Origin of the sequence: Candidatus Merdisoma sp. JLR.KK006 (assembly GCF_036941035.1) — a bacterium.
Taxonomy (GTDB): Bacteria; Bacillota; Clostridia; order Lachnospirales; family Lachnospiraceae; genus Laedolimicola.
In genome coordinates, this window is record NZ_JAYMNS010000004.1 from 173,015 (window position 1) to 223,820 (window position 50,806).

Sequence of the window (50,806 nt, forward strand, 5' to 3'; positions counted from 1 at the left end):
GCATTTTAAATCTGGCCCCATAACTGTGCTGGCTCCCAGCCAATCAGCGGAGTGATTGGCTGGGTCTGAAAAGTAACAATTTGGAACCATAAAAAAATCACTTTTCTTGGAAAGGAGCGTTTAAAATTGAAGAAGTTTTGTTTTTTTACAGGAGGCTATACGGAGCCGACAAAAATGGGATCCGGTGAGATTGTACCGGGCAGATGCAAAGGGATTACCTGCTACGGCTTTGATGAGGAGACAGGGGAGCTTGTGCGCATGGCGGAGACTTTATCGGTGCCGAATCCATCCTATATACTGGTGGATCCGAAGGCTCCTTATCTGTACTGCGTGAATGAGCTGAAGGAATATGAGGGAATTGACGGTTCGACCGTTTCGGCCTATGAGATTGGGACAAAGACAGGAGAATTGCGGCTGCTGAACAGACAGTTTACCTGTGGGGCGGATGCCTGCTATCTGGCTTTCTCTCCGGACGGAAAGTATCTGATGGCGGCCAATTATTCGGGCGGAAGCTTCTGTCTGCTTCCCATTCTTCCGGATCACAGCCTGGGACATGCCAGCTGTGTTCTGCGCCATCAGGGAAAGGGAGTCAATGCAGAGCGCCAGGAGGGTCCCCATCCCCATCAGATGCTTCTTTCTCCGGACGGGCAATCTGTTTATGTGGCGGATCTGGGTCTGGACCGTCTTGCGGGATATCAGGGAGATTGGAACAGGGGATGGCTGCTTCCGAAAGAAGAGTTGGATATACAGGGAATTCCGGGACAGGGAATTCGCCACGGAGTTTTTGATAAAGACGGAAATTATCTCTATGTAATGACGGAGATTGCTTGTCAGGTCAATACTTACAGATACGAGAAGGAGACGGGTAAGGCGGAGCTGATACAGACCATATCTGCCATGCCGGAGGATTATGATATTCCAAGTCTGGGAGCCGCCATCCGCCTGCATCCAAATGGAAAATGGCTTTATGTGTCCGTGCGGGGAAGCAACCATCTGGCGGTATTTCACATAGACAAAGACGGAAAGCTGACACTGATTCAGCGAAAGGACAGCGGAGGAGAAATACCCAGAGACTTTATTCTTTCGCCCGGCGGAAGATATCTTTTGGCAGGCCACCAGGACACGGATACTATCTGCGTTTTTGAAATTGATCAGGATACCGGAGAACTGACTCTGGTTCATACCGAAAAGGAGGTTAACTGCGTTACGGTTCTGGCACCCTGGAAGAATTAAAAAATATAAATAAAGAATGCACTCAGAAGGTTTTTGCAACACATTTGTATAAAAATGTTAACAAAAAAACTGCTGAGTGTATTTTTTTTAACCTTTTTGTTCAGAATCGTGTACCTTTTGTACAACATTATGGGTTATTGTTGGAAAAAATATTATTTATAATAAATAAAAAAGAAGAAACATAAGACTACAGTTTATGCAATATCACAATAGTGATTAGCAGGGAACCCCTGTTGATTAATAAAAACGGAAAAAGAAGGAGGACAAAAAATGAAGAAGGGAATTGCATTGCTGCTGACAATCGCCATGGTATTCGGCATGACGGCATGCGGCGGCAAAACACAGGAGCCAGCAACAAGTGAGCCGGCACAGACAGAGGGAGAGGCAGAGCCTGCAGGCGATGACGCAGGAACGGATGCTCCGGCATCATCCGAGGGCAAGGCAAAGGTTGCGTTTATTACACAGTCCTTATCCAATGCGTCTCAGGCATATGCATGGAGCCAGTTCCAGAAGTTTGCTGATGAGTATGGATTTGAGGTAACACTGTTTGATGAGGATTATGATGCACAGAATGGTGTGTCCGCTATCGGAACCTGTATCGCTCAGGGCTATACGGCCATCTGTATGAATCCTACTGACCCAAGCGCTCTGATTCCTGCTATTCAGGAAGCGAAAGAGGCCGGAATTATCATTGGCCTGTATTCTTCTGAGTTGCCGGAAGGATATGCTACCACAGAGTATCGTGATTTCATGTGCGGTACCAACGATGTTTTGTTCGGAGAGATTGCTGCTCAGACATTGATGGAAGCTTTCCCGGATGGATGTAATGTTGTAGAGGTTGGCGGACAGTCAGGCCATGCCGCACAGATTAACCGTCATGACGGATTCTTCAATACCATTGATGATTCCGTTAAGGTATTGGATGCTCAGGACTGCCAGGAGTGGGCAAGTGAAGACGCCATGGCAATCATGGAGGACTTTATCACCAAATATGGTTCGGATATTCAGGCCGTATACTGCCATTGGGATGTAGGTTTGACCGGATGTATCGAGGCTATGAAGGCTTCCAGCGATCTTGATATCGCAAATGTTTATACCATCGGCGTGGATGGATGTGCTATCGGTTTTGATCAGGTAAAAGAGGGAACACAGTCTCTGTGTATCGGACAGAGCTTCACTCAGATGACCATCGATGCATTTGACTGCATTACCAAGATTATGAATGGTGAGACACTGGAAAATGATGTTGTTTGGACTGAACCGCAGATCATCACAGCAGATACCATTGATGATTATCCGTATCCGGAGTGGTAAGATACAAGCTTTGTAAAAAAAGAGCTGACTATGTAGATAGCTGGTTCCGGTACAAGACCGGAACCAGCTACTTTCAAAATAAGGCAAGGGAGGCAGTGAAGTTGGAGAAGACAACCGATTATATTCTTGAAGTAAAAGATATCTGTAAATACTTCCCTGGAGTAAAAGCCCTGGATCATGTATCTGTTTCCATTCCCCGCGGCGTTGTGTATGGTATTGTGGGGGAGAATGGAGCAGGTAAGTCTACACTCATGAAGATTTTATCCGGTGTTTATGAAAAGGATGAAGGAACAGTTGTATTTAATGGGGAAACCATTGAACATACAACGCCCATACAGGCTCTGCGCAGGGGCTTAAGTATTATTTATCAGGAATTTAACCTGGTAAATACTATGACCGTAGGAGAAAATATTTTCCTTGGACGTTTTTCCGAGACAAAAGGCATGAAGGGTACCCATAAAAAGGCCCGTGAGCTGCTGGACAGCATTGGAAGCAGCATCAGCACCACCACGCTGGTGGGAGATTTGAGCGCATCTGAGATGCAGATGGTGGAGATTGCAAAAGCATTGTCTTTTGATTCCAAATTAATAATCATGGATGAACCCAGCAGCTCCCTCACATCGGAGGAATTGAAAAAGCTGGGAATTATTATCAATCAGCTGAGAGATAAGGGCGTATCTGTTATCTATATCAGCCATAAGCTGGATGAGATTTTTGAGTATTGCAATATTGTCACAATCATGCGTGATGGCTGCGTCATTGATACCAAACCAGTGGAAGAGCTGACCAGAAGCGATATGATTGCCAAGATGGTAGGACGGACCATTGAGAACGAGTATCCGCCCCGTGCCCACTGTGTGGGAGAGCCGCTTCTGGAGGTGCGGAATCTGAATACCCGTAAGCTGCATAATATTAACTTTACTTTACATAAAGGTGAGATCCTGGGCCTGGTTGGTCTGGTAGGCGCCGGTCGTACAGAGATTATTCGTGCGCTGTACGGTGCGGATAAGGTAAAGGGTCATCAGGTTTTCTTAGAGGGAAAAGAAATAAAGATTCCTACGCCCAAGCAGGCGAAGCAGGCAGGCATGGCCCTCGTTCCGGAGGACCGGAAGCGTGAGGGACTGATTCTTCCTTTCTCCGTGGAGAGCAATATTACGATTGCCTCCTTAGAGGATCTGACCCATATGGGTATTGTGGATTCCTCAAAGGAAGCGGACATTGGAAAGCGTCAGATTGAAGCACTGGCCATCAAGACTCCTACCCCAGAGACGAAGGTAGTGACATTGTCCGGCGGTAATCAGCAGAAATGTATTGTGGGACGGTGGATGGAACGCAATCCAAAGATCCTGATTCTGGATGAGCCTACAAGAGGTATTGACGTAGGCGCAAAGTTTGAGATCTATCTGTTAATGAATAAGATTGTTGAGGAAGGCGGAGCCATTATCATGATTTCCTCTGAGCTTCCTGAGGTTTTGAATATGAGTAACCGTGTTCTGGCTATCTGTGACGGACGCATCACCGGAGAATTTAATCCGGAGGAAGCGACGGCAGAAGAGATTATGGACAAAGCCATCGGGTGAGAACGGAGGTAAGAAAATGACAAAGACAAAAACAAATTCTTTTTTGGAGTTTTTAAAACAGAATCTGGTTCTCTGCGGCATTGTGGTTTTGATTATTGTCACGGCTATTGCAGAGCCGAAGTTCCTTGGGGCATCAAACTTAAATAACGTATTGAGACAGCTTGGCCCTCTGCCTTTTGCGGCGCTCGGTATGACATTTGTTATTATCGGAGGATTTATTGACCTGTCTATTGTGGGCATTATCAGCCTGGTGGGTGTAATTACTATTGGCCTGGTGGATCCCCTTGGACAGGCAGGAGCTTTGCTTGCGGGGATTCTGCTGGGAGCTTTCCTGGGATGGCTTAACGGTCTGGTGTTAACGACCTGCGGCGCCATGACTCAGGCCGAGGTGCTGTTTATTACATATGGTATGAGCTCCATTTATACGGCTCTTGCTCTTATTTATACAGGCTCTGAGACCTTGCGTATTTCCAGAAGCAGCCGATCGATTTCTCTTTTTACGACTCTGGGCTCTTCTAATATTGGAATTATTCCTGTTATATTGATTGTGTTTGTTATTGTGCTGATTTTGATGCATTTCTTCCACAGGAAGACCATCTGGGGGCGGGCGATTGCCCTGATGGGAGGCAATAAGGATGCGGCATATCTGTCCGGTTTCAACATGAAGAGTACCATGCGCCTGGCATACGCTATCAATGGTATGATGTCGGCAATGGCTTCTATTGCCCTGCTGTCACGTGTCACTACGGCAACGGCTACCAGCGGGACCGGTTATGAGACAAATGCTATCCTGTGTGTAGTTGTAGGCGGAACCACTCTGAAAGGCGGCAAAGGAAGTGTGCTCCGTACCATGCTCGGCGTTGTACTGATTACCCTCCTTGGAAACTGTATGAATATGCTGAACCTGTCCACTTATATGCAGACGGTAATGCGCGGCGCTGTGCTTGTAGTTGCTATCTGGCTGGACAACCGCAAAGAATTGTAAGGAGGGCTGAAAAATGAATGCAAAAGCAAATGTAAATAAAGTATGGAAAGTCATTTCGAAGCAAAAAGCAGTCATTGCAATTCTGGCTTTGATGGTGATGATGCTCTTCTTCAACACAACATTTTATACGGCATACAACTGGCTGGATATGCTTCGTTCCACGGCGATTCTTGAGATTGTAGCCTTTGGCGTCACGGTGGCGGTTATCTGCGGCGGCTGTGACTTGTCCTGCGGCGGAACCCTGTGCCTGGGCGGGATCATTGCCGTTATGATGGTAAATAACGGAACTTCTATCCCCGTTGCGGTCATTACGGCCCTGTTAAGCGGTGCGGTAGTTGGTTTTATCAATGGCTTCCTTGTTGTACACCAGAAGACGGAGCCTTTCATCATTACCCTGGGTATGGGAATGCTGTTAAAAGGGATCTGCCAGCAGCTGACAGACGCACACCCCTTGACTTGTAAGAGTAAGGAGTTTATGCAGATCTCCAATATGAAGTTTTTTGGGTCTGTGCCGTCTCTGGTTGTATATATGCTGATCCTGTTTATCATTTTTTACTGCGTGATGCGCTTTACCAGTTTTGGACGAAACTGTTATGCTATCGGCGGAAACTATGAAGTGGCAAAATACTCCGGTATCAAGGTTGTGCCAATCAAATGGGCAGCATTTGTTATCAGTGGTGTTGTATCTACTCTGGCCGGCGTGCTGTTGTCTTCCCGTATGAATACCGGTTCCTCCGTATATGGTGATACCACTGGTATGTTGGTAAACTGCGGAGTTGTTATCGGCGGTACCTCTTTCGCAGGCGGCGTTGGCGGTATGGTAGAGAGCTTTATCGGTCTGTTCGTTATTCAGCTTCTTACCAACTGTATGAACCAGCTTGGAGTGGACAGCTACTATCAGAGACTGTGTGAAGGCATCTTGATTGTAATTATTATCGGAAGCGACTGTTTCGGCCGGAAGCTGAAACGGGAACGCGTATAAGAAAACAGAATCATCTCTATATAGAAGGTGATGTTAGAGATGATGCGGAACTTATAAAAGAAAGGGATATGTCTTATGAAAGAGCAGAATTATTTGGATCACCTGGTAGGTGTATTTGGACAGCCGGTAGCGGAAAATCCGGGCGTAGTGATTCAGGACGCCGCATTTGAGGCTATGGGACTGGAGCGTTGGCATTTCCTGACGCTGGATGTTGATAAGGATAAGCTGGAGGATGCCATCAAGGGATTGAAGGCGTTTAAGATGCGTGGAATCAACTGTACGATTCCCCACAAGATTGCCGTAATGGATTATCTGGATGAAATCTCCGAGAGCGCAAAGCTGATCGGCGCCGTGAATATGATTGTCAACAATGACGGACATTTGTTTGGGGAGAATACGGACGGAAAAGGTTTTATGATGTCTCTGGAATCCAATGGTGTGGACGTAAAGGGGAAAAAGGCGGTTGTGTTCGGCGCAGGCGGTGCGGCACGTGCAATCTGCGTGGAGATGGGCCTGGCTGGTGCGGCGGATATTACAATTGTAAACCGTGCACAGGATCGGCCGCTGGGAGATGCTCTCATGGCGATTTTACAGGAAAATACAAAGACGGAGTGCCGTTATATTGACTGGGACGGACCTTTTTCCATTCCGGAAGGAACGGATATTGTGGTAAATGCTACGTCAGTTGGGCTGTACCCCGATGTGGAGGTTATGCCGAACATCAATCTGGATTCTATCACTTCCGATATGTTCGTGCAGGATGTGATTCCGAATCCTACGGAGACCGCACTGATCAAAGAGCTGCGCTGCAGAGGAATTCCCTGTGCTACGGGCGCTGGCATGCTAATCAATCAGGCAGCTTTGAACATTGAGATGTGGACAGGCAAAAAACCGGATAAGGATGTTATGTACAAGGCCTTGGAAGAGGCTCTGGCATAAGAGAAAGGATTTGGGGCTGCCGCTTAAGCAGAAACCGCACCGTATAGGATGTTAATGCGGCGAGTTTTCTTAAATGCGGCAGCCTTATGTTATACGCAAAAAAGGTTCATAATTGTACACTTATTGGATGTTTATGTGAGTGTGACAGAGAGTGCATTTATGCTACATTATATACATAGAAAACAGCATCATCTTGTACAGTGCCAGAAGGATTTACGGACACATGCATCTGTGGCTGGAAATACTTCTATATAGAGGGTACTGTACAAGAGGATGCGGAACTTATAAAACAAACAGCATCATCTTGTACGGTGCCAGAAGGATTTACGGACACATGCATCTGTGGCTGGAAATCCTTCTGTATAGAGGGTACTGTACAAGAGGATGCGGAACTTAAAATGGAGGGGATACAATGCAGATAGAACAGATTTCTAAATTGACCTGCTCGGAGCGCATTGCCAGATTGAAGGAAGAGATGCTGGAGGAACCCAGATTTGCCAGCATTGAGCAGGCACGTATTGTTACGGAAAGCTATCAGGAGACAGAAGGGGAACCTCGCTGTATTCAAAGGGCAAAGGCTTTGAAAGCAGCCCTTTTGAGAATCGAGATTCGGATTGAGCCGGAAGAGAGGATTGTAGGAAACCGCACATCAGGTGTCCGGGGAGGCGTCGTATTTCCGGAGACAGGGGCGTCCTGGGTGGATCGGGAGTTCGAGACTCTGCCTACCAGATCCCAAGATAAGTTCCAGGTGCGCAAGGAGGACATTGAAGCCTTTCGAAGAGATATTATGCCCTACTGGAAAGGGCGCTCTCTGGAGGACCAGGTCAGAGCGGCAGTGGGCCCCCAGGTAGATGCCATTGCAAAGGTAGTCAAGGTCAACCAGAAGGATCACTCTCAGGGACATATCTGTCCCAATACAAAGAAATGGCTGAAGCTTGGTCCTGCCGGTATCCGAGAGGAAGCAAAAGAACATCTTAATCAGGCAGCAGATGAAAAGCAGAGGGACTTTTACCGAAGCGTAATTATAAGCATGGAAGGCGCCAGCGCCTTTATGGAGCGGTACGCAGCTCTGGCGGAGAAAAAATATCAGGAAACGAAAAAAGAAAATCTCTTGGAGGTAGCAGCAGTTTGCCGCAAGCTGGCCGCAGCTCCGGCAGAGACCTATCAGGAGGCGGTTCAGGCCACCTGGTTCCTGTATGTGATTTTACAGATGGAGGGAAATGCTTCTTCTTTCTCGCCGGGACGTATGGACCAATACCTGTATCCTTATTATGAGAATAGCCGGAGACAGGGCATGACATTGGAAGATGCGCTGGAGCTGACAGAATGTCTGTGGCTAAAGTTTAATCAACTGGTGTATCTTCGCAATTCCAACAGCGCAAAGTATTTTGCCGGATTCCCCATTGGCTTTAATGTAGCCATTGGAGGGCAGAATGAGGATGGCAGTGATGCGTCCAATGAATTGAGCTATCTCTTTTTGCAGGCGCAGTCTCATCTTTTACTGCCTCAGCCCAATTTATCTCTGCGGATTTATAAGGATTCACCCCAGGAGCTTCTGGAAGCGGCCAGCCGTGTGATTGGCCTTGGAAGCGGCATGCCTCAGGTGTTTAATGATGAAGCCGTTGTTCCGGCCCTTGAATCCCATGGAGTGAGTCATGAGGATGCCATGAATTATGCCATTGTAGGCTGTGTGGAGCTGACAACTCACGGCAACGCCCTGGCATGGAGCGATGCGGCAATGTTTAATCTGCTGAAAGCTCTGGAACTGACCCTGAACCATGGCGTTGATATGCTCACAGGAGAAAAGACAGGGCTTGATCTGGGAGATTTAACCACTTATGAGACATTCGAGGAGCTGGAGACAGCCTTTGCAAAGCAGATAGATTATTTTTCGGACAGAATGGTGGAATGTGTCAGTGAGGTAGAGAAGATGCATGAGAAGCTTCTCCCCACGCCTTTCCTTTCCTCTGTGATTGATGACTGCCTGGCCAAAGGGCAGGACGTGACACAGGGAGGTGCTCACTATAACTTTGCAGGAGTTCAGGCAATTCAGGTAGCAAACGTGGCCGATTCTCTGGCAGCAATTAAGAGCCTGGTATATGAAAAGAAGAAGCTGAAACGTGAAGAATTGCTCCATGCTCTAAAGACCAATTATGAGGATGCGCCCCTGATTCGGGCTATGCTTCTTAATAAGGCGCCCAAGTATGGAAATGATGTGGACTGGGTAGATCAGCTCGGTGTTAAATGGGTGAATTATTTTGCGGATGGATTGAAGAAATACCGCAATGGCCGTGGCGGCATCTACCAGATGGGTTTGTATACGGTGTCGGCTCATGTACCCATGGGACAGAATGTGGGCGCATCTGCGGACGGACGTTATGCAAAGGATCCGCTGGCGGACGGAGGGGTATCGGCTATGTATGGCCGGGACAGCCAGGGGCCTACGGCGCTCCTTCAGTCCGTAGCGAAGCTTCCGTTTAGCAAGGCAAGCAATGGAACGCTGCTGAACATGAAGTTTCTTCCTCAGTTCTTTAAAACAGATACGGGAATCTATAAATTTACGGAATTGCTTCGGGCAGTCTGCCGCTTGGGAATCAGCCATATTCAGTTTAATGTACTGAACGAGAAGGATCTTCGGGCAGCGCAGAAAAAGCCGGAGGAATACCGCAGCCTTACGGTGCGCGTGGCCGGCTACACTGCGTATTTCACGGAGCTTGCTCCGGATCTGCAGGAAGAGATCATTGCACGCACGACCTATGAAGCCGTATGAAAGGGATAATATTTGATTTAAAGCGGTTCGCCGTCCACGACGGCGGCGGGCTGCGCAGTACTTTGTTTTTGAAAGGCTGTCCTCTGCACTGTCCCTGGTGCCAGAATCCGGAGGGAATGGATTCTCATCCGGCCCTCTGGTACAGCCCTAATGACTGCTTAAGCTGCGGAACCTGTGTGGCGGCATGTCCCGGTCAGGCATTGACCCTTAAGGAACGTATTCATGTAGAACATGGCAAATGCACCCTTTGCGGAACCTGTGAGGATGTCTGTCCCGGTTCGGCACTGCAGCGAATGGGCGCTGAGGTTACTGCCAGGGAAGCGGCGGAAATGCTGCTTCGTGATTCCGTCTTTTTTGGGGAGGACGGCGGCGTCACTCTTTCGGGCGGCGAGGTGCTGATGCAATGGGAGTTTGCTGCCGAGATTTTAAGACTGTGCAGGGAGCAGGGAGCGGATACGGCCATTGAAACCTGTCTGCTTGCGCCCAAAGCGGCAATCCAGGCCATGCTGCCGGTGACAAATCAATTTCTTATAGATATTAAGTACCTGGACCCGGCTTTGCACAGAGAGATTTTGGGGGCGGATAACAGGAGAATCCTGGAAAATTATGAGTTTCTGGTGGATCAGGGAGCAAAGGTGCTTGTCCGGACGCCGCTGATTCCGGGCTATACTGCTACGGAAGAAAATATCCGCAGCATTGCTCGCTATATAAAGAGTATTGACGAGAAGGGAAAATATGAACTGTTGAACTTTAATCCTCTTTGCCGCAGCAAATATGCGGCCATGGAAAAGAAGTATCCGGTGGAAGGAAAGGCATTTTCTGAGGAAGAAATGGAACGCTTCTATGGGATACTTAAGGAAGAGGGTATCTTGTACATTATAAAGGAGTAACAAATGCTGGAGAATTTTTTGAAACAGGCAAAGGAGGATCGCCCTGTTTACATAACAGATGTACGAAATGCGTTTCAGAAGAGTGGGACACGGCCTTTTCATTTACATGTGGCTCTCTATGACGGAAGTGTACGGAGCTTTCCTCTTCAGCTTCCAACAACAACATCTTTAGAGGAAGAAGCATTTATAGCTTCCTATGTCCATGCTATGATCTATAATATTCTTTCCTCTCTGGGAGCGGTAAAGATTGAGATTTATTTGGAATTGAAAGATGAGAAGACGAAGAAGCTGGCAGATGGGCTGGATGAGGTATTTCAGACAGGTCTTGGGAAAGCTGAGCGTTCCGGCTATGGGAAGAGTCTGAACGTGAATGAGAGAGTGCTTGCCGTTCTTTTAAAGGGCAAATACCGATTTGGATTTGAGCAAAAGGATATATCAGAAGAAAGAGCTGTTCAGGAAAAGACGAAGAGTGAAAAAGGCGAACCGATCTTTGCGGCTCTGCCAAAGGCTGCAGAGGATAAAATGATTCTGGGAATCGACATAGGGGGAACGGACATTAAGCTGGCGGCCGGTGTCAACGGTAATTTGGCTGTTTATAAGGAATTTGACTGGTTCCCGGCGGCTTTTGAGAGAGCGGAGCAGCTTCTTGATCCGGTAATGATGATCACACGTCTGATGCGTGGAGCCGCAAGCCTGTATGGGGAGGGAAAAGAAGCCGGGATTGACATGGCAGCTCTTGATAAAGACGCATCCTTTGAAGCAATGGAGCAGGGAATTGAAGCAATGGAGCGGGAAGCCGGAGAAGCGCTTCGGAATTTTGACGCCATTGGTCTGAGCTTTCCCGATGTGGTGATTCAAAATCTGATCGTAGGCGGAGAGACATTTAAGACTCGTGGAATGAGAGAGAACAAGAGCCTGGATTATGAAGAGCAGTTTGCCAAAATTTCCGTACTGTGTGATGAGTTGAAAAAATATGTAACCGAGGACGGAGCGGTTATGAACACCAATGACGGACCCATGGCAGCGTTTACGGCGGCTGTGGAGCAGGCTGTGGCAGGAGAGGATGTCTCCAACGGATTTTTCGCCCATACCCTGGGTACGGAGCTGGGGACCGGATGGGTGCTTCCCGATGGTTCGATTCCGGAGATTCCTTTAGAGGTTTATAACTTTATCATTGATTTGGGCAGCTTTGAACAAAAAAAGTATGATGCCAATGATGTGAGAAGCATCAATAACTTTAATACAGGTCTGGCCGGTACACTGCAAAAGTATACCTGTCAGTCGGGAGTGTTCCGTCTGGCTGCAAAATATCTGCCCGAACAGGAACCGGCAGTTTATCAGGAGGCTTTGGATCTGGGGCTGTTTGTATGGAAGGATGATAAGCTGGTTGTGCCTACGGAGCCAAAGGATATGCGTAAGCCCTGTCTGGAATTCTTTATGAAGAAGGCGGGAGAAGCAGAGCATCCGGTATGTGCGGACATTTTCCGGCAGGTGGGTGAATATCTGGCAGTTACCTGGGAGGAAACAGATTATATTCTTGAACCGGAGGCAAAGGAGCGTTCCTTATTCGGACGTCTGGTCAAGACTCCTGCATGCTTCCGGCTTATGTGCGAAGGGGCAAAGAACCGGGTGCCGGATCTGAATCAGTATGCGGCGGACGGCGGGCTTGCCAATACTGCTTTGATGAAGCAGCTGGATGCCCACCCGGATTATACGGTGGCACAGTTTGCTCAAGCCGTAGGCGCTATTTACTTTGGGTGCCTGGGACTGGTATAATAATACAGCAATATCCGGTTCTGACGGTTCCAGACAATTTGCGGGAACATATTTTTGTAAATTGTTCAGGATAAATGAGGACAGAAGAGGTATTGAGAAACTTGGAATAAAAACGGAATAGGAGGTTTATATGAAACGTTCGGAAATCAACGCTGTAATTAAAGACTTTGAGGGTCTGCTTGAAAAGCATCAGTTTGCCCTTCCGCCCTTCCTTGGTTTTACTCCCGATGAATGGAAAGAAAAGGGGGAAGAGTATCAGGAGATAAAGGATAATGCGCTTGGCTGGGACGTAACGGACTATGGCTTGGGGGATTTTGATAAGGTTGGCCTGACGCTTATAACCCTGCGAAACGGCAATGTAGGAAACCCTGAATATACAAAGACCTATGCGGAGAAAATTATGATGCTTCGTGAGGGCCAGCTTTCTCCAAACCATTTTCATTGGAAGAAAATGGAGGATATTATCAACCGTGGCGGCGGAAATGTAGTGTTCCATCTGTGGAATGTGGGAGAAAATGAAAGCCTTGCGGATACGGATGTGGCAGTATTCCGGGATGGCCGCAAATACATGGTTCCGGCCGGCTCGGAGATTATTCTAAAGCCGGGAGAGTCCCTGACTCTTTATCCCTACACCTATCATGATTTTTCTGTAGAACCGGGTACGGGTTATGCATTGATTGGAGAAGTGTCCATGTGCAATGACGATAACAGTGATAACCGGTTTTATGAATCCATTGGCCGCTTTCCTACCATTGAGGAGGATGAGCCGCCATACCGCCTGCTGTGCAATGAGTACCCTGAGGGAAAGTAAGGCATCCTGGGAAAATATATAATATGGCATGAGGATTGAAGATGGAGAAAAAATACATATTTGGAATTGACGCAGGAGGAACAAAGGTTGCTTACGGTCTCTTCGACCGGGCAGGGGAGCTCCTGGATCGTTACCAGCATCCTACGGATATTGAGGCGGACGGGCCGGCATTTTCTGATCGGGTTATTGCTACCATAAAGGAGATATTGGAGAAAAACCATGCTTCTTTGGAAGAAGTGTACGGCATTGGCATCTGCATGCCTTCTTATATCCGATTTGAGACAGGTTATATTCATATGACATCCGCCATGGTTAACATTCAGGATTTCGGAATGAGAGATTACATGGAGGAAAGACTCGGCGTAAAGGTTATCCTGGACAATGACAGTAACGTAGCGGCTTTGGCAGAGCATAGGCGGGGAGCGGGACGGGACTGCAAAGACATGGTATATATGGCGGTCAGCACAGGAATCGGAAGCGGCATTATTATTAACCGGGACGTGTTTCGGGGAAGCTATGGATGGGCCGGAGAGAGCGGACATATGCTGGATACTCCGGATGCGGGGATCATGTGCGGCTGCGGGAATTATGGTTGCTTTATGTCTCAGATCAGCGGGCGAAATCTGCCGAAGCGCCTGGCAATTCGTATGCTGAAGGGAAAAGAAAGCCTTTTATCCCAGGCGGAGGAATTAAATGGCGAGGCGCTTTTGAAAGCTTATGAGGCCGGGGATGAGCTGGCAAGGGAAGAGATTGAGCATATGGCGCATCATTTGGCGGTCTGTGTGTACAATGTCTATCAGCTGCTGAATATTAATGTGTTTGTGTTTGGAGGCGGGCTTACCAATTTCGGAGATATCTTGTTCGGCAGGGTAAGAGAAGAGTTTGATCGGTACGACCATATTAAGATGCCGGTGGAATTCCGGTTTGCGGAGTTAAAGAAGGATTTTGGGATTATTGGAGCAGCGGAGCTTCTGCGGTGAGAGTAAAACTATAATGAAACAAAAAATCTCTTTGTCAATATTTGGATGATATTGGCAGAGAGATTTTTGTATGAATTAATTAAATCTCGGTAAGCTCTACCCGTATATTTTGTGAGCGCAGAATGTCGGCATATTCAGGAGAAAGCTGGGAATCGGTCACTACGGTATGCACTTCTTTGGAGGAGAACATTTTTGCTACGCTGCGTTTCCCGAACTTATCGGAGGTAGTCAGGACAATGACCTTGTCCGCCTGCTTTGACAGGGCACGAACCGTACTGCAGCGGGTATGGTTGATATTGGTGAATCCGTTTTCTTCCGTGTAGCCGTCAATGCCCACAAAGATTTTGTCTACATAGTATTCACGGGCGCAAAGCTCGGTGACCGGGCCGGTGGTGACCTCGGCTACGGTGTCGTAATCGCCGCCCAGCAGAATCACCTTTGCTCCTGGAGCAGTTCCCAAAGAGCGGGCGATATAGGTGGAATTGGTAATGATCGTCACATCGTTGACTGCCGCCAGTTCTGCCGCAAAGAGAGCGCAGGTAGAGCCGGATTCTATCATAATGGTTTCCATAGGCTCCACCAGAGAAACGGCTTTTTGCGCAATTTTCTTTTTTTCCAGATAGCGGAAGGACATACGGGAATTGATGGCATCCGGGGAAGCTTTGGCGGCATATCCGTGCTGGCGGCGCAGAAGCCCTTCGGACTCCAATTCCTCCAGATCCTTTCGAATGGTAACAACGGAGAGCCCCAGCCTGACAGCCAGATCCTGTACGCTGATTCTGTCTTTTTCATTGACCATATCTAATATTTTAAGATGACGTTCTTTCATAGGGAATCCTTTCTTTTTCAACTTCCATATTGGCACTGCTTATGGGTGCGCTTATTAGCTTTAGTCCGCAGTGCGAATTCGGAAGCATAAGCTTCCTCATCCATTATAGCATGTTCTTAAATAATCCTACAATATCTTTTTCTAATGAAAGAAAATGTGTTTCGAATAAAAGAGGAAATCAAAATTCCATTGACAAACAGCCAAAAAGATGATAGCATATTCTTGCAAACGAAAATAAATTAATTACGAACGAAACGTTATTGGAGGGCAATATGGAAAATAGGGATCATTTTGGTGCTTTAACAGAACGAATGAAAGCTTTCCGTGAAGAGGTTTTGGATGAGAAGCCTTATGTAGATGCTGAGCGGGCTATTTGGGCAACGGAGGTTTACAAAGAGAACTTAAATCAGCCCCGGGTTATGGTAAGAGCTCTCATGCTGAAAAACATTTTGGAAAAGATGAGTATCTATATTGAGGATAAATCTTTGCTTGCCGGCAATCAGGCAACAAAGAACAGGAATGCCCCTGTCTTTCCGGAATACACCCTGGAATTTGTCTTAAACGAACTGGACCTGTTTGAAAAACGGGACGGCGATGTCTTCTATATTACGGAGGAGACAAAGCAGCAGATTCGTGAGATTGCCCCATTTTGGGAAAACAACAACCTGCGGGCAAGAGGGGAGGCACTTCTTCCGGATGAGGTCAGTGTATTTATGGAGACGGGCGTATTCGGAATGGAGGGCAAATTAAATGCAGGGGATGCACATCTGGCAGTTAACTATGAACGACTTTTGGCAGATGGCTTAAAGGGATACGAAAAGAGAACCAGAGAATGCAGGGCGGCCCTTGAGCTTACGGATCCGGACAGCATTGATAAGAATGTATTTTATAATGCGGTTCTCATTGTTATTGAGGCAGTTCGTGCATTTGCACAGCGATACAGTGTGCTGGCAAAAGAATTGGCCGGGAAAGAAACGGATGCCGACAGAAAAAAAGAGCTTCTTGAAATGAGTGAGATTTGTGCAAAGGTTCCCTATGAACCGGCGGCCTCTTTCCGTGAAGCAGTGCAGTCGGTATGGTTTATCCAACTGATTCTGCAGATTGAGTCCAACGGCCACTCCCTGAGCTATGGCCGGTTTGACCAGTATATGTACCCCTATTATATCAATGATTTGAAAGAAGGCAAAATAACCAAAGAGGAAGCCCTTGAGCTTCTGACCTGTCTGTGGATTAAGACACTGACCATCAATAAGGTGCGTTCTCAGGCTCATACCTTGAGCTCCGCAGGCTCACCTATGTACCAGAATGTTACCATCGGCGGACAGACTGCGGATAAAAAGGATGCCGTGAATGAACTGAGTTTCCTGGTTCTCCAGTCTGTGGCACAGACAAGGCTGACGCAGCCCAATCTGACAGTTCGTTACCATGCAAATCTTGATAAGCATTTCTTTGATGAGTGTATAGAGGTAATGAAGCTGGGATTCGGCATGCCGGCTCTGAATAATGATGAAGTTATCATTCCATCCTTTATGGGTTGGGGGGTAAAAGAAGAGGACGCTTATAATTACAGTGCGATTGGCTGCGTGGAAACGGCAGTTCCCGGAAAATGGGGCTACCGTTGTACGGGTATGTCCTACATCAACTTCCCCAGACTGCTTCTGTGCGTCATGAACAACGGCGTGGATCTCACAAGCGGAAAGCGATTTGTAAAGGGATATGGATACTTCAAAGACATGGCAACCTATGAAGAATTAATGAGTGCATGGGATAAATCTCTTCGGGAGATGACCCGCTACAGCGTAATTGTGGAAAATGCCATTGACAAGGCATCCGAGAGAGATGTTCCGGATATCCTTTGCTCTGCCCTGACGGATGATTGTATTGGACGGGGAAAAACCATCAAAGAGGGCGGTGCGGTTTATGACTTTATCTCCGGTCTTCAGGTGGGCATTGCCAATATGGCAGATTCTCTGGCGGCGATTAAAAAGCTTGTCTATGAGGAAAAGAAGATTACAAAAGAACAGCTTTGGGATGCGATTCTTGATGATTTCCAGTCCCCGGAAAACAAGAAGATTCAGCAGATGCTGATCAATGACGCACCCAAGTACGGAAACGATGATGATGCGGCAGACCTTTTGGTAGTAGAAGCATACGATACCTATCTGGATGAGATTGAGAAATATCCCAGCACCCGTTATAAGAGAGGGCCCATCGGCGGAATCCGGTATGCGGGAACCTCGTCCATCAGTGCCAACGTAGGCCAGGGAATGGGAACCATGGCCACACCGGACGGAAGAAATGCATATGAACCTCTGGCGGAAGGCTGCAGCCCTGCTCACAACGCAGATAAGAATGGCCCCACCGGCGTGTTTAAGTCCATCTCCAAGCTTCGGACGGAAAAGATCACCGGCGGCGTTCTTCTGAATCAGAAGATGACGCCCCAGATGCTGTCCAAGGAGGAAAATAAGCAAAAGCTGGAGATGCTGCTCCGGGCCTTTTTCAACAGGCTGCATGGATATCATGTGCAGTACAACATTGTATCCAGGGAGACGCTTCTGGATGCCCAGGAACATCCGGAGAAGCACAGGGATCTGATTGTCCGCGTGGCGGGATACAGTGCTTTCTTTAATGTACTCTCCAGAAAGACACAGGATGATATTATTGAGAGAACGGAGCAGAGCTTATAGAGTGTTAACTATCTGCCGGCATGGGCACGTGTAACGTGCCTATGCCGCATATTTCCTGATTTTGGACAGGATAAGAATAATGCAGACGCCCATGAAAATATGGCCGATTCCCGCAATGCCGGAGATAGAAGCATCAAGACCCTTGCTCAGCTCGGTTCCCCATACTTGTGTCAGGCCACGCATAAGAAAGCCAAGTCCGGTAATATTCAGGCCGAGCTGATAGGCGATCAAAACTCTGTTCATCTGCTGACCGGAAAAATGAAAAGCTTTTTCGATCAGCATAAGTATCAGAAAAAAGAACATTCCCAGTATAAAGTAATGAGTGTGCAGAAAGGACAGACTTGTCCGCCCGGAAAAACCGCTGAATTTTGTAAATTCTCTGTAAAATACTCCAAAAATCATAGCAACAATTGCATAAGCCAAAGATAAGTCTGCGTAGCGTTTGATCATATCTGTTTTCTCCTTTTATACATTTCAAATTTGCTTCTGAGATTCCCTGTAAAGCTGCCAGCCTATGAGGATGATCCACACATAGGCCGTTGTTTTCGGAATCGTAAGAACTCCCACGATGGGAACGATGCTGCTGAACAGGACTACGGGCAGATACAATAGGTCAAAAACAGTTTCTCCAATTGCCTGTGGTATAAATATTCCTTCTGGTACAAGACTGTAATAATAAAATTTATCGAAAAGAAGCTTCTAGCCCATCCTTTAAAAAGATATCCAGATAGGCTTGCAGATTCTCCGGATGAAGCTGATTCATGCCGGACATTTCATAGGGGATGCCCAACTGTTCGTATTTTTTTTCCCCAAACTGATGGAAAGGAAGCAGATGAACCTCCGTTATTCCCATATCCTTTAGAAGAGCAGCCATTCCTGTGGCGGCTTTTTTGTTGGCGTTAAAGCCGGGAATGACGGGAATCCGTGCAATAACCGGAATCTTTTGCTCCAGGGCATAACGCATATTTTCTAAAATAATATCATTATACACTCCTGTTTTCTCATGGTGCATTTCCCGATCCCAATGCTTCATATCAAAAAGCAGCAGATCAATATTCTGAATAAATTCCGAAAATACCTCATGTGAAGCAAAGCCCGTTGTCTCCGCCGCACAGTGGAGAGAGTGCTTATGGGCTTCTTTTAAAAGTGCATTGGCAAAGGCGTGCTGCTGAAGAACCTCACCGCCGGAAAGCGTGATGCCGCCCCCGGATTCTTCATAGAAACAGCGATCTTTTTCTACCTCCGCAATCACCTGATCTACCGTCCACTCCTTTCCGGCCAGCTTGGGATCGCCGGAGGCAAGGGCCGCTTCCCGGTTGCGGTTCTGGGACTCCGGATTGGAACACCATCGGCAGCTTAAGGGGCATCCGGCAAAGAATACAGTGGAGCGAATACCGGGACCGTCGTTGATGCTGAACTTTTGGATGTTAAAAATAAGACCTTTTAATGTATTGTCAATAGTCGGCATAAGAATCTCCTATTTAAAGTTCTGTAATATTGAATAGCTGCTGATAGTTTATCATGAAATGCAGTGTTTGTAAATAAAAAGAAAGTGTTATATATTTCAAAAGAAATAAAAATACACGGTTTTGGAAAGTAAAATACTAGAAATCGATATTTGTTCTTTTCTGTTGTGAAATTAAACAATCTACGGTCAGGAATCTGCCCGGATCGGCCTAAACATTTTATAGCCAGTCCGGACAGATGTTAAAAGTAGCTTTTTAACTGATTTTTATACTTTAAAATATCCAAGGCTGCGGAAATAATTAATATAACCCGTAAGGTATTCCATATCAGTCTCATTCCATTCAAAGCCAATCTGCTTTAAAAACCATACCGTAAAACCATTCACAATATGTATCCGGCTGTCATACAGAAGATGTCCGTTCTCATTTCTCATCCAGATCATTCTGAAACGCCTCATAAATATATTCTCTGTCAGGATCTAAAATCGTCTGGTTTAATGCTTTGCTGAATTCGGCTTCCTCAACCACTTTCATGGAAATCCCAAGTGCATGTACAATTTCAAGAAATCGGTTAAAATAAACGGGACGATTGCTGTAAAGATGTAATACGGTCTGCCTGTCTGCATACTGTGCAATCCGCACGATTCCCTCGGCAGTCAAATCTACAGGGGAAAATTCGGAGTACAGGGGCATTAAGGGTTTTCTTTTCCGGCATCCACTTTGCATCTATCTGATTTCTTGCAAACAGTTCTTCATAGGCTTCAAAATCAGTAGCACTATATTGGATCCCCGGCCTCTTCCCCGTTTCCAAGACTTCACACAGGGTTTGCACTGTGGGAAAATCAAACACCTCCTGCAGGGCGAAGTCAATCCCCTATGCTGTGGGCCAATGCCATATATTCCATTGCTGTCAGACTGTCCCCTCCAAGCTCAAAAAATCATCCCCGATCTCCGCCAGCTCAAGAGAAAGAATCTCTTCCAAAAGGCTGCAAAGCTTTTGCTCGGCTTTGTCCTTGGGGCGATATACTCCCTCTCCTGTGCAGTGAGATCCGGCTTTGGAAGATTCTTCCGATCTGTCTTTCCGCTGGGGGTCATGGGCATGTCTGTCAAATGTACAAAATAATTGGGCACCATGTATCTGGGAAGACGGGCTGCCAGATGGCTTCGCAGCTCTTTTTCCTCGATCACCTTTTCTGCCGTGTAATAACCAGTCAGATACTGGCGGCCGTTTTCCTCTCGCCCGTCTGTGACTGCCACAAGCCGAATTCCCGGAAAAGCAGCCATAGCACTCTCGATCTCGCTGAGTTCAATACGCAGTCCCCGGAGCTTTACCTGGGTATCGATCCGCTCCAGATATTCAATCTCTCCGTCTGCCCGCCACCGCCCCAGATCTCCTGTCTGGCTCCAGAATGTAGAGCTGCGTGTTGGCAATGGGACGGCCGATGGTGATGTCAATGCCATCTTTCAATTCATTGACTATTGAGCAAACTGTTGTTTCTGTCGGTCCATAAATATTGTAAACTTTATTCTGGGGGCAATGATTCTTTATTTCTTCATATAACTTCTTTGGAAATACCTCTCCACCTATTACAAAGCTTGCAATCTTTGAAAGGAAGCTTTTTTCCTTACTGTTTCTGATATGGCTTTGCAGTTTGGTAGGCGTTTGAAACAAAAAGGAATCCTCGTATCTTCCTATAATTCTTTTAAAATCCCTTTGATTTACTATTTGTTTTTTCTTTACAATTGCTTTCACAGAAATGCAGGCGCATACTGCTCTGATTTTCTATGAACTGGTGAATAGCCTGCTTTCCGCCGGTAGGGTTCGGGTAAATACCGCAACTTTTCACAATGATATGACAACCTTTCACAGTAAGGATGACGTGCTGACGCTTTTGATCCATTTGGGTTATCTTGCATATGATTTTGCCAGTCAGGAGGTATTTATCCCCAATTATGAGATTTCCGGAGAGTTTAAAACAGCGCTTCAGGGAGCAGGCTGGGATACAGTCGTGAAAGCGGTGGATGAGTCGGAACAATTGCTGAGAAACACCTGGAATAAAAGAGAGGATCTGGTGGCAGCGGCGTTGGAGCAGATGCACATGGAAACCTCTATTCTAACCTACAACGATGAAAATTCTCTTTCCTGTGTTATGTCGCTGGCTTATTACAGTGCTCGTATTTATTACACAGAGATTCGGGAACTTCCAACAGGTGAGGGATATGCAGACATTGTGTATCTGCCAAGGAAAAATCACCTTGATAAACCTGCCCTGCTCATAGAATTGAAATGGGATAAATCAAAAAAGGGTGCCATTGAACAGATAAAAGAACGAAAATATGGAAAAGCTTTGGAAGATTATGTGGGGAAGCTCTTGCTAGTGGGTATTAACTATGATAAAAAGACAAAGAAGCATGAATGCGTCATTGAAGAATATCATAAGTAGGGGGACTGCGAGCGGGATTTAAAGGACAATCGTAAACGTACTCCCTCCCCCAGGCGTATCGCCCACCAGGATTTTCCCCTGGTGGGCCTTTATAATTTCCGAAGCAATAGACAATCCCAGCCCAAAGTGTCCTTTTTTGCTGCGGGCCTGATCCGCACGATAAAACCGGTCAAAGATATGTGCTTTTTCCGAATCCGGAATCCCAATCCCATTATCCGCTACCTGCATGCGGTACCCCCTGGCATCAAAAGTAAGGGACAGATGGATCTGTCCGTTGCTTGGCGTATAACTGATCCCGTTGTGAAGCAGAATGGAAAGCACCTGCCGGATTCGTTCCGGATCACAGGAACAGGGAGGAAGGGAATGTTCCGGAAGCTCAATGAAAAGACGGATGGACTTTTCCGCAGCTACAGGCTCAAAGGCCTCAAAGGTCTCCAATAAAAGAGTATCCAGCTCCGTAGGACGCTTTTCTATAGTCCAGGTATGATTTTCCATATGAGTTAAAAGAAGCATATCCTCAATGAGCCCGGACATACGAGAACCCTCAGACTGAATAGAATCCAGAAAATGCGCCCGCTCTTCCTCATTTCCGTATCGGGAAGCGGATGTACAGGAGAGAATCACGGCCAGAGGCGTACGAAGCTCATGGGAAGCCGCAGCAATAAATTGGGTCTGCCTTTGCTGGTTCTCTTCCAGAGGGCGAAGAAGCCGCTTGGTAAAATGCCAGGAGAAGAGAAAAAGAGCGGCAGCCGTCAGTGCGGTCAGAAGGGCAAACAAAAGCCTCTGTGTATGGATTTGCTGCTGCAGTGCGGTAAGAGGCATCAAAATCATAATTTCCAGGCTTCCGCCATTTCGCTCTGTGATAATAGCGCATCCATAGTAGTCAGAGGAGCCAAGCCCCTTAGAGGAAAAGTCAAACTCCGTGCAGGAGAAAGGGCCAGGCTCCAAAGACAGAATCTGAAAATGCTCCTGATAATAATTCCAGGCCATTTCAAAAAGCACTGTCTGTTCGGGAGAAGGCTTTCGGTTAAAGAGAAGCGGAGTGCCGTTATCCAGGACTTGGATGGAATAGGTCCCCTGATTCTCAATCCTGGAAAGCTGATCCCAGGTAAGGATACTGCTTACCATAAGGGTGTCTGCAATATCCTCCATTTCATTTTGGAAAGCAGTAAAGCTGCTGCTTTTTAAGCTTTTTTCTGAGATATAGAGGTAGCCCCAGGACATAACAGCTAAAATAAAAAATGTAATGCCGGCGCAAAGAGCAGCCAGGCGGAGATGTACTTTGCGAAACATAAGCGCTCCTTTAAGCCTCTATTCGGTATCCGATACCTCGGACGGTTCGCAGGTGGACAGAGCTTCCAACAGCTTTCAGCCGCCGCCTGAGAAAATGAATATAATTATCCAGATTGCCTTCCTCCACATCGCTGTCTATGCCCCAGACCCGAGTGAGCAAAAGTGATCGGGAAAGTGTCTGACCGGAATTGCGCAGAAAGGCTTCCAAAAGGGCCCCTTCTCTTTTGGACATACTGCAGGAGCCTTCCGGACCTGCAAGCGTATTTTCTCCCAGGCAATAGGTTAAATCCCCCAAGGTAAGCTGATCATCCTGTGTCATGCGCCGTGGACGGCGGGTGATACAGCGGATTCGAGCCATCAATTCCTCAAATGCAAAGGGCTTCACCAGATAATCGTCCGCACCGGAATCCAGCCCTGTTACCTTGTCATCCAGGGAACCGAGAGCGGTAATAAGAATCACAGGCGTTTCGTTATGGGCCTGGCGCATTCGCTCAAGGATTTCCGTGCCGCTGATAAAGGGGAGCATTCGGTCCAACAGAATCAAATCAGGGATATTTTCTTCAATATAATAGAGAGCTTCCTCTCCGTCCTGGCAGGTGTCAACAAGAAATCCCTCTTTCTTTAACTGAAAGGCCAGGGATTCGTTTAGCTTTTTGTCATCTTCTACTAATAAAATTCGCATAAGGACTCCCGAGTAAGGTTTACTATATGGTATATCCATATTATAGCTAAATTTAGCATATAAATCTTTAAGATTTCTCTAAATTTAAAGCCGGATTACCAGCACAGGGATCGGCGGATTTTTGGGCCGGTTATAATATTGGGAAACAATTACAAGAAATTGTTTTGGACTTAGCCCCTTGAGATAATTTAGTACGGCATCCCGTTCCTCAAAACCGCTGTCACCGCCGCTGTAGATGCAGATAGTCATTATCCCGCCTTTTTTCAGAAGAGAAAGACCTTGTTCGATCGCAGTTAAGGTGGAATCAGACCTTGTGGCAAGCATATGATCCCCGGAGGGCAGATAGCCCAGATTGAAAACAATACAGCTTACACTTTCCGGCTTGGCATAGGTGCTGAGGTGTTCGTGGCTTTTAAGAAGCAAAGTGTAGGAAGAGCCCGGGACACTGTTGGCTTCCAAAAGGGCTTTTGTGTGCAAGAGTGCTTCCTCTTGGATATCAAAGGCAATACAATGCCCCAACGGACCTGCCAATTGGCAGAGCAGCAGGGTATCATTGCCATTTCCCATAGTGGCATCCATGCAGAGATCGCCCGGCTTTACCTGCTGTTTTAAGAAAGAATGATACCAGTCAGTGACCTGAATATTATCCATAAAAATCTCCTCCTTGCTTGTTCCATTTTATCATAAAAGATCCTTTTCCGCATAGCGGAAAAGGAAGTTCAGGGATGCCCATGCGCCATTTCCGGCTTTGGTTTATGGTAGTTCGGCAATGAGATGCATGTGGGTTTGCTATAATTTTTCTGCCAGATGCAAGCGGACAGTGACTTAAGCTTTTGGATATTATTAAACGAAATGATTTGAATAAATTCAGATATAATGCATATAATGTTTTTATGTTTAATATAATTGACAATATACTGCTTTTTGTTTATTATATTAAACATAAGGAGTAAAAACATGAGTAAAAAATCAGCACCAATCATGCCTAAAACACAAAAGACTTTAGGAACTATGGGGGAACAGATTAAGATGGCTCGGCTGCGCCGCAATCTTTCTATGGAATTGGTTGCGGAAAGGGCCGGCATCAGTCGAGCTACCTTGTGGGCTGTAGAAAAAGGAACACCAACTGTGGCAATTGGAACCTATGCAGCAGTGCTGCATGCTTTAGGCGGAATGGACAAAGATTTTGAACAGATTGCCAGGGATGATGAATTTGGAAAAAAACTTCAAGAACTGAATATTCCTACAAGGGCGAGAGCGAAGAGGAGCAAATAAAGGATGGCAAATGTTGATAGAGTGTATGCATATGAAAATTGGAGGGGTCCAAATCCGGAAAAAAATAGGAACACTATATATTGATGGCTGTAGAGGCAGAGGGTGCGAAGGTTATTGCAGCAGGAACAAATGTGGATGAAAAGCGTCTGCAGACAGCAAAATCACTGGGGCTTGACTACACGATTAATGTACAGACAGAGGAATTGAAAAAGTTGGTGGATGAGCTTACGGATGGATACGGTGTAGATGTGGTTTTAGAGTGTTCGGGTTCGGAGGCGGGAATTCGCTCCGGGCTTGAAATGATAAAGAAGCGAGGATGGTTCTGCCAGATTGGTTTGACAGGAAAGCCGATTACCTTTGATATTGAAACAATTTGCTATAAAGAGCTGCATTATAGTGGCTCTATGGCCTCACGCTATTTGAACTGGGAGAAGGGAATCAGGCTGATACAGCAGGGGCTTGTTAAGCTTGAGCCGTTGGCTTCTCATCATTTTCCTCTGAAAGAGTGGGAAAAGGCATTTCAGATGTTTCGTGAAAAACAGGGCTTAAAACTGATCCTGAGAGTCCCGCAAGAGTAAAGAAGAGTGGGGATTATTTTGTGGCGGGTGTTTCGCTTTCTGATTCGTAAAGCCGCTTTAGATTTTCGCATGCATAATCCATATGCGCCTGCATCAGCGTTTCGGCCTGCTCTTTGTTTCGGGAGCGGACAGCGTCTAGAATTGCTTGGTGATCTTTAACAGCAGTGTTCGGTCTGCCGATTTTTTTGGCCACCCTCCATGTCTTATGGAGGGTGCTGTTAAGCAGATCCTCACAGAGCACATAGATACTTTTTAACGCACTGTTGTCCGTGGCTTCAGCAAGACCTCTGTGGAAAGCGCTTTCCAGAGTGGAGCCATTGCCGCCCTCGGCCATCAACGTTGCCATCTTATCAATTCCGTCCTGAAGTTCGTTGATTTGTTCCTCTGTAATATGCTCCACAGCCTTTTTGACAATATAATTTTCCAGAACAGATCGGACTTCCATAATCTCAATCATGGAAATTTCATCTGGATTCACGGTCTTTGAAATATTATTTACAATTTCATCAAAAGAAAGCTGCCGCACATAACTTAAGCCATCCTGCAGCTCTAACACGTTGTTATCAACCATAATGCGAATGGCTTCCCGGATCACGGTCCGGCTTACTCCCATGCTTTCCGCCAATGCACGTTCGGTGGGAAGCATGGGAGTAAGCCGGACTTTAGTTCTCCGGAGCTGATTCTGGCATATAAATTTTAAAATGCTCAATTCGTTATTAAATATATCTCTAATTTCTATGAAATTTTCTGAAGATATTTTTCATGACATGGTATGATTTTAATGAAATAAAAAGTTATACATTTAGAGCGATATGATGATAATTATCAAAAAATAACAAAAGCAAAGCGAGGAGATATCTATAAATAATGTAATAGGAAGGAGTGGACTTATGAGTGCGTTGACAAAAGAGGCTGTTGATCTTATGGAAATTTTACCGGAAAGCGAACAAAATTTTGCATTAGAATTTATCAAAAAGGCAGGTAACAAAAATTGTTGCCTGCCTAATGTAGTTGAATGAAATAGGTGGGTGACAATCCACATCTCCTAACCATGGGCGACGGCCGCCTGTTCCGTCCTCAGATTCCATTCAGTAACATTCTATGCATTTATAATTTTATTATACATTAATCAGAATTTATATCAAGTTTTTTTAAAGTGCCCTTTTCAAGGTATCTCTCAGCATTACAAGTGCTTAATAAATGCAATGTTTTGGCATAGCATCGATTGCCAGAATTAATTCGGACTGCTGTCCGAACATATTCTCTATTTACTTCATACAACTTTACAAAAAGAATGGAGGAATCCTTTGGATTCACGCCAACATAATCAGGTGAATTTATAATTACTCCGATATCACGGAAATATTTTTCTTGAAAATTTTAGAGAAAAAATAGAGACTCCCTTGTTATCATACAATCACAATACAAAAGAAAGACGAGGAGAAACCTATGAAAAAGAATCTATGGAAACAAATGAGAATGTTTGCCCTTGCAGGCATAATGAGCTTAGCGCTCTTAGGGTGCGGAGGAAGTGATGACCCAAAGGACGAAACGCCTGTTCAGGAAGAAGGACAGCCGGATGCTTTGGAGCCGGAAGAAAAGGAGTCACCGGAAACATCTCAGTCACCCACGGAAAATGCTCCGAATCAGGGAGAAGACGCGGATAAAAAAGTTGAAAATGCAAATGCGCAGAAAAATGAAGGACCTATCGGAGAAATCACAACATTAGGCGACGGACAGTTTACCATCAAAGAGTTCTACCAAGAGACAGGGGAGGATGGAAGCGAGATTCTGGCTTCCCCGGCAGAAGGTGTTGAAGATGAGGCCGGAACGGAATTAGATACGCTCACAGTGCTCTGCGATGAAAATACCCGCATTTATAAACGGACCATCCGGGACGGTGGAGCCAGCTATGAGGATTCGGAAAGCTCTTTCGAAAAGCTGGAAAAGGGCATGCAGGTAAATCTCAAAGGAAGCTATGAGGGCGATGCATACCGGGCATCTGAGGTTCAGATTGTGGATGTGATTCTGTAAAGCAAGGTATAGTTCATCTTAATCGAATGAAAGCAGAAAGGAGAAATGGATACAAAACATGAAAAAGAAAGGATTCAGACAAATAACAGCATGGCTTATGCTGATGCTGCTGGTATTTGCCGGCGGATGCGGCAAAGGGGGCGGTACCACGCCCGAGACCACATCCCCGCCATCCGGTTCGGGCGAAGCCGGGGAAGAGGGAGACAAAGAACAGAGCATGGGTCGTTATCTGGAATACCAGATCGAGCTTCCGGAGGAATTTGAGTATGCCGATTCCTGGGGGGCATCGGCCGTACAGCTCTTAGAGAGCGGAGAAATCGCCCTGCTGAATGAAAGCGTGGGACTGTATGTGTCCGCAGATAAGGGTGAGACCTGGGAGGCAAGGTCCGCTTCCTGGCTGACGGAATTGTCCGCTAAGGAGGCTTATATCTCCAATCTTGCACTGGCGCCGGACGGGTCAGCGGCCGCTATTTATGCCGGGGGAGTGGATGCGCCGGAAGATGAAAAGGAAGGCTACCATCCTAAATATATCTATGTAGATTCGGAAGGAACACAGAAACCGATTCAGTATACGGATGATGGGGATAACCTGAATGTGCTTTCCTTTGGAAAAGACAGCAGTCTTTACGGCTTCAGCATGGGGGGAAGCGTATATGAGATCAACCGGGAAGACGGTTCCGTACAGGAGATTTGCAAGGCAGACGGAATGACAGATTATGTCTGCTTTACCGAAAAATATATGGTAATCCTTACGACCAGAACCGTAGAGCTCTACGATTTGGAGGCAAAGACCCTGGCCGATAAGGATGAGGTGATTCAAAGCTTCATTTCCGAGGAAGTAGGCGGGGAGGTTGGCAGCAACTCCGGCAGCCATAGTGTGGTGATGGCTTCCGGGGAAGAGGATGTAATCTACCTGGCTCTGGAGAAAGGACTTTACCGTCATGTGGCGGGAGGAACTGTTGTGGAGCAGATAGCGGACGGGAGTATGAATTCTCTGGGAGATCCGCAGATGTACTTGCAGGGAATGATTGCCCTGCCCGAAGACGAATTTATCATTTTATATAACGGTCCCAAACTTTGTCACTATGTCTACGATGCTAGCGTGCCGTCAGTACCGGAGGAACAGCTTACCATCTATAGCCTTGAGGACGAATACACCATCCGGCAGGCCGTAAGCCTGTATCAGAAAAAGAATCCGGGTGTTTATATCCGCTATGAGGTGGGAATGACCGGCGATGACGGTGTAGTTCGTGAGGATGCCATCAAAAATCTGAATACGAAGATCATGTCAGGAAGCGGCCCCGATCTCATAGTGCTGAACGGACTTCCGGAACAGTCCTATAAGGAAAAAGGCATACTTGCGGATTTGACAGAGCTGGAAAAGGGTCTGACCGGAGAAAATGCCCTGTTTCCCAATCTGGTAGACGCATTTCGTGAGGGCGGAAAGCTATATTCCCTGCCTGTACGTTTCCGGCTGCCGTTGGTTGTGGGAGATCCGGACACGGTAAAGGGAATTACCGATCTTGCTTCCGTGGCAGATGCCGTGGAAAGGCTGAGACAGGAGCATCCCCAGGGCGCCATCACACGGCAGATTACAGAGGAACAGGTGTTGTATACCCTGGGACTGTCCTGCTCCGGCGCATGGCTGCGTGAGGATGGAAGCATTGATGAGGCAAAGCTTACGGAATTCCTTACACAGGCAAAACGGATCTACGAGGCGGAAATCGCAGGCTGGGATCAGGCAGAACTGAAAGAAATGCAGGAGCGCATAATCAGTCTGTGGGGTCAGGTGGACGGCCTTGTATGGGAAGATTTTAGTGCAAGCGTATTCTCCGTTTCCGTAGATATCGCTATGGAGGATGCTTATCTGGGAATCGGAACATCCAAGGGAATGAATGCGGACTTTAATGTGGTAGCTACGCTGACGGACCAGGAAAGCAACATAGACTATGCCCCCTATCCTGGACAGGTGCCGAACAGCTTTGTACCCGATACCTGCGTTGGAATCTATGCCAATTCCATAGAAAATGAACTGGCTCTTGACTTTTTCCGTTTCCTTTTTGACCAGGAACTGCAGGATTTGGATTTGCCGGGAGGAATGCCTATGAATATGGCATCCTTCGAGAAGCAGAAAATCAACCCCAACGAGGGCAAGGCGAACAGCAGCTTTTCCATAGGAAGCAGCAGCGAAAACGGGAAATCCCTTAGTCTGGAAATCCTGTGGGTGACAGATGAGCATTTTCAGCGCATCCATGATATTGTAGATGCTGCAGATACAGCCAACCGCAGCGATTCCATCATCGAGCAGACTGTTCAGGAGATAGGCTCCAAGGCACTGAGCGGAAGTATCAGCGTGGAAGATGCGGTGAAAGAAATTGTGAAAAAGGCAGCCATTTATCTGGCAGAGTAAAAAGACGGAACTGGAATCAGTAAGAGCCTGCCAGTGCACAAATCGATTTACAGACACATGCATTTGTGGCTGGAAATTGATTTAGAAAGAGGTGTACTGAAAGGCTCTTACGGAACTGGAATCAGTAAGAGCCAGCCAGTGCACAAATCGATTTACAGACACATGCATTTGTGGCTGGAAATTGATTTAGAAAGAGGTGTACTGAAAGGCTCTTACGGAACTGGAATCAGTAAGAGGAGGTGGCAAAAACGAAGAAAAGGCAAGGGCTTTTCGGAAGCAAAAATGCCTGGATATGGTTTCTGCTTCCAAGCGGAATTGGAGTTCTGATCTTTGTATGCCTGCCGTTTCTGGACGTGGTCCGGCGGTCGTTTCTGACCGTCGTGACCCAGGAATGGGTAGGCATTCACAATTATCAGCTTATATTTAAAAACCAGGCATTTCTTCTGGCAGTAAAAAACACCCTGCGCTTTACGGCTGTCTGCCTCCCGATTCTCATCGGTCTGGGACTGTTCCTGGCCGTACAGCTAAGCAGGCTTCAAAAAATACAGTTTTTAAAATCCTGCTTCCTGTTTCCCATGGCTATGCCGGCAGCGGCAATCGTGCTGGTCTGGCGGATGGTATTTTCCGGGCAGGGATTTTTGAACCTGCTGTTAAACAGTCTCCATCTGATACCGGAGAGCGGCCCTGTAGATTACATGAGCACAAAAGCGGCTTTCTGGGTACTGGTATTCAGTTATGTGTGGAAAAATCTCGGCTATACCATTGTGCTCTGGCTGGCCGGAATCTTCTCCATTCCCGCCGATATTCTGGATGCGGCACGGGTGGACGGGGCAAATGAGCGGCAATGCTTCTGGCGGGTAGTATTTCCAAATCTGAAGGGTACCCTCTACACCATTACTGTACTGTCCTTCCTGAATTCTTTTAAGGTATTTCGTGAGGCATATCTGGTAGCGGGCTCCTATCCCCATGAGAGCATGTACCTGCTACAGCACCTCTTCAACAACTGGTTTGTAAACCTGGAGCTGGACAAAATGGCTGCCGCCGCAGTCTGCGTGGGAACGGTGCTGTTTCTATTCATTCTACTGCTGCAGAAATTCTGGGATCAAGACGGAAAGGAGGCATAAGCAAATGCCCATAAAAACCAACAGCCAAAGAGTGCGCTGCAATACATTCTCTTTCGGAACGGGCGGACATCATCTGGTAAGATATATGCAAACGAATATTAGAAAAATCTGTCTGTTCTCACTGGCGATTTTCTTTTTGATGCCGGCGGTTCTGGTGCTGTCGGGAACCATCATCAGCCGTTATGAGCTGGAGCAGTGCCTGGCGCCCTTAACCGCCGGAGCCGGAGAGTTTATTGCATGGAAATTCTTTCCCAGGTATCCCACCTTCGAGCACTACGGCCGCATACTGTTCTACACACCCCAGTTTTTCGTGGTATTCTGGAATTCCATGAAAATCGTAGTTCTGGTACTTGCAGGCCAGCTCCTTTTGGCAGTTCCGGCAGCCTGGGCCTTTGCGGTGTACCGGTTTCGCTTCCGAAATGTACTGTTTACCCTGTATGTGGTATTGATGCTGATGCCTTTCCAGGTAACCATGCTCTCTAATTATCTGGTTCTGGATGGTCTGCACCTCATCAACACCCATGGAGCCATTATCTTTCCGGCCATCTTTTCCACCTTTCCGGTGTTTCTGATATACAGGGGGTTTTGTGCGCTGCCTGAGAGTATTATTGATGCGGCCCGGGTGGACGGAGCCGGCGAATGGACGATTTTCTGGCGGATTGGACTTCCCTTAGCCTCCAACGGCATCCTGTCGGCTATGGTCTTAGGTTTTCTGGAATACTGGAATCTGATGGAGCAGCCTCTTGCATTTCTGGAGGACAAAAGCTTGTGGCCCCTGTCCCTGTATCTGCCGGAAATAAGCCTCGACCAGGCGGGCTATTCCTTTGTGGCATCAGTTATAACTTTGATACCGCCTGTGTTTGTATTTTTGATTGGTCAGGAATATCTGGAGCGGGGCATAGTAGCTTCGGCGTTAAAGGAGTGATTTCTATATGGAATTATGGAAAAAACAGAAAAAAATCGGAATCGCCTTTTGCATCTTTCTAAGCCTGATGTTTTTGTGTACCTTAATATCCCGGGCAGTCTATGCCTCCAAACTTCCCCAGATAACCACAAAGAAACCGGAACGGACAGCACTTATGCACAGAGTAGAGGCAGAGGGGATTGTACAGCAGGGCATGGAATATGCAGTCAACGCCCTAAGCGGCCTGCGCTGCCGAACCGTCCATGCTCATATAGGCGACCGGGTCACCACAGAAACCCTCCTGTTTGAAATCGACATGGAGGACTTGGAAGAACAGATCCGGGATCAGGAAATGACCATTCAAAAGCTGACATTAACCATTCAGGAGCAGGAGCAGAACAAAAGCCTGGCAGCAGGGGAAAAAAAGACAGAACAGAATCGGGCAAAGGAAGACTACGACCGGGCGGCAGAGAGTGCACAGGATAATGTAGATCGGGCAAAGGAAGATTTAAAAAGCGCCCAGGATGCCCTGGAAAACCTGAAACAGAGTCCGGCTGCTGCGACACCGGAGGAAGAACGTGAAAAAGCCTGGGCAGAGTACAACGTATGGGCGGCAAAAGAACAGGAGCTTCAAGGAAATCTCAAGAAAGCACAGGCAGAAAAAGAGAATGCTGATAAAAAAGTTAAAGATCTGGAAGCAGCGGGAGCAAGTGCCGATTCAAAAGAGCTTGAAGAAGCAAAGGCAAGCCTGGAGGAAGCAAAGAAGAATTTGGAAAAAGCAGAGGAAGAATATAATAACCACACATCTACCCCGGTCAATAAGCCAGACTACAGCAGTGAGGACGCAGAAAAAGCAGCCTGGGAGGAAAAAAAGAGCTCCCTGGAAGGCAGCATAGGAGCCGCTGAGCGCAGCCTTTCCGATGCCAGAAAAAGCCGTGACGACACACTCCTGGATGCAAAGCGCCGTCTGGACGATTCGGGGAAAGCTTCTGCTGCCGACAACAGCCTGGCCATCAACCGCTTAGAGCTGTCCGTCCTCAAAGAAAAACTGGAAAAATACCAGGAAGTCCTGCGTACGGGCGGCCGCATTTATCCGGAATCCGACGGAATCGTCACACGAATCCAGGTAAGTCCCGGAGAACGAATCCCTGACGGCGCAGCCATAGTCTACGCAGACCTGGAAAGTCCTCTGGAGTTCCACCTGACCTTAACAAAAGACCAGAAAAAATACGTCAACCAAGGCGATACGGCCACCTTGTCCCTGGGAAAATCCAAAGAATCCGTAACCGTAGATTACGTAGCAGCAAGCGAAGCCAGTCCGGAGCTCTTTGAAGCAATCATTTTCCTCCCGCAGGGAGTAGGAACCCTGGGACAGAGCGGTTTATTTACAACGGAAACCCAGACTGACGTCTTTAATTGCTGCATTCCCTTAGAGGCTCTCTACACAGACCAGAACGGAAGAAACTACATTTATACCCTAAAAGAAAAATCCGGAATCCTGGGCCCGGAGCTGGCCGCCGAAATCGTCTATGTAAATGTCCTGGACCAAAACGACAAATATGCTGCCATAGAAGAAGGAGTTATAGACAGCGAAACCGAGCTCATAGTAAGCACCACAGAGCCCCTGTCAGACCGAACCATAGTGCGTTACAAAGAATAAAAACAGAAGCGGCCATATCTTTCCAGGGTTTACGAAAGAATATGGCCGCAACTTATAAGCTTAATCAGAAACGGATCTTAGGCTTTAGATCACACCATATGCACCGTCAATAATAATATCTGCTCCCGTTGTGTAACCGGCGGATTCGCTGCACAACCAGATAATTGCTCCGCAGAGCTCTTCGGGCTTAGCCATTCTATGTAATGGGAACAGAGGATCCCAGGCAGCCAGCAATTCTGGTTCAACAAAATCCGGGTCAATCGACATTGGAGTGGCAACATAGCCGGGGCTGACTGCATTAACCCGAATGCCCTTATCGGCCCATTCTATAGCAAGGCTTTTGGTCATATGGATTACTCCGGCCTTTGATGCGTTATAGGCAGCCTGCCGCTGAGGAATATTGACAATGTGACCGGATATGGACGCAATATTGATCATACTTCCCTGGGTTCCTTTTTCAATCATAACTCTGGCTCCTTCACGGCAGACAATATATTCACCTGTTAGATTGATATCCAGACATTCCCGCCACTCAGCAACAGAGGCCTCAAAGGCATCCTTGTGGTAGCATACGCCGGCATTATTGATTACGATGTCAAGCTTTCCGTATGTCTCCACGATTTTGTCAATTCCGGCTTTGACACTTGCCTCATCCGTAACGTCGGCAATGATGTCAATTGCCTTTCCGCCCTCTGATTCAATAAGGTTAACCGTTTCCGCTGCTCCGGAGCGGGAGAATATGGCAATATCAGCTCCGGCTCTGGCTAATTCACGGGCAATAACTTGACCGATGCCGCGGCCGCCTCCCGTAACAAGAGCAGCCTTTCCGCTTAGTGAAAATAAGTCCTGTAAATAATTTTGCTTCATATCAAACCCTCCAAATGTATTTATTATATTTAGTTATGCCAATAAGTTCTGTTTTTTCCAGCCCTTTGCAATCTTCAACTGGATTTCTTCCAGTGTGCGGAGCCCGCTGAGAGCATCATAGGCTTCCACACAGCTTGCCCCCTCGCCGGCGGCGAATTGTATACACTGTTCCAGGGGAAATTCTCTTAAGAGGGAGGTGAGAAATGCGGCAATCGTCGTATCGCCTGCGCCTGTACCGGACAGTACACGTTCGGGGACAAAGCTTTGCTCAAAACCTTCACGTTCCGCCCACCCCGGAAGGGAAAAGCCTAATTTCTCTTCGATCCCGGTAAGAACTTTTTCTGAACCTGTTCGATAGTAGAGGCCCGGTGTGCCGCATTTAATTAAAATAATGCCTGCGCCCAATTCCAAAAGCCTGTCACCTAAAGGCTTTACAACCTTATCAATATCCAAAATCAGTGTAAGATCCTGCCCGGCCGCTTTTTTATTCAATTCATAAAACATATCTCGATCCAGCATATAGAGCAGTTCCTCCACGCTGGGAGCAAAAATATCGGTATAGGGAATAACATTCTCCAGAATTTTTTCCCAATTTGCCTGCCCAACCGGTGCCAGAGGATCGATGGCTGCCATATCCAGAGAAGTTACAGGTCCGGCCTCGGAGACATTTTTAAAAATTTGAATTAATTCACTGCCTTCATTTTCATACATTTTTTGCATAAGAGGAAGATATCCAAAATGAAACAGACTTGCATTTTGAATACTCTCCATATTCAGATCATCAAATACAAATGTGTCATTCGTTCCCGGACTGTGAAGAAAGGTTCGATCGTGCCCTGGTGATGCCAGAACAATGGAATAGGAGGTATTGGTATCATTGCACCAGCTTATATTGGCTTTTACACCATAGCTTTTTAGTTTGTCCGAAACCATATGGCCCAAGTCATCCATCGCTAACTTTCCCATTAACTCCACATTTGCTCCCAGATAGTTCATGGCAACGCCGGTATTGGCAACAACACCGCCGGTAGAAAAGCGGACGCCTTTTACATTGGTCAGTTTGCCTGGCTGCATAATATTAGCCAGATCCTCGCTGAAATCGGCAGGAAATTCCGGTGTAATATCTACACACAGATGTCCGGCTACAATTGCTTTTCTTTCATTCATAGTGAACTAACCTCTTTCTTTTTTTGACAATATAATGAATTAATTGATTGACAGGATACATATCTAATGGCATACTTTATATAAGTTAAGATAAATAAGTTAATTAAATCATATCAGATAATCAAAAAAAATCAATAGGGAATTGAATTTTTCAAAAAGAAAGGTAGGGGTTTTATGCTTCAGCAAGTGATGACAGCTCCGGGAGAGATTATATTCCGTGAAATACCGATGCCTGTGGCGGGGAAGGGACAAATAGTTATAAAAATTATGAAAATAGGAATATGCGGTTCGGATATTCATGTCTATCATGGAAAACATCCGTTTACAAAATATCCAGTTACACAGGGGCATGAAGTATCCGGTGTGATTCACGAGATTGGAGAAGGTGCAGAAGGATTTTCGGTGGGGCAGAAAGTGACCGTACAGCCGCAGATTTTCTGCGGCAAGTGTTATCCGTGTACCCATGGAAAGTACAATCTGTGCGAGAGCCTGAAGGTAATGGGGTTTCAGGATGTGGGAATGGCTTCTCATTATTTTGCGGTGGACGCAAGTAAGGTAACTCTGCTGCCGAAGCATATGGACTTTGACGAGGGAGCTATGATTGAGCCCGCAGCGGTAGCTTGCCATGCGGTATGCCGTGCGGGGGATGTCAAAGGATTGAAAATTGCGGTCCTTGGTGCAGGTCCCATTGGTAATCTGGTGGCGCAGACAGCGAAGGCTATGGGAGCTGAAAGCGTTATGATTACGGATGTCAGTGAGATCCGTTTGAAAAAAGCAGCAGAATGTGGTATAAATTATACAGTAAATACAAAACAGGAAGATTTTGGAGATGCCGTAGTGCGTTGTTTTGGTCCGGATAAAGCGGATATCATTTATGACTGTGCGGGAAATGATGTAACAATGGGTCAGGCCATTAAATATGCGAGAAAAGGGAGCGTCATCATTTTGGTGGCGGTTTATGCGGGAATGGCGAATGTGGATCTGGCAGTTTTAAATGATCATGAGCTTGATTTGAACACAACAATGATGTATCGAAATGAAGATTATCTTAATGCGATTGAACTGGTAAATGAAGGGAAAATACAACTACGGCCGTTGATGAGCAGAACCTTTCCCTTCAAGGAGTATTTACAGGCATACAGATACATCGATGAGAATCGGGAGACCTCTATGAAAATCCTTATCGATGTTCAGAACTGATAAGGAGTAATTAATGTAATGGCGAAGTATCTAAGCGTTCATAAAAAATATATTGGGAATATGAATAAACGCAATGTATTAAATTGCATTCGGGAGAATCAGCCAATTAACCGCTCCGCAATTGCGCAGATGGTAGGGCTTAGTACGCCGGCGGTTATGGCGATTACCGAAGAGCTCTTGAAGATGAAGATTATCTGCTCTGCCGGAAAAGGCGGTTCCGGTGTGGGAAAGCATCCGGAGCTGCTTAGTGTACGGGGAGATCATTTCCGATATATTGGAGTGGATGTGGGGCGGGTCAATTCCCGTGTAGTGATTACCGGACAGGATGGCGAGATACTGGCCAGCAGCAAGTGCCCTACAAAAGGAATTGAAGAGCCTTTGCACTATCTGGACAGCTTAAGTGAACAGATTAAAAGAACAATAAAGCAGACGGATATTGATTGGGAAACAATTGTAGGAGTCTGTGTAGCTATGCCGGGGCTGATAGAGGAAGAAACGGGGACGGTTATTTTTTCTCCGGATTTTGGCTGGAAGGATATTCCGCTGCAGAAATTAATGCAGGAACGATTGGAACCTTTACAGGTCATGGTAGAGAATGCAAACCGGGCACAGGCCAGGTGGGAGACACGTCCGGAGCGGAAAAACAAGGAGTCTACAATATTCTGTATTGGTCTTGGCTATGGAATTGGTTCGGCAATTATCTCAAATGGTGAGCTGTATTATGGCTCTTCCGGAACGAGCGGTGAGATTGGTCATATTATTGTGAACCCGAATGGCGCAGTTTGTCTGTGCGGCAACAACGGATGTCTGGAGGCGGTTGCCTCCGGCAGAGCAATTGCGGAGCAGGCGAGGCAGATTGTAAAGTTTGGCCATGATACGATTTTGTGCAGACTTTGCGGAGGAGATATTGAATCCATTACGGCAAAAATGGTATTTGAGGCGGCGGCTCTGCAGGATGAGGTTGCCATAAAATTAATTGATCAGGCGGCAAAGTATATTGGAGTTGCATTGGCCACAGCGATTAATATGCTGGATCCGGATACGATTTACTTATGCGGCGGCATGATGAAGAACGGCGATGATTTTCTGGAGAGGATTAAAAAGTATACGAGGGAACGGCAGATGCACTTGGCAGGACGCCATGTTGTGATATGCAGAGGAAGCCGGAATGATTTAAATGTTGCATGCGGAGCCACGCTGATGATTCAGGATTTAGGATGGAAGTTTGAAGCATTGTCTTTCTTGTATTAACTTAGAAAAAAGGAGCGAAAGCTCCTTTTTTTACGGTATTAATTTAAATATATTAAATAAATTGAAAAGATTGATTGTGCATATTGTATAATATTAAAATTTAATTTAGTATAAATATAACAAAAAAATATAAAGTTATTGACAAGGAGCAAGGCAACTGCTATTATCAATATAACTTAAATAACTTAATTTATTCTGCGCAGAGGATAATTGGTAGTGAGACTTATGTTACTTACAAATATGGAGAAGAACAGGAAAAGGAGCAACTTATGAGTAATGCAAATAAAAAGAAATCCTCCAATGCAGGGACAATGCTGAAAAATTTCTTTTTACAGAGCTGGTCCAGTGCGGTTGTTGCGATTGTTTTGCTTATTTTGATCTTTTCGACAACCACAAATTCATTTTTGACACAGTACAACCTTTTTAACTTGTCACGTACTGCGGCTGTGTATGCTTTTATTGCCGGCGCACAGCTTATGGTGGCTGTGATTGGAGGGATGAACCTTTCTGTTGGAGCGGTAGGAGCCTTGTCTTCCATTGTTCTGGGCACCGCAATTCAGGACATGGGGCTTAGCACACCGGTTGCTATAATCTTGACGGTTTTGGTTGGCGCAATCTGCGGTGTGATTAACGGACTTCTGGTGGTGAAATTAAAACTCTCCGGTTTTATTATCACACTGGCTATGTCCTTTATCTACGATGGTATTGCTACCGGTGTTTCACATGGATACGCTTATTCCCTGACAGAGAATTTTACTGCGCTGGGAAGGAGCAGGGTGGGGCCTACTTCGGGATTGTTTATTATAATGATTTTGTTTGTGGTTCTGCTGGCAGTCTTTTTCCGGAATATGCGGTTTGGCCGAAATATTCTGGCTACCGGAGGCAATGAATCTGCGGCTGCCCTGTCAGGTATTCGGGTTGACAGGATCAAAATAGCATGTAATGCCATTTCCTGTATTTTGGCCAGTGTGGCAGCCCTGCTTTGGGCTTCCAGAACCGGCACGGCGGCGTCTTCAACCGGTCAGGATTGGATGCTGTATTCCTTTGCGGTATGTGCGATTGGAGGTATTAGTTTAAATGGCGGTAATTTTACGGCAGTTGGTTTCTTCTGCGGATCATGGATTCTGACGATGATTCGGAACGGCCTTACGATGATGAATGTGGATATTTATTATGAACAGGCCTTTTTGGGAGCGATTATTTTGATAGCGGTTTCTATTGAAAGCTTAAGAACCAGGGTGGCGGAGAAAATGAGATAAGTTCAGACAATGGCGGGAACAAAAATCAGACAGATTCGGCAAATGAAGAAAAGGAGGATTTTATTAATGAAAAAAAGAATTATGGCATTATTTTTAGCAGCGGCGGTAATGGCAGCCGGCCTGATGGGATGCAAAAGCAACAGCAATGAGACGGCGGAGCTGGAAGAGAGTACGGAGGCGCCGGCAGAGGAGACGGAGGAACCTAAGGAAGCAGCCGTGAATGTGGATACTACGGAGGCGTCCGCAAATAATACCTGGAAGCCGGAGAAGGATCCTTCGGAGTATAAGATCTGCTGTTACTGGCCGGCACCGGATACATTTTTTGACAGTTATGTGCTGGAAGGTCTGGAGGCATTTGAGGCTGATTATGGTGTTGATATTGAGTGGGTAGTTGGTACGGAGTGGACTCAGGACGTGGAGAACCAGATGGTAGAAGCGAAAGTTGCGGAAGGATATAACCTGTTCCTGATTTTTGGGGCAGATACCGCAGGGGCAAATGCACTGTACTCTGAGCTGTATGATGCGGGCTGCCAGGTAGTAAATTATGCGGGACTGATGGATGAGCCGCAGAAGTCAGCATCAACACTTGCATCCGATGTATATGTGCAGGCATATAATTCCACTAAAAATCTCATTGAATTAATGGGTGGTGAGGGACAGATTATTAATGTTCTGGAACAGCTAAGCGATGTAAATACCCAGAAGCGGCAACAGGGAGTGGAGGATGCTGTTGCGGAATATGAAAATGTATCAATCGTTCAGACAGTGGCAGATATCTCCACGGTAGATCAAGGCTATGAGAAGATTTCCGATGCATTGACAGCAAACGCCGGAGCGACAGGTATCATTACAACCGGCGGCACGGCGTCACAGGGACTTGCGAATGCCCTGGCCGATTATTATGGAACAAATCAGAATGTACCGCATATCTATGCAGGCTCTATGGATCAGTCCAATGAAGTGATGGAGGCCATTGCACAAGGGCACATTGACTATACGGTAGCACAGAATGGATGGGCTATGGGATATGTATCTTCTTTGATTCTCTGCATGCTGTCCGATGGATGGGAAGCAAATGAGTTCGGACAATTTATTGACACGGGATATCTGTTTATCGATCAGTCCAATTCCGAGACATGGCAGACAGGTATTGAGGAAAATGCGGCGAATTTAATTGCAACATTGGAAACAGATTGGTTTACAAAATAAATTGTTTCAGGTTAACAGAAATTAGTGTCTGAAAATAAGGGGTTGCGCTCCGCCTTATCCGGCTATTTGCGGCAGCCCTGTTCCCGTAATTTGAGAAAAGTGATCAGCCTTTTGGCGGAGGATAAGATATGCTGGAATTGAAAAACATTTCGAAATCGTTTCCCGGCGTAAAAGCCTTGCAGGATATTTCGGTTGATTTTTTAAATGGTGAAATACATGCAATCCTGGGAGAAAACGGAGCCGGTAAAAGCACATTGATGAAAATTATTTGCGGTATATACCAGGCGGATGAGGGGGAAGTTGTTTTAGACGGCGAGACTTTACATCTTCATGGATATGGTGATGCCGTCGAACACCATATCAGTATCGTCAATCAGGAAATTAATCTGATACCAAACAGCAGCATTGCGGAAAATATCTGCCTGGACAAATTGGACAGATTTACAAAGGCAGGATTTGTAGACTGGAAAAAAGTCAATGAGGTAGCCAAAAAATATATGGATATGGTTGGGCTGGAATTTGATCCGGGCACGCCGGTCCGGCATTTGAGTGCCGCTCATAAACAGTTAATACAGATTGCGAAAGCTCTCAGTTCCGAGGCACAGGTTTTAATGCTGGATGAGCCCACGTCAAGCCTGACGCAGTATGAAGCCGATATTCTGTTTGACATTATGCGCAGATTGAAAAAACAGGGTGTGGCAATGATTTTTGTATCCCATAAGCTGGAAGAAGTGCAGGAAATCTGTGATAAGATGACCGTATTTCGGGACGGAAAGCTGGTTGGAACGGAATTGATTGAAAATGTTGATCGTGACAAAATTGTAAAAATGATGATCGGGCGGGAAAGCGTTCTGGCGTATAAAGGCCGTCTGGATGCGGAAAATCATGAAGTGGCTTTGAAAGCAGTTAATATTAACTGCCGAAAATACGGCATCCGAAACATGAGCTTTGAAGTGAAAAAAGGAGAGATTCTTGGCTTATATGGTCTGGTTGGCTCTGGCCGGACGGAATTGATTCGCGGCGTTTTGGGTGTGGAACCAATTGAGTCCGGTGATATTTATGTCTGGGGAGAGAAGGTAAAGCTTACGAGCCTGTCCACAAGCCTGCATAAATATAGGATTGGTTATGTGACAGAAAACCGGAAGGAGGAAGGACTCTTTCTTGACAACACGGTTGAGATGAATATAGGAATGAATTCATTGGAGAAATTTTTTAGGACCAAACTCCCCTTTATCAATCTTCGAATGGAACGCAATAACGCACAGGATTTTGTTGAGCGTCTGGAGATTAAGACACCGAAGCTTGCGACAAAGGCCGGAAGCTTGTCCGGCGGGAATCAGCAGAAGATAAGTATTGCAAAATGGCTTTCGGCGAATTGCGACATTATTGTGATTGACGAACCTACGGTAGGGGTAGATATCGGCGCCAAGGAATATATCCATAATTTGATTTGGAAGCTGGCGAAAGAAGGGCAGAAGGCAGTTGTGCTGATTTCGTCCGATATGAACGAGGTGATATCGCTGTCCAGAAGGATGCTGATTTTCAAGGATCAGGAAATCGTTGCGGAATTAAAGGGGGAAGAATTTTTTGAACAGCCCGGCAATGTGATTTCGGAAAAAATCGGTGAATATTTTGTTTAATATGGATACGGTAAATTTATATAGATAATAAGCGAAAGGAGACGGACATGCAAAGATTTGGCGAGGTTATAAAAGTAAAGCCTGAGAAATATGAGGAATACAGGAAGCTTCATGACAATATCTGGCCGGGAATTGTGGAAAAGACACGTGCAGTTAATATTCAAAATTTTACTATCTTTTACAGAGATGGGTACCTTTTTAAATATTTTGAATATATCGGTGACAATTATGAAGAGGATATGAAAAAGCTGGCTGAAGATGAAGAAAATATCAGGTGGCTGACGCACACGGATCCATGCCAAGAGCCGGTGGACAGCGCAGGCGCTGATGAGTGGTGGGCGTCGATGGAGAATATTTTCCATATATTATGATGTGAACGTATAGAAAACGGAGAAAGAGAGTTGAGATTATGAAAAGATCGGAAGTTAATGCGGCAATTAAATGGGCTATTGAGCTTTTGGATGAGTATAAATTCAAGCTGCCCCGGTTTGCCTATTGGTCAATGGAGGAGTGGGAAGCAAATAAGGATAACATTGATACGCTTCGTGAGGTAATGTCCGGTTGGGATATTACGGATTTTGGAAGCGGAGACTTTGACAAAATCGGAGCCGTTTTGTTTACAATTCGCAATGGGAAACTGGGAAAACCAGAGATTGGTTCCCCATATGCGGAAAAAATTCTTATCTTCAAGGAAGGACAGCGGCTTCCGATTCACTATCATGTGGAAAAGACAGAGGATATCATTAACCGTGGCGGCGGAAGTATGGAGGTCCGCTTTTATAACAGCAATAAAGATGGATCTGTAGACTATGTCAATGATGTTGAGTATTACAGCGATGGCATTCGCTGTGTGGCGAAAGCAGGAGAGCCGGTTGTTATTACAACAGGAAACAGTATCCGCTTAGTTCCCTATGTAAATCATACCTTTGGAGCTAAGGCGGGAGACGGCGCATTGATTTGCGGCGAGGTTTCCAAAGTAAATGACGATAATACGGACAATTATTTTGCGGAACCGACAGCCAGGTTTGCGGATATTGAAGAGGATGAGCCGATTCTCTATCCGCTGTGCAATGAATATGATAAGCTTTTCCCCAAGAGCCCATAGAAAATATTTGTTTCTGCTCTTTTAGGGATTTATATCTTTAGGTGAAGGCTCACGAAAAGCCGGACATTTATATAAGGCAGAGGGAAAAGCGCCCTCTGCCTTATTGCTTCCTGGTTCGGTAAAGCCGTACATGAAAGAGCGTTATTCTTCTGTTTCTTTTGTGTCGTCAGCGTCTTCTGTGCTGTTCCCGGGAGCCGCCGCTTTATCCAGAGCCCGTTCCACCGCATCCAGAATCACAAGAGAAGTATATTGATTTTCCTCCGGATATGTAATATGATCAAGAGACTGAGAAGCAATAATCTGTTCTGCAAGGCTGTCAAGCGCAGGTTCCATCAAAGGATACATAGTAGAAACCATTTCGCTGACATTTACCATCTGGATAGAAGCAATGGAATCTTTATCCACAGTAACAGCAATATCCACAGCATTGCCGTTCAGCATTATGGAAGAAGTATAGACGCCAGGCACATATTTATCAGAAGTATCAGTGGAATCCGGTTTGCTGTCCTTCGGAGCAAACATAAATACCAGAAGAAGGATGAGAATAATACCCAGGGCCACAAAAATGCCGGTATAAATTAACTCCTTCATGCGGAGGACCACAATTTTAGTTTTCGAGCTCAAGGAAAGCCCCTCCTGTACAATTCGATTGCTATAGCTTATGCAAAAAAAAGAGGGAATATGATTGGAAAAGCAGGAAACCGTATAAGAAATAAAGGGATGTATAAACTAGAGAGTTAATATATCAAAACCAGGGCAGAAAGGAGTCAGGGAATATGAAAAAAAACAGCCAGACCGTTATAAAAGAATATCTGATGATAGTGATCGGAACGGGGCTCATAGCCTTTGCCGTAGCTTCCATCTACGATCCTTCCGGTTTTGTCACAGGAGGCTTTTCCGGTCTGGCTATAATTGTGAAACAGCTTACTGAAGATATAGTTCCCGGCGGTGTATCTCTGGCTGTTACGAACTTTGTCTTAAATATCCCTGTATTTCTTATTGCAATCCGCCTAAAGGGGTGGAGGTATATTGTAAAAACAGTCTTTGGAACCGTGATATTATCCATCTGGCTGGCAATTTTACCGGTAATTCCCATAGCAGAAGGCGATTTTCTGCTGACAGCTCTCTATGGAGGCGTGGTGATGGGCATTGGAATTGGCCTTGTATTCTTGAGTCAGGCCACTACGGGCGGTACAGATCTTATAGCAGCCATTATTCAGCATTTCTGGCGGCACTACAGCATAGCGGATATTATGCAGGTAATAGATGCATTCATCGTCCTGGCGGGAGCTTATCTTTTTGGTATCCAGATGGCCCTCTACGCAGTAATATCCATCTACCTGGTATCCAAAGTGTCAGACGGCATTATAGAAGGGCTGAAATTTTCCAAGGCCGCCTTTATCATCACGAAAAAACCGGATGAGCTGTCCCGGATATTGATGGAAGATTTGAGCAGAGGAGTAACAGGCCTTTCCGCAACAGGCATGTATTCCGGAGAAAAGAAAAACATGCTTTTTTGCGTGGTTTCCCGAAAGGAGATTGTGCGCTTAAAAGAGCTGGCCTTAAGTCTTGATCCGGATGCTTTTGTGATAGTGACAGATGTTCGGGAGGTTTTAGGAGAAGGCTTTATCGAGTCCTGATCTTGGAAATGATTTCTTTTGTGAACAATGTATAGGGAAAAAATTGGAATAAAATCCCGGAAAATCGAGGAAATGCATAAATTTTTTTGTATTTCCTCTTTTCTTTTTTGTAATTTTGCATTAATATATAGATTAGGTATTTTTATTTTCACATAAAAAAGGGGTATTTTTATTGGCCATATTGTCGGAGAAATCAGAAGGGCATAATTGGCGATATGCACAAAGAAACTAGCAGAAGGAGCAAGAAAGACTATGATTTCAAACCAGATATTACAGAACACGATTGAGGGGTTGAAGGGGATTACCCGAATTGATCTTTGCATCATTGATACAGAAGGAAAAGTATTGGCCTTCACGTTTCCGGAGGCGGACACCTATACGGGCTCCGTACTGGCATTTATTGATTCTCCGGCGGACAGCCAGGTGATACAGGGATTCCGGTTTTTTAAGGTTTTCGACGAAAACCAGCTGGAGTATATTCTGCTAATCAATGGAGGCAGTGAGGATGCCTACATGATTGGGAAAATAGCGGTTTTTCAGATTCAGAATCTTTTGGTTGCCTATAAGGAGCGCTTTGATAAAGATAACTTTATCAAGAATCTGCTTCTGGACAATCTGCTTTTGGTAGATATTTATAATCGAGCAAAGAAGCTTCATATTCAGGCAGAGGTTCGCCGGGGAGTTTATGTGATTGAGACGGGGAGAGAAAAGGACAGCGCATCTTTGGAAAGTCTGCGGACTCTCTTTGGCACTAAGTCCAAAGATTTCATTACTGCCGTAGATGAGAAAAATATCATCGTAGTTAAGGAACTAGCTGAGAATGAAGGCTATCCGGAGATGTATAAGACAGCTAAAGTAATTAAGGATCTGCTTGCAAACGAGGAAGAAGAGCAGATACATATTGCTTACGGGACCATCGTGGGAGAGATTAAAGAAGTATCACGTTCCTACAAAGAGGCACGTATGGCTTTGGACGTAGGGAAGATCTTCTTTGAAGAGAGGGATATTGTGGCATACAGCACATTGGGAATCGGGCGGCTGATTTATCAGCTTCCCATCCCTCTGTGTAAGATGTTTATCCGAGAGATTTTTGACGGGAAATCCCCGGATGATTTTGATGAAGAAACGCTGACTACTATTAACAAATTTTTTGAAAACAGTCTGAATGTTTCTGAGACCTCCAGACAGCTCTACATTCACCGGAATACACTGGTATACCGCCTGGATAAGCTTCAGAAAAGTACAGGCCTGGATCTTCGGGTATTCGAAGATGCCATTACCTTCAAGATTGCTCTGATGGTTGTGAAGTATATGAAGTACATGGAGACCATAGACTATTAAAGACAGCAAGAGTCCGAGCAGCGCCGAAAAGATTTGCAGATGCACAGGCGGGTGCGGAACTCAAAACAGGAGATTGAAAAGCACTGAGGAGAGAAAAAATGATCGATTTGGAAAATGTGACAAAAGCCTATTCCACAGGCAATCATGCCCTGAACGGCGTCAGCCTGCACATTGATAAGGGCGAATTTGTCTTTATTGTAGGAGACAGCGGATCAGGAAAATCCACCCTGATCAAGCTTTTGCTGAAAGAGCTGGAACCTACATCGGGAACGATTAAAGTAAATGGAATTAACTTAAATAAGATGAAACAGAGGTCCGTTCCCAAATACCGCCGGAAGATTGGAGTGGTGTTTCAGGACTTCCGTCTGCTGAAGGACAGGAATGTATATGAAAACATAGCATTTGCCCAGAGGGTTGTAATTACCCCCTCAAAGACCATTCGTAAAAATGTGCCGGCCATGCTGTCCCTGGTGGGATTGGCCGAGAAGTACAAGTCTTATCCCAAGCAGCTTTCCGGCGGAGAACAGCAGAGAGTGGCTCTGGCCCGGGCTTTGGTAAACAAGCCCAACATTCTTCTGGCGGACGAGCCTACAGGAAATCTGGATCCGAAGAACTCCAAGGAGATTATGAAGCTTCTGGAGACCATCAACGAAAGAGGGACCACCGTTGTGGTAGTAACCCATAATCAGGAGATTGTGGATCAGATGAAGAAGCGAGTGATTGCAATGCATAGAGGCGTCATTATCAGTGACGAGCGTAAAGCTGGGTACATACAACATGCGAATTAGCACCATTGGCTACTGCTTAAAGCAGGGCCTGAAAAATATCTGGAGAAATAAGATGTTTTCTCTGGCTTCCGTTGCAACCATGTCCATCTGTATTTTTCTGTTCGGCCTTTTTTTCTGTGTAGTGCAGAACTTTCAGTATATGGTGAAGGAAGTAGAGAGCGGCGTATCAGTGACGGTGTTTTTTGATGAAGCAGTTTCTTTTGATCAGGCAGCTATGGATGAAATTGGCGCCAAGATTAGGGCAAGAGACGAGGTGGAGGAAGCGGAGTTTGTTTCGGCAGATCAGGCATGGGAAGAATATAAGTATATTTACTTTGCAGAGGCTCCGCAGCTTGCAGACGGATTTGCCAACGACAACCCTTTGGCTAAGCAGGCTCATTATGTGATCCATCTGAAGGATGTGGAGGATCAAAACAGTTTAGTAGAGTATCTGGAGTCTATGGAGGGAATCCGCAAAGTCAATAAATCTGTAGAAGTAGCCAAGATTTTGTCCAGCTTTAATTTGCTGATAGGCTATGTGTCAGTAGCCATTATCATTCTGCTGCTGTGTGTGTCAGTATTTCTGATCAGCAATACAGTAACTATCGGAATTGCGGTTCGGAAGGAAGAAATTGCCATTATGAAGCTTATCGGTGCAACCAATTCCTTTGTGAAAGCTCCCTTTGTAGTGGAGGGACTTCTGATTGGATTGATAGGAGGTGCGATCCCCTTAAGTCTTTTGTATCTGCTCTATACGAGACTTATGAATTATATGGGAGGACAGTTTAATGATCTGGCCGGACTGATCCAATTCCTGCCGGTAGATGTGATGTTTCAAACACTGATTCCTGTGGGGATGGCTCTGGGAGCAGGTATCGGATTTTTCGGAAGCTATCTTACGATTCGGAAGCATTTGAGAGTTTGAAATCGGCAGATAAAGAGGGATACTGAAAGAGATGAAAAGAAAGCATTATATTCATATGCTGCTTTTGGCAGCGATTTTGACAATAACAATCGTTTATTCTGGGAGAGCCCCGGTATGGGCTTCGGAAGCAGAGATTTCCGCTGGAGGTTCAACTTCTGAGAATTCGTCAGGAGGTTCAACTTCCGAGAAAACAACTTCGTCTGGTTCTGCTCAAAAGATAAACACAGATGAATTGGAGAAGAAGAAGGAGGACGCATTAAATAAAATTGAGGATATCAAATCAGATTTAAATCAGATAAAGAAAAATATTGAGCAGTTAGAAGCCGATAAGAACAATCTGAAAAGCTACATTGCCCGCCTGGATCAGGAGGCGGCTTCTCTTTCAGCGCAGATTCAGAAGCTGAATGAAGATATTGAGGCAAAAAAGGAGGAGATTGTTCAGGCGGAGGAAGAACTTGATGAAGCTGAACGGGTGGCAGATCAGCAGTATGAGGATATGAAGCTTCGGATTCAATATCTCTATGAGGCTGGGAACCCTTCTTATCTGGAGATGCTTTTGACTGCTGACAGCATTGGGGACTTTTTGAATAAGTCTGCCTATGTAAAAGAAGTGTCACAATATGATCGAAAGATGATGGATGAATATATCGCTCAAAAGGAGGCGGTTGCCGCAGCAAAGGAAGTTTTGGAATCTGAGGAGGAAGAATTGAACTTGATGGCAGATGCTGCCGAGGAACAGAAGGAAACGGTAGATGCCCTCATTAAGAAAAAGACGGCAGAGATCCAGAGTTACCAAGCTCAGATTGATAGCCAGAACAGTGATGCGGCAGAGTTTCGTGAGGATCTGGAAGAGCAGGAGAAGCTTCTGAATCAGATTGAAGAACAGATTGCAGCAGCGGCTCTTGCCAATGCCAGCATGGACGATGGAGACGGAGGAGCTTCTGGGTTTGTCTGGCCTTGTCCCAGCAGCAGACGGATTACCAGTGAGTTTGGTCCAAGATCACAGCCTGTTCCGGGAGCCTCTACCAATCATAAGGGGATAGACATTGGAGCTTCTCATGGGTCATCCATTGTGGCGGCAGCAGCAGGGAGAGTTACCACGTCAACCTATAGCGGCTCGGCTGGAAATTATATAGTAATTTCTCATGGCAATGGGCTTTCCACGGTATATATGCATTGTTCAGCCCTTTACGTATCGGTAGGCGAAGCAGTTAGTGCCGGACAGAGCATTGCGGCGGTGGGATCGACTGGCTTCTCCACGGGTCCGCATCTGCATTTTGGCGTGATTAAAAATGGAGCTTATGTGAATCCGCACAATTATGTGGGATAGAATAAAAGAAAATAGCGTATAGTTAAATAAGGAAACCAGGGGGGATGCCGCAGAACAAGACACAAGTAAGAAACTTGTTTTGCGACAGCCCCCTTCGGTTGTAGGAGATGAGAACAACATGAATGACAAAAAACAATTGTGGAAAGGAATAGCGATCGGATTTGCTCTGACCTTGATCCTGATCCAGACAGTGATGTTCTGTAATAATTTTCTGAGTGAAAAATCAGAAAAAGAAAAACAGATTAATCTGACAGATGAGCAAATACAGGAAAAGCTCACGGAGATTGAATCTCTGATGAATGAGTATTATTTGGATGAACTGGATTCAGAACAGATAGAAACCTGGCTTTACAAAGGGGCAGTGGCGGGGCTCGGTGATCCTTATGCGGCCTATTATACACAGGAGGAATATCAAAGCCTGCGTGATTCCACCAATGGCAGCTATTGCGGGATTGGCGTGGAAATTTCGCAGAATATTTCCACAGGTATTGTTACAATTACCAGAGTTTTTGAGGATGGGCCGGCAATGGAGGCAGGGATACGCCCGGGAGATATTCTTTATAAGGTGGGGGATGAAGAGGCAACTGGCCAGGACTTAAACATGATTGTTTCTATGATAAAAGGGGAAGAGAATACAGAAGCTCACATTAGTGTTGTTCGGGATGGTGAAGATGATTATTTGGAATTTCAGGTAAAGCGGCGAACGATTGAGATCCAGACGGTTGGGTATGATATGCTGGAGGATCAGATAGGCTATATTTCCATAACTTCTTTTGATGACGTAACAACGGACCAGTTTATGAAGGCTATGGATGATCTGGAGTCTCAGGGACTTGAGGGACTGGTTATTGATCTGCGTAATAACGGAGGCGGTCTTGTTTCCAGTGTGTGCGCAATTTTGGATAGGCTGCTTCCGGAAGGCCTGATTGTTTATACGGAAGATAAATATGGGAACCGTGAGGAAGAAACCTCTGACGCAGAAAATTATTTTGATAAACCGCTGGTGGTCCTGGTAAATGGAAACAGTGCAAGTGCATCAGAAATTTTTGCCGGAGCCATCAAGGATTATGAATTGGGTTCTCTTGTGGGAACTACAACCTATGGAAAAGGGATTGTGCAGAAGATTTATCCTCTAAGTGACGGGACGGCAGTGAAGCTGACAGTTTCCAAATATTATACGCCAAAGGGAAATAATATTCATGGAATAGGTATTGATCCAGACGTGGAGATAGATTTGGATGAGGATTTGAAAAAAGAAGCAGTAGTTACTGTGGGAGAAGATAATCAGGTACAAAAAGCTATAGAAGTGTTGAAAGAAGAAATGAAATAGATGTGACTGTAAGATGAGCCGGAATCCTTAAGATGAGAAAGGATTCCGGCTTATTTTGCTGTTAGTACAAGAATGTTGCAATGTAATGAAAATAAAAAAACAAAACGCTCATAAAATATCGGAATGATT

The 50,806-nt window shown here is 45.9% G+C and carries 48 protein-coding genes and 1 pseudogene; 34 read left to right on the plus strand and 15 right to left on the minus strand.

Annotated elements, in window-relative coordinates; translation table 11 throughout:
- Window positions 1-126 precede the first annotated feature (126 nt).
- From VSQ61_RS05240 to VSQ61_RS05290, 11 genes are all read left to right on the plus strand, one after another.
- Window positions 127-1,233 carry a lactonase family protein gene (locus VSQ61_RS05240; protein ID WP_334343394.1) on the plus strand — a complete coding sequence of 369 codons (1,107 nt, stop codon included), beginning with the start codon at window positions 127-129 and terminating at the stop codon, window positions 1,231-1,233.
- Between the two features lie 270 nt (window positions 1,234-1,503).
- Window positions 1,504-2,547, plus strand: coding sequence for a sugar ABC transporter substrate-binding protein (locus tag VSQ61_RS05245; RefSeq protein WP_334343395.1), 1,044 nt, complete (start codon window positions 1,504-1,506; stop codon window positions 2,545-2,547).
- Between the two features lie 101 nt (window positions 2,548-2,648).
- Window positions 2,649-4,127, plus strand: a complete 1,479-nt coding sequence (locus VSQ61_RS05250; protein WP_334343396.1) for a sugar ABC transporter ATP-binding protein — start codon at window positions 2,649-2,651, stop codon at window positions 4,125-4,127.
- Window positions 4,128-4,143: 16 nt separating this feature from the next.
- Window positions 4,144-5,112: an ABC transporter permease gene (locus VSQ61_RS05255; RefSeq protein WP_334343397.1), complete on the plus strand. Its 969-nt coding sequence runs from the start codon at window positions 4,144-4,146 to the stop codon at window positions 5,110-5,112.
- Window positions 5,113-5,125: 13 nt separating this feature from the next.
- Window positions 5,126-6,094 (plus strand): ABC transporter permease, encoded by a 969-nt coding sequence (locus tag VSQ61_RS05260; RefSeq protein WP_334343398.1) that lies wholly within the window; start codon window positions 5,126-5,128, stop codon window positions 6,092-6,094.
- A gap of 75 nt (window positions 6,095-6,169) precedes the next feature.
- Window positions 6,170-7,033: a shikimate dehydrogenase gene (gene aroE / locus VSQ61_RS05265; protein WP_334343399.1), complete on the plus strand. Its 864-nt coding sequence runs from the start codon at window positions 6,170-6,172 to the stop codon at window positions 7,031-7,033.
- Window positions 7,034-7,445: 412 nt separating this feature from the next.
- On the plus strand, window positions 7,446-9,803 hold the full coding sequence (locus tag VSQ61_RS05270; RefSeq protein WP_334343400.1) for a glycyl radical protein: 2,358 nt from the start codon (window positions 7,446-7,448) through the stop codon (window positions 9,801-9,803).
- A complete protein-coding gene (locus tag VSQ61_RS05275) occupies window positions 9,800-10,693 on the plus strand; it encodes a glycyl-radical enzyme activating protein (protein ID WP_334343401.1) in 894 nt (297 codons plus the stop codon). Before VSQ61_RS05270 ends, VSQ61_RS05275 begins: the two co-directional genes overlap by 4 nt.
- A 3-nt stretch (window positions 10,694-10,696) precedes the next feature.
- Window positions 10,697-12,469 carry a hypothetical protein gene (locus VSQ61_RS05280; protein ID WP_334343402.1) on the plus strand — a complete coding sequence of 591 codons (1,773 nt, stop codon included), beginning with the start codon at window positions 10,697-10,699 and terminating at the stop codon, window positions 12,467-12,469.
- A gap of 130 nt (window positions 12,470-12,599) precedes the next feature.
- Window positions 12,600-13,280 (plus strand): D-lyxose/D-mannose family sugar isomerase, encoded by a 681-nt coding sequence (locus VSQ61_RS05285; protein ID WP_334343403.1) that lies wholly within the window; start codon window positions 12,600-12,602, stop codon window positions 13,278-13,280.
- Between the two features lie 41 nt (window positions 13,281-13,321).
- Window positions 13,322-14,260, plus strand: coding sequence for an ROK family protein (locus VSQ61_RS05290; RefSeq protein ID WP_334343404.1), 939 nt, complete (start codon window positions 13,322-13,324; stop codon window positions 14,258-14,260).
- 79 nt (window positions 14,261-14,339) lie between these two features.
- On the opposite strand, the gene VSQ61_RS05295 is transcribed toward VSQ61_RS05290, so the two are convergent.
- Window positions 14,340-15,089 carry a DeoR/GlpR family DNA-binding transcription regulator gene (locus VSQ61_RS05295; protein ID WP_334343405.1) on the minus strand — a complete coding sequence of 250 codons (750 nt, stop codon included), beginning with the start codon at window positions 15,087-15,089 and terminating at the stop codon, window positions 14,340-14,342.
- A 272-nt stretch (window positions 15,090-15,361) separates the two neighbouring features.
- On the opposite strand from VSQ61_RS05295, the gene VSQ61_RS05300 reads away from it, so the two are divergent.
- On the plus strand, window positions 15,362-17,776 hold the full coding sequence (locus tag VSQ61_RS05300; protein ID WP_334343407.1) for a glycyl radical protein: 2,415 nt from the start codon (window positions 15,362-15,364) through the stop codon (window positions 17,774-17,776).
- 39 nt (window positions 17,777-17,815) lie between these two features.
- Here VSQ61_RS05300 and VSQ61_RS05305 read toward each other — a convergent pair whose 3' ends face one another.
- The 6 genes from VSQ61_RS05305 to VSQ61_RS22820 all read right to left on the minus strand — a co-directional run bounded on the left by VSQ61_RS05305 (window position 17,816) and on the right by VSQ61_RS22820 (window position 20,995).
- On the minus strand, window positions 17,816-18,226 hold the full coding sequence (locus VSQ61_RS05305) for a DUF2871 domain-containing protein (protein WP_334343408.1): 411 nt from the start codon (window positions 18,224-18,226) through the stop codon (window positions 17,816-17,818).
- Window positions 18,227-18,458: 232 nt separating this feature from the next.
- A complete protein-coding gene (locus VSQ61_RS05310; RefSeq protein ID WP_334343409.1) occupies window positions 18,459-19,244 on the minus strand; it encodes a glycyl-radical enzyme activating protein in 786 nt (261 codons plus the stop codon).
- Window positions 19,245-19,508: 264 nt separating this feature from the next.
- The gene (locus VSQ61_RS05315) at window positions 19,509-19,685 is read right to left on the minus strand and encodes a hypothetical protein (protein ID WP_334343410.1); all 177 of its coding nucleotides are present in this window, start codon (window positions 19,683-19,685) and stop codon (window positions 19,509-19,511) included.
- Window positions 19,666-19,935: a Rossmann-fold NAD(P)-binding domain-containing protein gene (locus VSQ61_RS05320; RefSeq protein WP_334343411.1), complete on the minus strand. Its 270-nt coding sequence runs from the start codon at window positions 19,933-19,935 to the stop codon at window positions 19,666-19,668. Before VSQ61_RS05320 ends, VSQ61_RS05315 begins: the two co-directional genes overlap by 20 nt.
- A gap of 237 nt (window positions 19,936-20,172) precedes the next feature.
- Window positions 20,173-20,703, minus strand: coding sequence for an AMP-binding enzyme (locus VSQ61_RS05325; protein ID WP_334343412.1), 531 nt, complete (start codon window positions 20,701-20,703; stop codon window positions 20,173-20,175).
- Window positions 20,600-20,995 carry an AMP-binding protein gene (locus VSQ61_RS22820; protein ID WP_350340132.1) on the minus strand — a complete coding sequence of 132 codons (396 nt, stop codon included), beginning with the start codon at window positions 20,993-20,995 and terminating at the stop codon, window positions 20,600-20,602. Before VSQ61_RS22820 ends, VSQ61_RS05325 begins: the two co-directional genes overlap by 104 nt.
- Window positions 20,996-20,999: 4 nt before the next feature.
- Between VSQ61_RS22820 and VSQ61_RS05330 the strand changes: the two genes are divergently transcribed.
- Entirely contained in the window at window positions 21,000-21,686 is a 687-nt protein-coding gene (locus VSQ61_RS05330; protein ID WP_334343413.1) for a PD-(D/E)XK nuclease domain-containing protein, read from the plus strand.
- Window positions 21,687-21,704: 18 nt separating this feature from the next.
- On the opposite strand, the gene VSQ61_RS05335 is transcribed toward VSQ61_RS05330, so the two are convergent.
- The 3 genes from VSQ61_RS05335 to mnmM all read right to left on the minus strand — a co-directional run bounded on the left by VSQ61_RS05335 (window position 21,705) and on the right by mnmM (window position 24,312).
- Window positions 21,705-22,979, minus strand: a complete 1,275-nt coding sequence (locus VSQ61_RS05335; protein WP_334343414.1) for a sensor histidine kinase — start codon at window positions 22,977-22,979, stop codon at window positions 21,705-21,707.
- A 10-nt stretch (window positions 22,980-22,989) separates the two neighbouring features.
- Entirely contained in the window at window positions 22,990-23,661 is a 672-nt protein-coding gene (locus tag VSQ61_RS05340; RefSeq protein WP_334343415.1) for a response regulator transcription factor, read from the minus strand.
- An 84-nt stretch (window positions 23,662-23,745) separates the two neighbouring features.
- The gene (mnmM, locus tag VSQ61_RS05345) at window positions 23,746-24,312 is read right to left on the minus strand and encodes a tRNA 5-(aminomethyl)-2-thiouridylate-methyltransferase MnmM (RefSeq protein WP_334343416.1); all 567 of its coding nucleotides are present in this window, start codon (window positions 24,310-24,312) and stop codon (window positions 23,746-23,748) included.
- A gap of 306 nt (window positions 24,313-24,618) precedes the next feature.
- On the opposite strand from mnmM, the gene VSQ61_RS05350 reads away from it, so the two are divergent.
- Together VSQ61_RS05350 and VSQ61_RS05355 are read left to right on the plus strand one after the other, a co-directional pair.
- On the plus strand, window positions 24,619-24,936 hold the full coding sequence (locus tag VSQ61_RS05350; protein ID WP_334343417.1) for a helix-turn-helix domain-containing protein: 318 nt from the start codon (window positions 24,619-24,621) through the stop codon (window positions 24,934-24,936).
- Between the two features lie 83 nt (window positions 24,937-25,019).
- Window positions 25,020-25,514, plus strand: coding sequence for a zinc-binding dehydrogenase (locus VSQ61_RS05355; protein WP_334343419.1), 495 nt, complete (start codon window positions 25,020-25,022; stop codon window positions 25,512-25,514).
- 13 nt (window positions 25,515-25,527) lie between these two features.
- On the opposite strand, the gene VSQ61_RS05360 is transcribed toward VSQ61_RS05355, so the two are convergent.
- On the minus strand, window positions 25,528-26,223 hold the full coding sequence (locus tag VSQ61_RS05360; protein ID WP_334343420.1) for a FadR/GntR family transcriptional regulator: 696 nt from the start codon (window positions 26,221-26,223) through the stop codon (window positions 25,528-25,530).
- 181 nt (window positions 26,224-26,404) lie between these two features.
- Here VSQ61_RS05360 and VSQ61_RS05365 point away from each other — a divergent pair, with 181 nt between their 5' ends.
- On the plus strand, window positions 26,405-26,533 hold the full coding sequence (locus tag VSQ61_RS05365) for a hypothetical protein (protein WP_334343421.1): 129 nt from the start codon (window positions 26,405-26,407) through the stop codon (window positions 26,531-26,533).
- Between the two features lie 106 nt (window positions 26,534-26,639).
- On the opposite strand, the pseudogene VSQ61_RS05370 reads toward VSQ61_RS05365, so the two are convergent.
- Window positions 26,640-26,870, minus strand: a pseudogene (locus VSQ61_RS05370) (PBECR3 domain-containing polyvalent protein); the annotation flags it as partial.
- 93 nt (window positions 26,871-26,963) lie between these two features.
- Between VSQ61_RS05370 and VSQ61_RS05375 the strand changes: the two are divergent.
- From VSQ61_RS05375 to VSQ61_RS05395, 5 genes are all read left to right on the plus strand, one after another.
- Window positions 26,964-27,548, plus strand: coding sequence for a hypothetical protein (locus VSQ61_RS05375; protein ID WP_334343422.1), 585 nt, complete (start codon window positions 26,964-26,966; stop codon window positions 27,546-27,548).
- 58 nt (window positions 27,549-27,606) lie between these two features.
- Entirely contained in the window at window positions 27,607-29,958 is a 2,352-nt protein-coding gene (locus tag VSQ61_RS05380) for an ABC transporter substrate-binding protein (protein ID WP_334343423.1), read from the plus strand.
- 239 nt (window positions 29,959-30,197) lie between these two features.
- Window positions 30,198-31,082: a carbohydrate ABC transporter permease gene (locus VSQ61_RS05385; RefSeq protein WP_334343425.1), complete on the plus strand. Its 885-nt coding sequence runs from the start codon at window positions 30,198-30,200 to the stop codon at window positions 31,080-31,082.
- An 85-nt stretch (window positions 31,083-31,167) separates the two neighbouring features.
- Window positions 31,168-32,007 (plus strand): carbohydrate ABC transporter permease, encoded by an 840-nt coding sequence (locus VSQ61_RS05390; protein WP_334343445.1) that lies wholly within the window; start codon window positions 31,168-31,170, stop codon window positions 32,005-32,007.
- Between the two features lie 7 nt (window positions 32,008-32,014).
- Window positions 32,015-33,646: an efflux RND transporter periplasmic adaptor subunit gene (locus VSQ61_RS05395; RefSeq protein ID WP_334343426.1), complete on the plus strand. Its 1,632-nt coding sequence runs from the start codon at window positions 32,015-32,017 to the stop codon at window positions 33,644-33,646.
- An 84-nt stretch (window positions 33,647-33,730) separates the two neighbouring features.
- Here VSQ61_RS05395 and VSQ61_RS05400 read toward each other — a convergent pair whose 3' ends face one another.
- Together VSQ61_RS05400 and VSQ61_RS05405 are read right to left on the minus strand one after the other, a co-directional pair.
- Window positions 33,731-34,513 (minus strand): SDR family oxidoreductase, encoded by a 783-nt coding sequence (locus VSQ61_RS05400; RefSeq protein WP_334343427.1) that lies wholly within the window; start codon window positions 34,511-34,513, stop codon window positions 33,731-33,733.
- A gap of 33 nt (window positions 34,514-34,546) precedes the next feature.
- A complete protein-coding gene (locus VSQ61_RS05405) occupies window positions 34,547-35,680 on the minus strand; it encodes a carbohydrate kinase family protein (RefSeq protein ID WP_334343428.1) in 1,134 nt (377 codons plus the stop codon).
- Between the two features lie 174 nt (window positions 35,681-35,854).
- Here VSQ61_RS05405 and VSQ61_RS05410 point away from each other — a divergent pair, with 174 nt between their 5' ends.
- The 7 genes from VSQ61_RS05410 to VSQ61_RS05440 all read left to right on the plus strand — a co-directional run bounded on the left by VSQ61_RS05410 (window position 35,855) and on the right by VSQ61_RS05440 (window position 43,344).
- Window positions 35,855-36,880, plus strand: a complete 1,026-nt coding sequence (locus VSQ61_RS05410) for a zinc-dependent alcohol dehydrogenase (RefSeq protein ID WP_334343429.1) — start codon at window positions 35,855-35,857, stop codon at window positions 36,878-36,880.
- Window positions 36,881-36,898: 18 nt separating this feature from the next.
- The gene (locus VSQ61_RS05415; protein WP_334343430.1) at window positions 36,899-38,131 is read left to right on the plus strand and encodes an ROK family transcriptional regulator; all 1,233 of its coding nucleotides are present in this window, start codon (window positions 36,899-36,901) and stop codon (window positions 38,129-38,131) included.
- Between the two features lie 269 nt (window positions 38,132-38,400).
- Window positions 38,401-39,390: an ABC transporter permease gene (locus VSQ61_RS05420; RefSeq protein ID WP_334343431.1), complete on the plus strand. Its 990-nt coding sequence runs from the start codon at window positions 38,401-38,403 to the stop codon at window positions 39,388-39,390.
- A 66-nt stretch (window positions 39,391-39,456) separates the two neighbouring features.
- Window positions 39,457-40,599 carry a sugar ABC transporter substrate-binding protein gene (locus VSQ61_RS05425; RefSeq protein ID WP_334343432.1) on the plus strand — a complete coding sequence of 381 codons (1,143 nt, stop codon included), beginning with the start codon at window positions 39,457-39,459 and terminating at the stop codon, window positions 40,597-40,599.
- Between the two features lie 128 nt (window positions 40,600-40,727).
- A complete protein-coding gene (locus tag VSQ61_RS05430) occupies window positions 40,728-42,239 on the plus strand; it encodes a sugar ABC transporter ATP-binding protein (RefSeq protein ID WP_334343433.1) in 1,512 nt (503 codons plus the stop codon).
- A gap of 47 nt (window positions 42,240-42,286) precedes the next feature.
- Window positions 42,287-42,610 carry an L-rhamnose mutarotase gene (locus VSQ61_RS05435; protein WP_334343434.1) on the plus strand — a complete coding sequence of 108 codons (324 nt, stop codon included), beginning with the start codon at window positions 42,287-42,289 and terminating at the stop codon, window positions 42,608-42,610.
- Between the two features lie 38 nt (window positions 42,611-42,648).
- Complete coding sequence (locus tag VSQ61_RS05440) at window positions 42,649-43,344, plus strand: D-lyxose/D-mannose family sugar isomerase (RefSeq protein WP_334343435.1); 696 nt, start codon at window positions 42,649-42,651, stop codon at window positions 43,342-43,344.
- 141 nt (window positions 43,345-43,485) lie between these two features.
- Here the strand turns inward: VSQ61_RS05440 and VSQ61_RS05445 are convergent, their stop codons facing one another.
- Window positions 43,486-43,968 (minus strand): FMN-binding protein, encoded by a 483-nt coding sequence (locus VSQ61_RS05445; RefSeq protein ID WP_334343436.1) that lies wholly within the window; start codon window positions 43,966-43,968, stop codon window positions 43,486-43,488.
- 152 nt (window positions 43,969-44,120) lie between these two features.
- Here VSQ61_RS05445 and VSQ61_RS05450 point away from each other — a divergent pair, with 152 nt between their 5' ends.
- The 6 genes from VSQ61_RS05450 (at window position 44,121) to VSQ61_RS05475 (ending at window position 50,677) form a co-directional block, all read left to right on the plus strand.
- Entirely contained in the window at window positions 44,121-44,984 is an 864-nt protein-coding gene (locus VSQ61_RS05450) for a YitT family protein (RefSeq protein WP_334343437.1), read from the plus strand.
- A 252-nt stretch (window positions 44,985-45,236) separates the two neighbouring features.
- The gene (locus VSQ61_RS05455; RefSeq protein ID WP_334343438.1) at window positions 45,237-46,325 is read left to right on the plus strand and encodes a PucR family transcriptional regulator; all 1,089 of its coding nucleotides are present in this window, start codon (window positions 45,237-45,239) and stop codon (window positions 46,323-46,325) included.
- Window positions 46,326-46,423: 98 nt separating this feature from the next.
- Window positions 46,424-47,113 (plus strand): cell division ATP-binding protein FtsE, encoded by a 690-nt coding sequence (ftsE, locus tag VSQ61_RS05460; protein WP_334343439.1) that lies wholly within the window; start codon window positions 46,424-46,426, stop codon window positions 47,111-47,113.
- Entirely contained in the window at window positions 47,103-48,017 is a 915-nt protein-coding gene (gene ftsX, locus VSQ61_RS05465) for a permease-like cell division protein FtsX (RefSeq protein ID WP_334343446.1), read from the plus strand. Before ftsE ends, ftsX begins: the two co-directional genes overlap by 11 nt.
- Window positions 48,018-48,048: 31 nt before the next feature.
- Window positions 48,049-49,347, plus strand: a complete 1,299-nt coding sequence (locus VSQ61_RS05470; RefSeq protein WP_334343440.1) for a murein hydrolase activator EnvC family protein — start codon at window positions 48,049-48,051, stop codon at window positions 49,345-49,347.
- Between the two features lie 118 nt (window positions 49,348-49,465).
- Window positions 49,466-50,677, plus strand: coding sequence for a S41 family peptidase (locus tag VSQ61_RS05475; RefSeq protein ID WP_334343441.1), 1,212 nt, complete (start codon window positions 49,466-49,468; stop codon window positions 50,675-50,677).
- The last annotated feature ends 129 nt before the right edge of the window (window positions 50,678-50,806 follow it).

Bases quoted from the DNA above. Each gene is read 5' to 3' on its own strand.
- VSQ61_RS05405 (WP_334343428.1), bottom strand. From the start codon at position 35,680: ATGAATGAAAGAAAAGCAATTGTAGCCGGACATCTGTGTGTAGATATT.
- VSQ61_RS05335 (WP_334343414.1), bottom strand. From the start codon at position 22,979: ATGTTTCGCAAAGTACATCTCCGCCTGGCTGCTCTTTGCGCCGGCATT.
- VSQ61_RS05280 (WP_334343402.1), top strand. From the start codon at position 10,697: ATGCTGGAGAATTTTTTGAAACAGGCAAAGGAGGATCGCCCTGTTTAC.
- VSQ61_RS05380 (WP_334343423.1), top strand. From the start codon at position 27,607: ATGAAAAAGAAAGGATTCAGACAAATAACAGCATGGCTTATGCTGATG.
- VSQ61_RS05350 (WP_334343417.1), top strand. From the start codon at position 24,619: ATGAGTAAAAAATCAGCACCAATCATGCCTAAAACACAAAAGACTTTA.
- VSQ61_RS05310 (WP_334343409.1), bottom strand. From the start codon at position 19,244: ATGCCGACTATTGACAATACATTAAAAGGTCTTATTTTTAACATCCAA.
- VSQ61_RS05425 (WP_334343432.1), top strand. From the start codon at position 39,457: ATGAAAAAAAGAATTATGGCATTATTTTTAGCAGCGGCGGTAATGGCA.
- VSQ61_RS05340 (WP_334343415.1), bottom strand. From the start codon at position 23,661: ATGCGAATTTTATTAGTAGAAGATGACAAAAAGCTAAACGAATCCCTG.
- VSQ61_RS05475 (WP_334343441.1), top strand. From the start codon at position 49,466: ATGAATGACAAAAAACAATTGTGGAAAGGAATAGCGATCGGATTTGCT.
- VSQ61_RS05330 (WP_334343413.1), top strand. From the start codon at position 21,000: ATGCAGGCGCATACTGCTCTGATTTTCTATGAACTGGTGAATAGCCTG.
- VSQ61_RS05365 (WP_334343421.1), top strand. From the start codon at position 26,405: ATGAGTGCGTTGACAAAAGAGGCTGTTGATCTTATGGAAATTTTACCG.
- VSQ61_RS05245 (WP_334343395.1), top strand. From the start codon at position 1,504: ATGAAGAAGGGAATTGCATTGCTGCTGACAATCGCCATGGTATTCGGC.
- VSQ61_RS05450 (WP_334343437.1), top strand. From the start codon at position 44,121: ATGAAAAAAAACAGCCAGACCGTTATAAAAGAATATCTGATGATAGTG.
- ftsE (WP_334343439.1), top strand. From the start codon at position 46,424: ATGATCGATTTGGAAAATGTGACAAAAGCCTATTCCACAGGCAATCAT.
- VSQ61_RS05395 (WP_334343426.1), top strand. From the start codon at position 32,015: ATGGAATTATGGAAAAAACAGAAAAAAATCGGAATCGCCTTTTGCATC.
- VSQ61_RS05415 (WP_334343430.1), top strand. From the start codon at position 36,899: ATGGCGAAGTATCTAAGCGTTCATAAAAAATATATTGGGAATATGAAT.
- VSQ61_RS05290 (WP_334343404.1), top strand. From the start codon at position 13,322: ATGGAGAAAAAATACATATTTGGAATTGACGCAGGAGGAACAAAGGTT.
- VSQ61_RS05305 (WP_334343408.1), bottom strand. From the start codon at position 18,226: ATGATCAAACGCTACGCAGACTTATCTTTGGCTTATGCAATTGTTGCT.
- VSQ61_RS05320 (WP_334343411.1), bottom strand. From the start codon at position 19,935: ATGCCCCTGTACTCCGAATTTTCCCCTGTAGATTTGACTGCCGAGGGA.
- VSQ61_RS05295 (WP_334343405.1), bottom strand. From the start codon at position 15,089: ATGAAAGAACGTCATCTTAAAATATTAGATATGGTCAATGAAAAAGAC.
- VSQ61_RS05455 (WP_334343438.1), top strand. From the start codon at position 45,237: ATGATTTCAAACCAGATATTACAGAACACGATTGAGGGGTTGAAGGGG.
- VSQ61_RS05325 (WP_334343412.1), bottom strand. From the start codon at position 20,703: ATGGCATTGACATCACCATCGGCCGTCCCATTGCCAACACGCAGCTCT.
- VSQ61_RS05255 (WP_334343397.1), top strand. From the start codon at position 4,144: ATGACAAAGACAAAAACAAATTCTTTTTTGGAGTTTTTAAAACAGAAT.
- VSQ61_RS05400 (WP_334343427.1), bottom strand. From the start codon at position 34,513: ATGAAGCAAAATTATTTACAGGACTTATTTTCACTAAGCGGAAAGGCT.
- VSQ61_RS05390 (WP_334343445.1), top strand. From the start codon at position 31,168: ATGCAAACGAATATTAGAAAAATCTGTCTGTTCTCACTGGCGATTTTC.
- VSQ61_RS05355 (WP_334343419.1), top strand. From the start codon at position 25,020: ATGGCTGTAGAGGCAGAGGGTGCGAAGGTTATTGCAGCAGGAACAAAT.
- VSQ61_RS05260 (WP_334343398.1), top strand. From the start codon at position 5,126: ATGAATGCAAAAGCAAATGTAAATAAAGTATGGAAAGTCATTTCGAAG.
- ftsX (WP_334343446.1), top strand. From the start codon at position 47,103: ATGCGAATTAGCACCATTGGCTACTGCTTAAAGCAGGGCCTGAAAAAT.
- VSQ61_RS05315 (WP_334343410.1), bottom strand. From the start codon at position 19,685: ATGATCTGGATGAGAAATGAGAACGGACATCTTCTGTATGACAGCCGG.
- VSQ61_RS05440 (WP_334343435.1), top strand. From the start codon at position 42,649: ATGAAAAGATCGGAAGTTAATGCGGCAATTAAATGGGCTATTGAGCTT.
- VSQ61_RS05270 (WP_334343400.1), top strand. From the start codon at position 7,446: ATGCAGATAGAACAGATTTCTAAATTGACCTGCTCGGAGCGCATTGCC.
- VSQ61_RS05430 (WP_334343433.1), top strand. From the start codon at position 40,728: ATGCTGGAATTGAAAAACATTTCGAAATCGTTTCCCGGCGTAAAAGCC.
- VSQ61_RS05410 (WP_334343429.1), top strand. From the start codon at position 35,855: ATGCTTCAGCAAGTGATGACAGCTCCGGGAGAGATTATATTCCGTGAA.
- mnmM (WP_334343416.1), bottom strand. From the start codon at position 24,312: ATGGATAATATTCAGGTCACTGACTGGTATCATTCTTTCTTAAAACAG.
- VSQ61_RS05285 (WP_334343403.1), top strand. From the start codon at position 12,600: ATGAAACGTTCGGAAATCAACGCTGTAATTAAAGACTTTGAGGGTCTG.
- VSQ61_RS05275 (WP_334343401.1), top strand. From the start codon at position 9,800: ATGAAAGGGATAATATTTGATTTAAAGCGGTTCGCCGTCCACGACGGC.
- VSQ61_RS05375 (WP_334343422.1), top strand. From the start codon at position 26,964: ATGAAAAAGAATCTATGGAAACAAATGAGAATGTTTGCCCTTGCAGGC.
- VSQ61_RS05435 (WP_334343434.1), top strand. From the start codon at position 42,287: ATGCAAAGATTTGGCGAGGTTATAAAAGTAAAGCCTGAGAAATATGAG.
- aroE (WP_334343399.1), top strand. From the start codon at position 6,170: ATGAAAGAGCAGAATTATTTGGATCACCTGGTAGGTGTATTTGGACAG.
- VSQ61_RS05420 (WP_334343431.1), top strand. From the start codon at position 38,401: ATGAGTAATGCAAATAAAAAGAAATCCTCCAATGCAGGGACAATGCTG.
- VSQ61_RS05300 (WP_334343407.1), top strand. From the start codon at position 15,362: ATGGAAAATAGGGATCATTTTGGTGCTTTAACAGAACGAATGAAAGCT.
- VSQ61_RS05470 (WP_334343440.1), top strand. From the start codon at position 48,049: ATGAAAAGAAAGCATTATATTCATATGCTGCTTTTGGCAGCGATTTTG.